At 71.3% G+C, this 56252-nt stretch carries 54 protein-coding genes, 1 tRNA gene, 2 pseudogenes and 1 riboswitch (1 of these 58 running past the window's edge); of the genes and pseudogenes, 36 read left to right on the plus strand and 21 right to left on the minus strand.

The window, feature by feature from the left end; genetic code table 11:
* Window positions 1-654: MBL fold metallo-hydrolase (locus tag D474_RS0124365; RefSeq protein WP_017616097.1), on the minus strand; the 654-nt coding region annotated here is incomplete at its 3' end.
* Between the two features lie 343 nt (window positions 655-997).
* Here D474_RS0124365 and D474_RS0124370 point away from each other — a divergent pair.
* Window positions 998-1612 (plus strand): TetR family transcriptional regulator, encoded by a 615-nt coding sequence (locus tag D474_RS0124370; RefSeq protein ID WP_017616098.1) that lies wholly within the window; start codon window positions 998-1000, stop codon window positions 1610-1612.
* 53 nt (window positions 1613-1665) lie between these two features.
* Here the strand turns inward: D474_RS0124370 and D474_RS0124375 are convergent, their stop codons facing one another.
* Window positions 1666-3123, minus strand: a complete 1458-nt coding sequence (locus D474_RS0124375) for a hypothetical protein (protein ID WP_020480272.1) — start codon at window positions 3121-3123, stop codon at window positions 1666-1668.
* Between the two features lie 167 nt (window positions 3124-3290).
* Entirely contained in the window at window positions 3291-4283 is a 993-nt protein-coding gene (gene nadA, locus D474_RS0124380) for a quinolinate synthase NadA (RefSeq protein WP_017616099.1), read from the minus strand.
* 108 nt (window positions 4284-4391) lie between these two features.
* Between nadA and D474_RS0124385 the strand changes: the two genes are divergently transcribed.
* The 6 genes from D474_RS0124385 to D474_RS0124410 all read left to right on the plus strand — a co-directional run bounded on the left by D474_RS0124385 (window position 4392) and on the right by D474_RS0124410 (window position 9668).
* Window positions 4392-5162 carry an NUDIX hydrolase gene (locus D474_RS0124385; protein WP_017616100.1) on the plus strand — a complete coding sequence of 257 codons (771 nt, stop codon included), beginning with the start codon at window positions 4392-4394 and terminating at the stop codon, window positions 5160-5162.
* A gap of 22 nt (window positions 5163-5184) precedes the next feature.
* Window positions 5185-5862 carry an HAD family hydrolase gene (locus D474_RS0124390; RefSeq protein ID WP_040704403.1) on the plus strand — a complete coding sequence of 226 codons (678 nt, stop codon included), beginning with the start codon at window positions 5185-5187 and terminating at the stop codon, window positions 5860-5862.
* Window positions 5863-6114: 252 nt separating this feature from the next.
* Window positions 6115-7230: an ATP-binding cassette domain-containing protein gene (locus D474_RS0124395; RefSeq protein WP_017616102.1), complete on the plus strand. Its 1116-nt coding sequence runs from the start codon at window positions 6115-6117 to the stop codon at window positions 7228-7230.
* The gene (locus D474_RS0124400) at window positions 7227-8033 is read left to right on the plus strand and encodes an ABC transporter permease (protein ID WP_017616103.1); all 807 of its coding nucleotides are present in this window, start codon (window positions 7227-7229) and stop codon (window positions 8031-8033) included. The genes D474_RS0124395 and D474_RS0124400 overlap by 4 nt, the downstream gene beginning before the upstream one ends.
* On the plus strand, window positions 8021-8701 hold the full coding sequence (locus D474_RS0124405; RefSeq protein WP_017616104.1) for an ABC transporter permease: 681 nt from the start codon (window positions 8021-8023) through the stop codon (window positions 8699-8701). The genes D474_RS0124400 and D474_RS0124405 overlap by 13 nt, the downstream gene beginning before the upstream one ends.
* 40 nt (window positions 8702-8741) lie before the next feature.
* Window positions 8742-9668, plus strand: a complete 927-nt coding sequence (locus tag D474_RS0124410; RefSeq protein WP_017616105.1) for an ABC transporter substrate-binding protein — start codon at window positions 8742-8744, stop codon at window positions 9666-9668.
* A 109-nt stretch (window positions 9669-9777) separates the two neighbouring features.
* Here D474_RS0124410 and D474_RS0124415 read toward each other — a convergent pair whose 3' ends face one another.
* Window positions 9778-10236: a flavin reductase family protein gene (locus D474_RS0124415; RefSeq protein ID WP_040704404.1), complete on the minus strand. Its 459-nt coding sequence runs from the start codon at window positions 10234-10236 to the stop codon at window positions 9778-9780.
* Between the two features lie 61 nt (window positions 10237-10297).
* On the minus strand, window positions 10298-12019 hold the full coding sequence (gene sppA, locus D474_RS0124420; protein WP_017616107.1) for a signal peptide peptidase SppA: 1722 nt from the start codon (window positions 12017-12019) through the stop codon (window positions 10298-10300).
* Between the two features lie 252 nt (window positions 12020-12271).
* Between sppA and D474_RS0124425 the strand changes: the two genes are divergently transcribed.
* The 4 genes from D474_RS0124425 to D474_RS0124440 all read left to right on the plus strand — a co-directional run bounded on the left by D474_RS0124425 (window position 12272) and on the right by D474_RS0124440 (window position 17570).
* Window positions 12272-12958, plus strand: coding sequence for a hypothetical protein (locus D474_RS0124425; RefSeq protein WP_026118770.1), 687 nt, complete (start codon window positions 12272-12274; stop codon window positions 12956-12958).
* Between the two features lie 120 nt (window positions 12959-13078).
* Complete coding sequence (locus tag D474_RS0124430; protein WP_040704407.1) at window positions 13079-14377, plus strand: M16 family metallopeptidase; 1299 nt, start codon at window positions 13079-13081, stop codon at window positions 14375-14377.
* Window positions 14378-14469: 92 nt separating this feature from the next.
* Window positions 14470-15816, plus strand: a complete 1347-nt coding sequence (locus D474_RS0124435) for a M16 family metallopeptidase (RefSeq protein WP_017616109.1) — start codon at window positions 14470-14472, stop codon at window positions 15814-15816.
* Window positions 15817-16274: 458 nt separating this feature from the next.
* Window positions 16275-17570 carry a serine/threonine-protein kinase gene (locus D474_RS0124440; RefSeq protein WP_026118772.1) on the plus strand — a complete coding sequence of 432 codons (1296 nt, stop codon included), beginning with the start codon at window positions 16275-16277 and terminating at the stop codon, window positions 17568-17570.
* A gap of 54 nt (window positions 17571-17624) precedes the next feature.
* On the opposite strand, the gene D474_RS0124445 is transcribed toward D474_RS0124440, so the two are convergent.
* Window positions 17625-17699, minus strand: a tRNA-Leu gene (locus D474_RS0124445).
* A 131-nt stretch (window positions 17700-17830) separates the two neighbouring features.
* A complete protein-coding gene (gene bcp / locus D474_RS0124450) occupies window positions 17831-18313 on the minus strand; it encodes a thioredoxin-dependent thiol peroxidase (RefSeq protein WP_017616110.1) in 483 nt (160 codons plus the stop codon).
* Window positions 18314-18639: 326 nt separating this feature from the next.
* Here bcp and D474_RS0124455 point away from each other — a divergent pair, with 326 nt between their 5' ends.
* Window positions 18640-19782, plus strand: a complete 1143-nt coding sequence (locus D474_RS0124455; RefSeq protein ID WP_017616111.1) for a CDP-alcohol phosphatidyltransferase family protein — start codon at window positions 18640-18642, stop codon at window positions 19780-19782.
* A gap of 14 nt (window positions 19783-19796) precedes the next feature.
* Window positions 19797-20198 (plus strand): DUF3618 domain-containing protein, encoded by a 402-nt coding sequence (locus D474_RS0124460; protein WP_017616112.1) that lies wholly within the window; start codon window positions 19797-19799, stop codon window positions 20196-20198.
* A 105-nt stretch (window positions 20199-20303) separates the two neighbouring features.
* Here D474_RS0124460 and D474_RS0124465 read toward each other — a convergent pair whose 3' ends face one another.
* Window positions 20304-21539, minus strand: a complete 1236-nt coding sequence (locus tag D474_RS0124465) for an alanine racemase (RefSeq protein WP_017616113.1) — start codon at window positions 21537-21539, stop codon at window positions 20304-20306.
* Window positions 21540-21718: 179 nt separating this feature from the next.
* On the opposite strand from D474_RS0124465, the gene purU reads away from it, so the two are divergent.
* From purU to amaP, 8 genes are all read left to right on the plus strand, one after another.
* A complete protein-coding gene (gene purU / locus D474_RS0124470) occupies window positions 21719-22603 on the plus strand; it encodes a formyltetrahydrofolate deformylase (protein WP_017616114.1) in 885 nt (294 codons plus the stop codon).
* Between the two features lie 304 nt (window positions 22604-22907).
* Window positions 22908-23111 (plus strand): CsbD family protein, encoded by a 204-nt coding sequence (locus tag D474_RS0124475; protein WP_026118773.1) that lies wholly within the window; start codon window positions 22908-22910, stop codon window positions 23109-23111.
* Between the two features lie 72 nt (window positions 23112-23183).
* A complete protein-coding gene (locus D474_RS0124480) occupies window positions 23184-23642 on the plus strand; it encodes an Asp23/Gls24 family envelope stress response protein (protein WP_017616116.1) in 459 nt (152 codons plus the stop codon).
* 2 nt (window positions 23643-23644) lie between these two features.
* A complete protein-coding gene (locus tag D474_RS0124485; RefSeq protein WP_017616117.1) occupies window positions 23645-23959 on the plus strand; it encodes a hypothetical protein in 315 nt (104 codons plus the stop codon).
* 40 nt (window positions 23960-23999) lie between these two features.
* Window positions 24000-24173 (plus strand): hypothetical protein, encoded by a 174-nt coding sequence (locus D474_RS32870; protein ID WP_017616118.1) that lies wholly within the window; start codon window positions 24000-24002, stop codon window positions 24171-24173.
* A 12-nt stretch (window positions 24174-24185) separates the two neighbouring features.
* Window positions 24186-24563: an Asp23/Gls24 family envelope stress response protein gene (locus D474_RS0124495; protein WP_040704409.1), complete on the plus strand. Its 378-nt coding sequence runs from the start codon at window positions 24186-24188 to the stop codon at window positions 24561-24563.
* Window position 24564: 1 nt separating this feature from the next.
* Window positions 24565-25173: a DUF6286 domain-containing protein gene (locus D474_RS0124500; RefSeq protein WP_017616120.1), complete on the plus strand. Its 609-nt coding sequence runs from the start codon at window positions 24565-24567 to the stop codon at window positions 25171-25173.
* 2 nt (window positions 25174-25175) lie between these two features.
* Window positions 25176-25766: an alkaline shock response membrane anchor protein AmaP gene (gene amaP / locus D474_RS0124505; RefSeq protein WP_193374054.1), complete on the plus strand. Its 591-nt coding sequence runs from the start codon at window positions 25176-25178 to the stop codon at window positions 25764-25766.
* Window positions 25767-25918: 152 nt separating this feature from the next.
* Here amaP and D474_RS0124510 read toward each other — a convergent pair whose 3' ends face one another.
* From D474_RS0124510 to gcvT, 4 genes are all read right to left on the minus strand, one after another.
* Window positions 25919-27331, minus strand: coding sequence for an L-serine ammonia-lyase (locus D474_RS0124510; protein ID WP_017616122.1), 1413 nt, complete (start codon window positions 27329-27331; stop codon window positions 25919-25921).
* Window positions 27332-27463: 132 nt separating this feature from the next.
* A complete protein-coding gene (locus D474_RS0124515) occupies window positions 27464-28732 on the minus strand; it encodes a serine hydroxymethyltransferase (RefSeq protein WP_017616123.1) in 1269 nt (422 codons plus the stop codon).
* 7 nt (window positions 28733-28739) lie between these two features.
* Window positions 28740-29120, minus strand: coding sequence for a glycine cleavage system protein GcvH (gene gcvH / locus D474_RS0124520; protein WP_017616124.1), 381 nt, complete (start codon window positions 29118-29120; stop codon window positions 28740-28742).
* Window positions 29121-29180: 60 nt separating this feature from the next.
* Entirely contained in the window at window positions 29181-30293 is a 1113-nt protein-coding gene (gene gcvT, locus D474_RS0124525) for a glycine cleavage system aminomethyltransferase GcvT (protein WP_026118774.1), read from the minus strand.
* Window positions 30294-30439: 146 nt separating this feature from the next.
* Window positions 30440-30541: riboswitch (glycine riboswitch) on the minus strand.
* Between the two features lie 191 nt (window positions 30542-30732).
* Between gcvT and D474_RS0124530 the strand changes: the two genes are divergently transcribed.
* Window positions 30733-31635 carry a penicillin-binding transpeptidase domain-containing protein gene (locus tag D474_RS0124530; RefSeq protein WP_026118775.1) on the plus strand — a complete coding sequence of 301 codons (903 nt, stop codon included), beginning with the start codon at window positions 30733-30735 and terminating at the stop codon, window positions 31633-31635.
* 62 nt (window positions 31636-31697) lie between these two features.
* Here the strand turns inward: D474_RS0124530 and D474_RS0124535 are convergent, their stop codons facing one another.
* Window positions 31698-32723: an Lrp/AsnC family transcriptional regulator gene (locus D474_RS0124535; protein ID WP_017616127.1), complete on the minus strand. Its 1026-nt coding sequence runs from the start codon at window positions 32721-32723 to the stop codon at window positions 31698-31700.
* Window positions 32724-32896: 173 nt separating this feature from the next.
* On the opposite strand from D474_RS0124535, the gene D474_RS0124540 reads away from it, so the two are divergent.
* The 3 genes from D474_RS0124540 to D474_RS0124550 all read left to right on the plus strand — a co-directional run bounded on the left by D474_RS0124540 (window position 32897) and on the right by D474_RS0124550 (window position 37139).
* On the plus strand, window positions 32897-34144 hold the full coding sequence (locus D474_RS0124540) for a metal-dependent hydrolase family protein (RefSeq protein WP_017616128.1): 1248 nt from the start codon (window positions 32897-32899) through the stop codon (window positions 34142-34144).
* Window positions 34145-34193: 49 nt separating this feature from the next.
* Complete coding sequence (locus tag D474_RS0124545; RefSeq protein ID WP_017616129.1) at window positions 34194-35807, plus strand: AbgT family transporter; 1614 nt, start codon at window positions 34194-34196, stop codon at window positions 35805-35807.
* 96 nt (window positions 35808-35903) lie between these two features.
* Window positions 35904-37139 carry a metal-dependent hydrolase family protein gene (locus D474_RS0124550; RefSeq protein ID WP_017616130.1) on the plus strand — a complete coding sequence of 412 codons (1236 nt, stop codon included), beginning with the start codon at window positions 35904-35906 and terminating at the stop codon, window positions 37137-37139.
* 45 nt (window positions 37140-37184) lie between these two features.
* Here the strand turns inward: D474_RS0124550 and D474_RS0124555 are convergent, their stop codons facing one another.
* Both D474_RS0124555 and D474_RS0124560 read right to left on the minus strand, forming a co-directional pair.
* Window positions 37185-38240 (minus strand): 3-deoxy-7-phosphoheptulonate synthase, encoded by a 1056-nt coding sequence (locus tag D474_RS0124555; RefSeq protein WP_017616131.1) that lies wholly within the window; start codon window positions 38238-38240, stop codon window positions 37185-37187.
* 181 nt (window positions 38241-38421) lie between these two features.
* A complete protein-coding gene (locus tag D474_RS0124560) occupies window positions 38422-40137 on the minus strand; it encodes an AMP-binding protein (protein ID WP_017616132.1) in 1716 nt (571 codons plus the stop codon).
* 206 nt (window positions 40138-40343) lie between these two features.
* Here D474_RS0124560 and D474_RS0124565 point away from each other — a divergent pair, with 206 nt between their 5' ends.
* On the plus strand, window positions 40344-41252 hold the full coding sequence (locus tag D474_RS0124565) for a DUF4429 domain-containing protein (protein ID WP_017616133.1): 909 nt from the start codon (window positions 40344-40346) through the stop codon (window positions 41250-41252).
* 75 nt (window positions 41253-41327) lie between these two features.
* Window positions 41328-42287: a prolyl aminopeptidase gene (pip, locus tag D474_RS0124570; protein ID WP_017616134.1), complete on the plus strand. Its 960-nt coding sequence runs from the start codon at window positions 41328-41330 to the stop codon at window positions 42285-42287.
* A gap of 78 nt (window positions 42288-42365) precedes the next feature.
* On the opposite strand, the gene D474_RS32440 is transcribed toward pip, so the two are convergent.
* On the minus strand, window positions 42366-42518 hold the full coding sequence (locus tag D474_RS32440; protein WP_161628708.1) for a hypothetical protein: 153 nt from the start codon (window positions 42516-42518) through the stop codon (window positions 42366-42368).
* A gap of 491 nt (window positions 42519-43009) precedes the next feature.
* Here D474_RS32440 and D474_RS0124580 point away from each other — a divergent pair, with 491 nt between their 5' ends.
* A complete protein-coding gene (locus D474_RS0124580; protein ID WP_017616136.1) occupies window positions 43010-43201 on the plus strand; it encodes a ferredoxin in 192 nt (63 codons plus the stop codon).
* 278 nt (window positions 43202-43479) lie between these two features.
* On the opposite strand, the gene D474_RS0124585 is transcribed toward D474_RS0124580, so the two are convergent.
* Both D474_RS0124585 and D474_RS0124590 read right to left on the minus strand, forming a co-directional pair.
* Window positions 43480-44745 (minus strand): NAD(P)/FAD-dependent oxidoreductase, encoded by a 1266-nt coding sequence (locus tag D474_RS0124585; RefSeq protein WP_017616137.1) that lies wholly within the window; start codon window positions 44743-44745, stop codon window positions 43480-43482.
* A gap of 55 nt (window positions 44746-44800) precedes the next feature.
* Complete coding sequence (locus D474_RS0124590; protein WP_017616138.1) at window positions 44801-45769, minus strand: asparaginase; 969 nt, start codon at window positions 45767-45769, stop codon at window positions 44801-44803.
* A 245-nt stretch (window positions 45770-46014) separates the two neighbouring features.
* Here D474_RS0124590 and D474_RS0124595 point away from each other — a divergent pair, with 245 nt between their 5' ends.
* A complete protein-coding gene (locus tag D474_RS0124595) occupies window positions 46015-46914 on the plus strand; it encodes a 3'-5' exonuclease (protein ID WP_017616139.1) in 900 nt (299 codons plus the stop codon).
* Here the strand turns inward: D474_RS0124595 and D474_RS0124600 are convergent.
* The 3 genes from D474_RS0124600 to D474_RS0124610 all read right to left on the minus strand — a co-directional run bounded on the left by D474_RS0124600 (window position 46895) and on the right by D474_RS0124610 (window position 48657).
* On the minus strand, window positions 46895-47155 hold the full coding sequence (locus D474_RS0124600) for a hypothetical protein (RefSeq protein ID WP_026118776.1): 261 nt from the start codon (window positions 47153-47155) through the stop codon (window positions 46895-46897). The two genes, D474_RS0124595 and D474_RS0124600, sit on opposite strands and share 20 nt — an antisense overlap.
* 131 nt (window positions 47156-47286) lie before the next feature.
* Entirely contained in the window at window positions 47287-47937 is a 651-nt protein-coding gene (locus D474_RS0124605) for a TetR/AcrR family transcriptional regulator (RefSeq protein ID WP_017616141.1), read from the minus strand.
* 45 nt (window positions 47938-47982) lie between these two features.
* Window positions 47983-48657, minus strand: a complete 675-nt coding sequence (locus tag D474_RS0124610; protein ID WP_017616142.1) for a biliverdin-producing heme oxygenase — start codon at window positions 48655-48657, stop codon at window positions 47983-47985.
* A 479-nt stretch (window positions 48658-49136) separates the two neighbouring features.
* Between D474_RS0124610 and D474_RS29965 the strand changes: the two are divergent.
* From D474_RS29965 to D474_RS0124650, 7 genes and pseudogenes are all read left to right on the plus strand, one after another.
* Window positions 49137-50330: pseudogene (locus D474_RS29965) on the plus strand (PP2C family protein-serine/threonine phosphatase); the annotation flags it as partial.
* Window positions 50327-52318 carry a HAMP domain-containing histidine kinase gene (locus D474_RS29970; protein WP_017616144.1) on the plus strand — a complete coding sequence of 664 codons (1992 nt, stop codon included), beginning with the start codon at window positions 50327-50329 and terminating at the stop codon, window positions 52316-52318. The pseudogene D474_RS29965 and the gene D474_RS29970, both read left to right, overlap by 4 nt.
* A gap of 45 nt (window positions 52319-52363) precedes the next feature.
* Entirely contained in the window at window positions 52364-52798 is a 435-nt protein-coding gene (locus D474_RS0124625) for a response regulator (protein WP_026118777.1), read from the plus strand.
* Between the two features lie 93 nt (window positions 52799-52891).
* Window positions 52892-53425 (plus strand): low molecular weight protein-tyrosine-phosphatase, encoded by a 534-nt coding sequence (locus D474_RS0124630; RefSeq protein WP_017616146.1) that lies wholly within the window; start codon window positions 52892-52894, stop codon window positions 53423-53425.
* A 2-nt stretch (window positions 53426-53427) separates the two neighbouring features.
* A pseudogene (locus tag D474_RS29975) lies at window positions 53428-54362 on the plus strand (fructosamine kinase family protein).
* Window positions 54363-54437: 75 nt separating this feature from the next.
* Window positions 54438-55505, plus strand: a complete 1068-nt coding sequence (locus tag D474_RS0124640; RefSeq protein ID WP_017616147.1) for a Gfo/Idh/MocA family oxidoreductase — start codon at window positions 54438-54440, stop codon at window positions 55503-55505.
* A 553-nt stretch (window positions 55506-56058) separates the two neighbouring features.
* Window positions 56059-56252, plus strand: partial view of a four-carbon acid sugar kinase family protein gene (locus tag D474_RS0124650; protein WP_017616149.1) — the start only. 1168 nt of this gene lie beyond the right edge of the window; only the first 194 of its 1362 coding nucleotides appear in the window; the start codon lies at window positions 56059-56061; the stop codon falls past the right edge of the window.

The raw sequence follows: 56252 nt of genomic DNA on the forward strand, positions 1-56252 counted from the left end.
GGGGTCGCCGTCGGTGGAGAGAAGGGGGAACTGGCCCACGTGCGGGGTGATGCGGGGCAGGACGTGGTCGCCGGTGAAGAAGACGTCGGCGTCGTCCAGGTGCAGGCACAGGTGTCCGGGGCTGTGGCCGGGGGTCCACACGGCGCGCAGGCTGCGTCCGGGCAGGTCGACAGTATCGCCGTCCTTGAGGGCCAGGTCGGGCACGGCGGAGGGTTCGGGGAGGTCGGTCTCGGTGGCGAAGGCGGCCAGGTCCTCCTCCGGGAATCCGGCGCGGCGGAGCTGGTCTGCCAGGGCGGCGACCCGGTTCTCGGCGGGTTCGGCGGCCAGGCGTTCGGTGACCTCGATGTCGGCGGGGTGCATGGCGATCCATGCCCCGGAGGCCGTGCGCAGACGTCCGGCCAGGCCGGCGTGGTCGGGGTGGAAGTGGGTGAGTACAGCGCCCCGGACGCCCTCGATGCTGTGGCCGGTCTGTTCGACGGCACGGGTGAGGGCGTCCCAGGACTCCTCGTGGTTCCAGCCGGTGTCGACGAGGGCCGCTCCGTCGTCGCCGGAGACGAGGTAGACGTAGGTGAAGCCGAGCGGATTGCCGGGGATGGGCACCGGCAGGCTCCAGACGCCGTGGTCGAGCTCCTCGACCCGGGGCATCTCGCGCATCCTGACACCTCTCCAATCGAAACCGAATCGGATTCGATGATACTGGCGCGGGTGTCGGGCGACCTGGGCAGGTCGGGATCGACGGGGCGACCCCAGTGAAATAGAACATATTCTATTGAGTCTGGGCGGAAGGGTGGAAACTCTCTTCCAACTCTCGTACAGCCTCTGCCACGTCGCACGATGAGGCGCGGATCATGGGTTCGATCGGCTGCGCGCGCGGGAATGGCTCGGATAACGTGTTCTCATCGAGGCGCCCGCGCGGAGGCTGCGGCGCCGATGAGCTGGGTTCCAGGACCGCGGCGGACGGGCAGCGCGCGGGCCGAAGAGGAATGGGAGAGATCCTGTGGCCGTGCAGGCGCCGACCGGAACGCTGTCGCGAAGTCAGACCCAGCGTCGCAAACGCATCGTGCAGACCGCTGCGGCGCTGGCCGTGCGCGGCGGTGTCGAGGCCATGCAGATGCGTTCGGTCGCCGAACGGGCCGGGGTCGCCCTGGGCACCCTCTACCGCTACTTCCCGTCCAAGATGGACCTCGTGGTCGCCGTGGTGACCGAGGAGCTCGACCTGCTCGAGGGCGGGATCGTGCGTCGCCCGCCCACGGCCGAGACCCCTGCCGGGCGCGCCGTCGACGTGCTGCTGCGCGCCACCCGCGGGCTCATGCGCGAGCCCGAGCTGGCCGACGCGCTCGTGCGTTCCCTGATCATGGCCGAGGTCAAGATCGAGTTAGACGTGCGCATCTCCGACCTGGTCTGGCGCGTGGTCACCGGGGCCCTGGACACCGATGATGAGGGTCGGCCGGTCGAGCCGGTGGACCGCCACGACGAGGGGTACGTGCTCGTCGGGTCGCTGACCAGCGTGTGGATCTTCGAGCTCGTGGAGATCCTCAAGAGCCGACGCAGCGTCGACGAGGCCGAGGAGCGCCTGCACCTGACCGCGGAGAGGCTGCTCGCCGACTTCTGACCCCGGACGGGCGGAGGATGCGCCCGGTGTGTCCGGGGCGCATGCTCCGGGCGCTATGTGTCGTTCGGGCCGAGGAACAGGTCCAGCAGGCCGCCGATGACCCCGCTGCGGCCTCCGTCCTCCTCCGGTGACTCCTCCTCGGGCGCTTCCGGAACCTCGGGGGCGCCGGGGTCCGGGTCGGACCCGCCCGGGTCCTCGTCATGCGGCGGATCGGGCTCCTGTGTGGCCGGGGGCGGGTCGGGCGATCCACCCTCGCCGTCCCGGTCCTCGTCGCCGCCCTCGCCGGGCGACCGCGGTGGGCTCGGCTCGGAATCGGGCCCGCTCGCCCCGTCACCGGGGGGCTGCGTCCCTCCGGTCTCGCCCTCGGTGGGGGAGGCGCTCGCCCCCGGGTCCTCGCGCAGCGCCGGCCCGGGAGCGTCGTCGGAGGCCGTCGGATCCGCACCCGAGACCGGTGGGGAGGGGTCGGGCCCTGTCGCTTCCGGGCCCACGACGGTCGCGGGACCCCCGAGCGCGCTCGCCCACAGCCACAGCCCGACCGCTGCGGCCACCGTGGCCAGACCCGACACCACAGGGAGCACACGCCGAGGACGTTCGGGTTCGACCGGCGCGGGCGACTCGCCGGGAGCGGCGAGCGAGGCGGTGTGCTCGGAGCGCACCGGGTGGTCGGCCGTGGTCAGGCGGTCCTCCGGCAACGGCCGGGGGAGGGGCACGGCCACCGCGGCTCCGCGGCCCCGCTCGCCCTCGGCCGGCGTACCGGGGCCGGCCCCCGACTCGTCGGGGCTCTCGGATGCGGCGGGCGTGCGCACTCGATGGGCTGGGAAACCGGAATCGTCGAGCGGACGCATCGCCGCGGCGATCCGCTCCCGCACGACGGTGAGCCCGGGGTCGGTGGAGCCGGCGAGAACCTCGCCGCGCAAGCCCGGTGGAGGGCCGGGTGGACGCAACTGTTCCAGGGCGGCCGCCACCCGCTCGGCCCGGTGCCGCCGCAGGGTCGCAGGTGCGTGCCCCTCGTCCTCCTCCAACGGGTCGGGAGCGTTTCGGAGCCCGTGCAGGTTGTCGGCGGCCCGTCGCACCGCGGAACGGGTCAGCTCCACACACATGCCGGGGGACAGGCCCAGGATCCTGGACGTGTCGGCCGGGGACAGCCCGTGGCGCAGGTCGAGCTCGACCAGCTCGCGGTGGCCGGCGGGCAGGTTCGCGTACATGCGCCCGACCGGCTCCTCGGCCGCGACGGTGGCCAGGTCCGTGTAGGGACACGAGCGTGCGAGCCCCCGCTGCTGGCATGCGGTGCGGGTGAGGGCGTAGAGCCAGGGGGTGCGTGCGGTGCCCGGGGCGCGTTCGCCGTCCAGGATCGTTGCGGCCACGAGCGCGTCGTGCACCGCCTCCGTGGCGCGCTCCGCGTCCCCGCCCAGCAGCGACCAGGCGTACCGGTACAGCGGAGCGGCGAAGGCGTCGTGGAATGTGCGCGCGTCGGCGCCCGTCGGTTCGCCGGATTCGGTCCCTATGGTCACGATTCTCCCCCCGCTCTCTCCGTGACGCTAGCGACGCGTGCCCGGTGGCGTGGGGGAATCGGTGAGCTGTGTCCTGAAGGTAAGGGTTCTGTTACCCCTACCTTCGGGTAGGAGGGCGGGTCGCCCCGGGGCGGTGCCCCGGAAGCCGTCCCGAGACGCGCCGCGGGTCACTCCCCGCCGCGGGATGGGCTGCCGATGGAGACCATGCGCTCCACGGAACGCCGCGCCCGCTCGGAGACCCCGGCGTCCACCGTGATCTCCGTGGTCCCGTGGCGCAGCGAGTTCAGCAGCTTCTCGGAGTCGATCATCTTCATGTAGTGGCACTCGGCCCGGTCGTTGACCGCTTCGAACCGCGTCGTGTCGTTGGCGTTGCGCAGCTGGTGCAGCATCCCGGTCTCGGTCGCGATGAGCACCTTGGCCGCGTCGGTCTGCTCGGCCGCGTCCAGCATGCCGCCGGTGGAGAGCACCTTGACGCGCTCCTGCGGCACCGCACCGCTGCCCACCAGGTACAACGCCGATGTCGCGCACCCGCACTCGGGGTGCACGAAGACCTCCGCGTCGGGTTCGGCGTCCACGCGCTCGCGCAGGGTGTGTCCGTCGATGCCTGCGTGCACGTGGCACTCGCCCATCCACACGTGGATGTTCTCCCGACCGGTGACCCGCTTGACGTGTGCGCCCAAGAACTGGTCGGGCAGGAACAGGATCTCCCGGTCCTCGGGGATCGACCGGATAACGTCGGCGGCGTTGGACGAGGTGCAGCAGATGTCGGTCTCGGCCTTCACCGCCGCCGTCGTGTTGACGTAGGCGACGACCACGGCACCCGGGTGCTCGGCCTTCCACGCCCGCACGTCCTCGGCGGTGATGGTGTCGGCCAGGGAGCAGCCGGCGTTCGGGTCGGGCAGGAGCACCGTCTTCTCCGGGGCCAGGATCTTGGCGGTCTCGGCCATGAAGTGCACGCCGCAGAAGACGATGGTGCGCGCCTCGACCTGCGCGGCCAGTCGGGACAGCCCCAGGGAGTCGCCGGTGTGGTGGGCCACGTCCTGGATCTCGGGGCGCTGGTAGTTGTGCGCGAGGATCACGGCGTCGCGTTCCTCGGCCAGGCGGCGGACCTCCTCGGCCCAGGCCTGTCTGTTCGTGGTGTCGGTCGCGGTGGCTGCCATGGCGCTACTCCCTCGGGGCGGAAGCACGGTGCCGGTGACCGTGCAGGGGGCGGTCCATGCCCTGAGCAGAGTTTTCGTCTGTCAGGCACAAACTCCGTGAACCTTAACATGGTGCTCGACGGAAGGGACAGGGTGGATATCCCGCACGCGAACGCACCAGCCGTACCAGCAGCCGACGAGGGCGGCCCCGGTCAGCAGCAGCCCCCGAGGTTCGGCCACGAGGCACTCGCCGTCGTGCTCCAGATCCGCGAGGGTGAGCTGTGCGTCCTGCTCTGGCGCCGCGCGCTGCCCCCCTACGAGGGGTTCTGGGCTCTGCCCGGCGGTGCGCTCGGGGCCGGTGAGGACCTGGGTGTGTCCATCCGCAGGCAGCTCGCACAGAAGGTCGACGTGCGCGACCTCGCCCACCTCGAACAGCTCGAGACCCGCAGCGACCCCGAACGCGATCCCCGCCGCCGTACCCTGGCCACCGCCTACCTCGGCCTCGTGCCCGCCGACGTCGACCCGATCGTGCCTGCCGACACGGGCTGGCACCCCGCCGCCGACCTGCCCGCCATGGCCTTCGACCACGCCTCCGTCGTCCGCTCCGGTCGCCGCAGGCTGCGCGCCAAACTCGGCTACACCAACGTCGGTTTCGCGCTCGCCCCGCCGGAGTTCACCATGTCCCAGCTCTCCGGCTACTACCGCTCGGCGCTGGGACACGACGTCGCCGCCACGAACCTGCGACGGGTGCTGCTGCGGCGCGGACAGATCGAGGAGACCGGACGTTCGGTGCCCTCGGGACGCTCCGGTGGCCGGCCCGCGGCGCTCTTCCGTTTCCGCGACCGGAACCTGCAGATCACCGACGAGTTCGCGGTCCTGCGCCCGCCGAATGCGCCCTGAGACGCGGGTACACTCCCAGACCGTGAGCATTCGTACCGTGGTGTTCGACGTCGGTGAGACGCTGATCGACGAGACCCGAATCTTCGCGCGCTGGGCCGACCGCATCGGCGTTCCGCACCTGGCCTTCTTCGGCACCATCGGCGGCGTCATCGCCTCCGGCGGAACCCACCTGGACGCCTTCCGCCTGTTCGTGCCCGGGTTCGACCTGGCCACCGAGAGCGCGCGCTGGCGCGACCAGGACCCCGACGGCCCGCGCGAACACTTCGGCCCCGAGGACCTCTACCCGGACGTGCGCCCCGGTTTCGCGGCCCTGCGCGCCCAGGACCTCACCCTGGTCATCGCGGGGAACCAGCCCCCCGAGGCCGGGCCGGCGCTGGAGGCCATGGACCTCGGCGTCTCCGGGATCGGCATCTCCGACGAGTGGGGCGTGGCCAAGCCCGACCCCGTCTTCTTCGACCGCACCATCGACCTGGTGCGCGAGGTCCGCCCCGGCACCGAACCCGGCGAGATCCTGTACGTGGGGGACCGCACCGACAACGACGTGCTCCCCGCCCGCGCCGCCGGGATGCACACCGCCCTGCTGCGCCGCGGGCTCTACGGCTACCGCCACGCCGAACGCTCCGACGCCGCCCGCGCGGACGTGGTCGTCAACGACCTGTTCGCGCTCGACACATGGATCGCCGAGCACAACCGCGCCTGATCCCTCCCGGGAACCGCGCTCTCCGCCCCGGTACCGCCCGATCTGCACCGTCCGCCCCGGGGCCGAACACACCGCCGTCCCACCGCCGGCCCGGTGGCCGCGCCCCCGGAACCCCTGCCCTGCCGGACTTGCGTGCGCTGCGGTGTGTCGCCCGTTTGATCCCTCCGAAGGTGGGTAACGTGCGAACCTGCGCACGGTCCGAACCCCCGCGGGGCCACCCCGACACCGTCCCCGAATGGAGACCACCCACCGATGATCACGTTCGAGGGCGCCGCCAAGCACTATCCGGACGGCACCGTCGCCGTGGCAGGCCTCGACCTCACCGTCGAGAGCGGCCGCACCACCGTCTTCGTCGGCCCCTCCGGAAGCGGCAAGACCACCTCCTTGCGCATGGTCAACCGGATGGTCGAACCCACCTCCGGGAAGGTCCTGGTCGACGGACGGGACGTGCGCTCCCAGAACCCGGCCCAGCTGCGGCGTTCCATCGGCTATGTCATCCAGCAGGCCGGCCTGTTCCCGCACCGCACGGTCCGCGACAACATCGCCACCGTCCCCCTCCTCCTCGGCCGGGGACGCGGCCGCGCCCGGGCCCGGGCCGCCGAACTCATGGACCTGGTCGGACTCGAGCCGTCCCAGGCCAAGCGCTATCCCCACCAGCTCTCCGGTGGACAGCAGCAACGCGTGGGTGTGGCCCGCGCCCTGGCCGCCGATCCGCCCGTTCTGCTCATGGACGAGCCCTTCAGCGCCGTCGACCCCGTGGTGCGCACCGGGCTGCAGGACGAGCTCCTGCGCCTGCAGGCCGAGCTCCGCAAGACGGTCGTCCTCGTCACCCACGACATCGACGAGGCCGTCAGGGTCGGCGACCGGATCGCGGTCTTCCGCCCCGGTGGGGAACTCGCCCAGTACGACACCCCCGAACGCCTGCTCACGCACCCCGTCGACGACTTCGTGGAGTCCTTCATCGGCTACGACCGCGGGGTGCGCCGCCTGGCGTTCTTCCCCGCGAACCACCTCTCCCTGCGCGAGGACGTGGTGCTGGACGACCAGGACACCGTCGAACGCGCCCTCAACACCGTCGACACCGCCGGGGAACCCTGGGCGCTCGTGGTCGACCAGCGCCGCCTCCCGCTCGGGTGGGTGGCCGCCGACCGTCTCCGGCGCGAACCCTCCGGCGTGGAGCTGGGACGGCTCGACCTCACCGCCTACGGACACACTTTCGACGTCGAACGCGACTCCCTGCGCGCCGCCCTCGACGCCGCGGTGCTCTCCCCGGCCGGGCGGGCCGTGGGTGTGGACGGCGACGGGCGGGTCCTGGGTGTCGTCTCCCAGGCCGACCTCGGTGGCGCGATCTGGTCGGTGTCCGGATGAACGCCGTGTGGGACTGGGGCTCCGGGATCGTCGACTGGGCGGTGGCCAACTGGAGCCACCCCGGCGACGGTGAACGCGGCGTGTGGCCCCTACTGGTCGAGCACGCGCGCCTGGCCTACGTGTCGATCCTCATCGGCCTGGCCCTGGCGCTCCCGCTCGGGCTGGCCTGCGTGCGCTGGACCCGCCTGTACCCGCCGGTGCTGACGGGCGTGAACGTGCTCTACGCCGTACCGTCCATCGCGCTGTTCTTCCTCATGCTTCCCTACACGGGATTCAGTGACTGGACGGCGATCGTGCCGCTGGCGCTGTACACCCTGGTGATTCTGTTGCCCAACGTGGTCGACGGCCTGCGCCAGGTCCCCGAACACGTGCGCCAGGCCGCCATCGCGATGGGGTTCGGTCCGATGCGGCGACTGCTCACCGTGGAGACGCCCGTCGCGCTCCCGGTCATCATCGCCGGCCTGCGGGTGGCCTCCGTCGCCACCATCAGCATGGTGAGCGTGGCCTCCCTCGTCGGGCTCGGAGGGCTCGGACAGCTCATCCTCAGCGAAGGGTTCCGCCGCCAGTTCGACGCCCCCATCGTCGTGGGCATCGTCCTGACCGTCCTGCTGGCCTTCGCCACCGACGCCCTGCTCGTGCTCACCCAACGCCTGCTCACCCCCTGGGCCCGCCGCGACGGCAGACGCGGCAAGCGACGGCACCGGGCCACCGTGCCCGCGGGTGAGGCCACCGCCGCCGACGCGGGCACCGACCCGACCCAGACCGCCGACTCCGGGAACGGGGCACGCCCATGGACGTCCTGAACGAGCTCGTGGCCTGGTTCTCCGACCCCGGCCAGTGGAGCGGGCCGGACGGAATCCCCGTGCGCACCGCCGAACACGTCCAGTACTCCCTGCTCGGGTTGCTGGTCGCCGCACTCATCGCGGTCCCGGTCGGCCTGCTCACCGGGCACACCGGGGTCGGGGGGTTCGCGACCGCGAGCCTGGCCAACTTCGCCCGCGCCCTGCCCACCATCGGGGTGCTCTTCCTCATCGTGCTGGCGGCCGGCATCGGGCTGGTGCCAGTGGTCACCGCGCTGGTCGCACTGGCCGTCCCGCCGATCCTGGTCAACACCCACGAGGGCGTGCGCCAGGTCGACCCGGCCCTCAAGGACGCCGCGCTCGGCATGGGCATGCGCGGAGGCCAGGTCCTGCTGCGCCTGGAACTGCCCGTGGCCGTCCCGCTGGTCGTCAACGGCCTGCGCACCGCTGCCGTGCAGGTCGTGGCCACCGCGACCATCGCCGCCTACGTCGGAGTGGGCGGGCTGGGCCGCTACATCGTCGACGGGCAGGCCCGCCAGGACCTCACGATGATGCTCGGCGGTTCCGTCCTGGTGGTGCTCCTGGCCGTGGTCACCACCCTGCTGTTCGCCGGTCTGAGCCGACTCCTGGTCGCACCCGGACTGCGATCCCTGGCCGCCGCCCACAGGTAGCGGCCCCCGACCCGGTTCCACCCACGTGAGGAGCAACCACATGCGCAACGGGATCACCCTCGCCGGACTGCCCCTGACCGTGCTCGTGCTGAGCGCGTGCGGGGCCAGTGACCCCTTCGAGGGCGACGGCGGGGAAGGCGGCGGCAACGGGGAGGGCGGCGGTGCAGAGGCCGGCACCGTCGTCATCGGATCCGCGGACTTCCCCGAGAGCACCCTGCTCGCCGAGGTCTACGGCCGGGCCATGGAGGCCCGGGGCGTGGACGTGGAGTACCAGCTCAACATCGGCAGCCGGGAGGTGTACTACTCCCAGGTGGAGGAGGGCAACCTCTCGGTCTTCCCGGAGTACAACGGCGCGATCCTGGCCTACCTGGACGACGACGCTCCCAGCGGCAGCCCGGAGGAGACCGACGCGGCCGTGGAGGAGGCGCTGCCCGAGGGACTGGAGGTCCTCGAGTCCTCCGAGGCCGAGAACAAGGACTCGGTGACCGTCAGCCAGGAGATCGCCGACGAACACGACCTGGAGAGCCTCGCCGACCTCGAGGGCGTCGCGGAGGACCTGACCATCGGCGGCCCGCCCGAGTTCGAGACCCGGCACCAGGGCCTGGAAGGCCTGGAGGACGTCTACGGGGTCGAGTTCGGCGAGTTCCGTTCCCTGGAGGTCGCGCTCCTGACCCAGGCGCTGCTGGACGACGACATCCAGGCCGCGAACCTGTTCACCACCGACCCGCAGATCGCCGTGGAGGACTTCGTGGTCCTGGAGGACCCGGAGAACGTGTTCGGCGCGCAGAACGTCACGCCCCTGGTCAACTCCGAGCAGGTCGACGAGACCGCGCGCGAGGCCCTGAACGCGGTCTCGGCGGAGCTGACCACCGAGGAGGTCACCGCGCTCAACGAACGGGTGGTCGTGGACAACGAGAACGCCTCCGACGTGGCCCAGGACTGGCTCGCAGAGGCCGGCCTGGACTGATCGGAAGAGGCGTCCGGAGACCGAGGCCCCGGGAGAGCGGACCCGCCCTGCAACGCCGCGGGGCCCCGCTCCCGTCCCGGCCGCGGGGCCCCTACGCGAGCGGACCGTGTCAGTCGATGGCGTGGTAGCGGCCGACGCGGCGCACCAACGCGGCCCCTTGTCCACGGACCGCGGGCATGCCGATCACGTCGGCGAAGAAAACCGTGTGGTCGCCCACCTCGACGGTGTGCCGCACCCGGCACTCCATCGCCGCGAGCGCCTCCTCCAGCACCAGCGCCCGCGTGTGCTCGCCGCGGGTGTGCGGCTGGTTGGCGACCAACAGGCGGGCACTGGGGCGCCCCTCGGCGGCGAAGCGCCCTGCCAGCGCCTTCTGCGGAGAACCCAGCACGTTCACGGCGAAGGCCCCCACCTCCGCCATCACCTCGGCCATGTAACCGGAGGAGTCCACACTCACCGAGACCACCGGAGGCTCGGCCGAGATCGACCCGAAGGCGGTCACGGTCGCGCCGATGTCGTCGCGTCCGTCGGCCACGGTCACGACGGTCACCCCCGTCGCGACCGCGGACATCGCGTCCAAGTACTCGCTCACTGCTGTCCCGTCCCCCGTCTCGTACGTCGTGCGGCGCCGATCAGCGCAGGTCCCAGTATCCCGGCATGGTCAGCGGCCCTGCGTCGGGCAGCCCCAGGCGTGCGGCCGCGCCCGCCAGTGTGCCCCAGGGACTGAGGGTGGTCTCCGGGTCGGAGGCGGCCAGGTCCTCGCTCGACTCGTGCTGGCGCAGGCGGTCCAGCGGGTGCGGACGCGGGAACGCGCGTACGGGCAGGGCGCCCTCGCCGATGCGGTCGCGAACCATGCGCACCGCGGTCTCCAACCCGCCGAGCTCGTCGACCAGGCCGCGCTCCCGGGCATCGGCGCCGGTCCAGATACGGCCCTTGGCGACCTCGTGGATCTCGTCCCACGTACGGCCGCGGGCGCGCGCGACCTTGGCCACGAAGTCGTCGTAGGTGCTGTCCAGGACCGCGTTGATGCGTTCCCACTCGGAGTCCGTGAAGCGGCGGTCGGGGTGGAACATCCCGGCGTGCTCGCCCCGGCCGACCGAGTCGGTGGTCACGCCCAGGCGCTCCAGGAGCTTGCCGTAGACGGGCTTTCCGGTGATCACGCCGATGGAGCCGGTGATGGTGCCGGGCTGGGCCACGATCGCGTCCGATCCCAGGGCCACGTAGTACCCGCCGGAACCGGCCACACCACCCATCGTGGTGACGACGGGCTTGCCGGCCTCCTTGGTCAGCTCGCTCTCACGCCGGATCAGGTCGGAGGCCACCGCGGAACCTCCGCCGCTGTCGACCCGGAAGACCACGCCCCTGACCTGCGGGTCCTGACGGGCCGCCCGGAAAGCCGCGCCGACGGTGTCCGAACCCATGACGGTGCCGCCCGACAGCGGGGAGCGCCGGGACCTGCCCAGGGTGATGGCGCCCGAGGCCGAGATCACCGCGATGTGGCCGGGGCCTCCGGCGACCCGGGGGCGCGGGGGAGGGGTGTGCCGACGGTGGTAGCGGGTGACGAACTGCAGGTGCGGTGCTGCGTCGCGCTCCTCGGCCACCTTCTCCAACAGGTCGGAATAGACCTGGTCGCGGTAGCCGAGCTGGTCCACGAGCCCGGCGTCCAGGGCCTCCTCGGCCAGGACCGGTCCGCTTCCGACGAGCTCGCGCACCCGCTCCTCGGTGAGCCCGCGGGCCTCGGTGATGCCCTCCACGAGCTGGGCGTTGAACGAGTCCAGCAGCGCATCGACGGCCTCGCGGTGCGCGTCGGTGAACCCGGTCTCGGTGTAGGTGTCCAACGCGCTCTTGTACTCGTGGCGCCGGCCGACCTCGAACTCCACGTCGAGCTTGTCCGTGGCGCCCTTGAGGAAGAACTGCTGCCACTGCAGACCGGTGAGCCCGACCATCCCGGTGGGCGCCAGCACGATCTCGGAGAAGGCGGTGGCCATGTAGTAGGGCAGGTTGCCGTTGCCGCCCTCGCCGAAGCTGTCGGCCCAGGCCACGGCGGGCTTGCCGGTGGAGCGGAAGTCGGCGATGCAGTCCCGCAGCTCCTGGGCGCGCGCCAGTTGGAAGGAGCGCGCGTCGACCCGCACCACCAGCGCGGCCACGTGCGGGTCGCGCGCACCGCGGCGCACACCCTCGACGACCTCGAGGTAGTGCTGCTTGCGCCGGTTGAGGAGCTGGCCGATGGGGTCGCCGGGGTTCTCGTCGACCACCCCTTCGGACAGGTCGAGTTCGAGCACGACGGGCGCCTTGGGGCCGGGCGCGAACCGCTTCAGGGACAGGGGTTCCGTGATCTTCGCGAGGTCCACCATGGGCTCACCCTAGGTCCTGCCTGCGGGCGCCGCATTACCCCTGAGGCAACCGCAGGCACGCTGAGACGCTCTGGATCCCGCTGTCCAGGAGGGTGCCGGACCCGGGAGTCCGACCGCAGGAGTCACCCCGGCCCCACTGGGGTGGGTTGTCGGCCTCGTCCCCTCCGGTCCGGTGCGCGTGCCGTGTCGGATGGCGCTAGGGTTCGGGTCGGATCTGTTCCGGAACAGGCACACGGCTTTGAGAGGGACGACATGGCGGGCACGACGGGTGGGGCTGTCCACAGGAGACTGCGCGGACGCGTCGGCGCAGGCACGGGGGCTGCCGCTGCGGCGGTGCTGGTGCTCGGTGCCTGCGGCGGCGACGGAGGCTCCCTGGAGGATGTCGAGCTCCAGGCCGGCGAGGGCGGGATGATGCCGCCCGTGGCCCCGGAGGGCTCGGAGGGTACCGAGGCCCTCGACGTCGACGGTGTGAGCATCGAGGCTCCCGAAGACTGGGAGGTCCAGAACGAGGGCGGCACCCTGTGTCTGACCCCTCCCGGCCAGCCCGCCTGCGCGTACGGGTCGATCCAGCTCTTCACCGGCGCCGCCGACCAGCACCCGCAGAACTGGCCGCTGCAGGGCGAGGCCTTCAGCGACGACGACGGCTGGGCGGACAACACCGACAGCTGCCGCAGCCTCAACACCGCCGCCTCGGGCAACATCGACGTCGAGGGGGCCGAACTCACCAATCCCGGAGAGTTCGCCACGCACGCCGACGACCTGAAGTCCCACCACGCGGTCTGGAACGTCTCCTGCGTCAACGGCGACGAGTTCGAGGTGCGCATGTGGTTCCTGCCGGTCTCCGACGTGCTCCTGTACGTCTGGTCGGCCGACCCGCAGCACGACCAGCTCTACGACGAGGTCGCCGCGTCCATGGACACCACCGGCCACGACGGCTGAACCCCCGACGGATTCCCAGTTCCGGTGCCTACGCGGTCCTCGGAGGCCATAGGCTCGTAGTCGTCACACGACGAACAGTTCAGCTACGGCGCGGATGCGGGGTGCAGCCTGGTGACCATCATGGGAGCGGCGGAACGGATCGGACAGTTCACACTGGACAACGGGCTCCGGTTGGTGACGGCGCCCGCGTCCACCGGCCAGGTCGCCGCCGTGAACCTCTGGTACGGGGTCGGGTCGCGCCACGAGGTGCCCGGCCGCACGGGGTTCGCGCACCTTTTCGAGCACCTGATGTTCCAGGGCAGCGGGAACGTCGCCAAGGCCGAACACTTCGACGTCGTGGAGCGCCTGGGCGGTGACATCAACGCCTCGACCTCCACCGACCGCACCAACTACTTCGAGACGGTGCCCACCCACGCCCTGGACCTGATCCTGTGGCTGGAGGCCGACCGCCTGGCGTCACTACGGGAGGGCATGACCCAGGAGGTGCTGGACAACCAGCGCGACGTGGTCAAGAACGAGCGCCGTCAGCGCTACGACAACCAGCCCTACGGCACCGCCCTGGAGCGCATCCTGCGCCTGGCCTACCCCGAGGGCCACCCCTACCACCACCCCACGATCGGCTCGATGGCTGACCTGGACGCCGCGGACCTCGACTACGTCAAGTCCTTCCACAAGGCCCACTACGGGCCCGACAACTGCGTTCTCACCGTCGTCAGCGACCTCGAACCCGAGGACGTCCTGGCGCGTGTGGAGAAGTTCTTCGGCGCCGTCCCGGCCCGTGACGCCCTGCCCGAGGTCCCCGACGCGTCGCTGAACTCGTCCCTGGGAGGCCCGGTGCGCGACGCGGTCACCGAGACCGTGCCCGCCCCCGGCGTGTTCGTCGGCTTCCGGGTGCCCGCCTACGGCACACGCGAGTTCGACGTGCTCCACCTGGCCTCGGCCGTGCTCGGCCAGGGACAGGGCAGCCGCCTGTACCGCGACCTGGTCGTGGACCGTCCCATCGCCGCCGACGACGGCGGTGCGGCCGCCGACATCCTGCCCTTCCGCTACACCGACAGCCTGCTGCTGGTGAACATGCTCGCCCGCGAGGGGGTCAGCGGCGACGAGCTCGAGCAGGCCGTGCGCAAGACCATCGCCGAGCTCGCCGGCGGTGTCACCGAGGAGGAGCTGGACCGCGCCCGCGCCGTCCTGGAGCTCGACCACCTGCAGAGCATCTCGGGCCCCTCCGGCCTCGCCGACAGCCTCAGTTCCTGCGCCCAGCTCTTCGACGACCCGGCGCTGGCCTACACCTGGCCCGACCGGTGGAGCGACATCACCGCCGAGGAGGTGCGCGCCGCCGCCGAGCGGCTGCTCGTCGACGACAACGTGCTCGTGGTCCGCTTCGACCCCGAGACCTCCGAGGCCCCGGCCGCCCTCTGACCGCGCGGCGGTGCGGCCCCGGTCCACGCCGGAAGCGCCGCCCGCCCGGGTTCCCATCGTCAAGCCGTTCGCAGCAGAAAGAGCCGCACAGCATGTCGCAGACCCGCCCGGAACTCGGGGCCCCGGCTTCGTTCACCTTCCCCCGGCCCCAGCGCGTCGACGTCGGGGCCGGCACGGTCGTCGCCATCGACGTCCCCGGCCAGCTCCTGGTCTCCCTCCGCCTCGTCCACCAGCACGGCGCCGCGCTCGAGCCGCTCGACGCCATGGGGGTGAGCCTCCTGACCAGCGAGGTCCTGGAGGACGGCCCCGACGGCAACAGCTCCCTCGCCCCGGCCCTCGAGCGCCACGGCGCCGAGTGGAACTCCCGCGTCACCTGGGACGCCTTCGTCACCGGGCTCGACGTCCCCGTCAACCGCCTCAACCAGGCGGTCGGCCTGTTCTCCGAGGCCGTGCGCCGCCCGGCGCTGGACGCCGACGACATCCTGCGCCGCCGCGAGCAGCTCGTGGAGCGGTTCTGGCTGGGGAGCGCCTCCGCCCAGACCCTGGCCATGCGCAGCGTCGGCGGCCAGCTCTTCACAGGCCGTTACGGCACCCCGCTGGCCGGCGGTCCCGGCAAGCTCGGCGCGGTCACCCCCGAGCAGGTGGCCTCCTTCCACGGGGACACCCTGGCCTCCACGGCCGGAACGCTCGTGGTCGTGGGCGATCTGACCGGTGTGGACCTGTCCGAGCTCGGCAAGCGGGTCTTCGGTGACACCTCCGCCTCCCGCGAGCGCGACCTCACCACGCCCGCCCCGCCGCCCGGCGAGCTCCCGCGCGTGGTCGTGGTGGACCGCCCCGGTTCGGTGCAGTCGGCGCTGGTCATCGCGCAGCGTGTGCCCTCCCGCAAGGAGGTCGACCTGCCGCGCGCCGAAGGCGTCAGCGAGATCCTGGGCGGGATGTTCACCTCCCGCCTCAACATGGAGCTGCGCGAGCGCCTGGGTTACACCTACGGCGCGGGGTCCGGCTTCGACCTGCGCCGCGACACGGGTGTGTTCCTCATGAGCACGCAGGTGGAGGCGGACACGACCGCGCACTCGATCACCTCCTCGCTGGAGCAGGTGAACGAGCTGCGTGACGGGGGTGTGACCGAGCAGGAGCTCCAGACCGTGCGCGAGTCCAACACGGTGGGGCTGCCGGTGTCCTACTCCACGGCGCGTTCCATGGCCGGGGCGCTCGTGGACATGGTCGTGCACGACCTTCCGGACGACCACGTCGACCGCCAGCGGGCCGGGTACGAGAAGCTCACCCGGGAGAGCCTGGACTCTGCGGCGCAGGAGTACCTGCACCCCGAGCAGGCGGTCGTGGTCGTGGCGGGCGACGCCGAGCGCCTGCGGGGACCGCTGGGTGAGACCGGGGTCGGCCCGGTCGAGGTCGTGGACCCCGAGACTCTCTGGGCCTGAGGCCCAGGGCCTGTCCGGTGGGCGCCTTCCGTCGTTTCGACGGGCACTGCTCCGTCAGGTGTCCGTCGAGGGCGGTGGCGGGTGGCACCCAGTGGTGCGCTCGCACGGGCTGGGCGCACCAGGTGACCGGGCGCCCGCCCGGCAGGCCCTGCCCGCCGGCCCTGACCCCTCCGGCGGAGCGAGTGTCCGAGGGGAGGGGCACGTGTCTGTGTGCGACCGCTCGCACGTGCCCCGATGCCGGTCCCTGTGGCCCGCTGTCCGGGGACAACGCGGCCCATGGTGGTGTAGGTCACAGAATGTCGGCGCCAGCCTCGGACATAACGAAAGCGAACCTTTGTGCCGGTCCTCCGGCCACTGTCGGCATGGTCCCCGTGCCCGGCTGGTATAACGATTGATCCGACCACCTTCGCGGTGGCCGGCCACAGCAACGCTCCGCAGGAGGCCACCATGGCCGGTGAATGGACCCGTGGATAACCGTGTCCTCCCTAGACAACCCTCACACCCAGAGGTCAGAGGCGTCAGCCGCCCCCGAACAGCCGGAGGCGGTCATCAGCGCTGATGACACCACGGGCGAGTCCCGGCCCCCCGGCGGCCGGCTCCTCAAGGGCCGCTACCAACTCGTCTCCGAGATCGCACGCGGCGGTGTCGGGACCGTCTGGCGCGCCGTCGACCTGGTCATCGACCGCGAGGTCGCTGTCAAAGAGCTGCGCATTCCCGCGGACATGGGGCGCAACGAACGCGAGTCGCTGCTGCGCCGCACCACACGAGAGGCCCGGGTCGCCGGACGGCTGACCCACCCCAGCCTCGTGACCGTGCTCGACGTGGTCGACGAGGACGAACGGCCCTGGATCGTCATGGAGCTCGTCGAGGCCTCCACGCTGGAGGCGCTCGTCGCGCTCGGCGGTCCGCTGCCCTACCAGCGCGTGGCCGAGATCGGGCTGCAGCTCATCGACGCCCTCAAGGTCGCCCACAACGAGGGCATCGTCCACCGCGACGTCAAACCCGAGAACGTCATGATCAGTGCCGAGGGCCGCGTCGTGCTCACCGACTTCGGCCTGGCCGCCTGGAACGGCGAGTCCGCGCTCAGCTCCTCGGGACGCATCATCGGTTCCCCGGCCTACATCTCGCCGGAACGCGCCAAGGCCGGCCCGCTGGGGCCCGAGACCGACCTGTGGTCCCTGGGTGCGACCCTCTACACCGCCGTGCAGGGGCACCCGCCGTACGACCGCAAGGGGTACATCAAGATCCTGCGGCAGGCAGAGCTGGACGAGCCGGAGGAGGCCACCAACGCCGGACCGCTCGCCCCGGTGCTGGCCGGGCTGCTCAAGGTCGAACCGTCCGAGCGCCTGACCGCCGAGAACGCCACGAAGATGCTGCGGATCGCCGCGCTGGCCCCGTGGGCGCCCGAGACCGACGAGCACACTGCCGAGCAGAGCTCCGCCCCGGCCGAGCCGCGGCCCGCCGGGGCCGAGGACGGTGAGCCGGGCGAGCACGAGTCCGCGCGTGAGCAGGCCAAGGAGCACTTCCGGGCCGGCGCGCACGTGCTCGCCGAGTCCATCAATGAACGGCTCCGGCACAGCCCCGAGGCGATGAACTCGATCATGACCTCGATCCGGGAGTCCACCGACACCCTGGGGCTGACCAGTTCGGGGCGGCACGCCGAGCACCAGAGCCGGCTCCCGGTCGTGATCGCGGTCGCCCTCGGGGTCGTCGTGCTGCTCGGGCTCGTGCTCTGGGCGCTCCTGGGGCGCTGACCCGGCCCCGGAAACACGTCAGGCGCGCGAGGGGCTCGCGCGCCTGGGGCTCGGTGGGGCCGGCGGGATTCGAACCCGCACTGTACAGCACCTAAAGCTGCCGTCTCCTGCCGGTTGGACTACGGCCCCGTCGGCACAACTGTACCCCCGCACAGAGGGCCCGGGGCCGCCCGGGCCCTCTGCACAACGGGTTCCGGGCCGGCCTCTCGGGCCCGTCCTGCGGGGGTGGCAGGGCCTGTTCAGCAGGCGCCGAACAGGCTCTAGAGGCCGAGGTCGCGCTTGAGGCGGTCGACGTGACCGGTGGCCTTCACGTTGTAGAAGGCCTTCTCGACCTTGCCGTCGGTGCCGACGACGACGGTGGAGCGGATGACGCCCTGGACGACACGGCCGTAGTTCTTCTTCTCACCGAAGGCCCCGTAGGCGCTCAGCGTCTCCTTGCCGGGGTCACCCAGGAGGGTGAAGGTCAGGCCCTCCTTGTCGCGGAACTCGGCGAGCTTGTCGCTCTTGTCGGGGGAGATGCCCAGCACAGTCATCCCCGCCGCGTCGAACTCGCGCAGGTTGTCGCGGAAGTCGCAGGCCTCCGTCGTGCAGCCGGGCGTCATCGCGGCCGGGTAGAAGTAGAGCACGACGCGCTTTCCGGTCTCGGCCAGGACCTGGCTCAGGGTGACCGGCTTGCCGTCGGCGTCGTTCAACGTGAAGTCCGGTGCCTGGTCGCCGGGCTGGAGGCGGATCGGGTCGCTCACGTGTTTTCTCCTCTGCTCTGTCCGGGTGGAACCACCACCCGCGTGTCACGCGCCCACCTTAGAAGGTGCCGGTGACGCGGGGGCGCCGGGGCACCGGGGAACTCACCGGAGGGCCAGGACCGGGTTGCGATTGCGGTTCGGTTCCCTGACCGGGGCGGTGACCGTTCGCGGCATCACCTATCGTTGACCGAACCCGTACTTTCGGTCGACCCGCTCCTGACCCGACGCGGCGGGGGTGCGGGGCCCGGCCGGGCGGCAGCTCTCGTCCGGCGGCGCGTGGCCGCCGGCCGAACACATCCGCTTCGCTTTGGGAGTAGTTGGCGACGATGCCTGGACACACACTCGACGAGGTGAGGGACCGAACCCTCAAGGAGCGCGACTCCTGGTGGACCGTGCACCTCGTGGACCCGCTCGCGGTGCGGATCGTGCGGCTGCTCGCCAACCGGACCGGCGTCACACCGAACCAGGTGACGGTGGCCGCGCTCTTCCTCGGGCTGGGCGCCGCGGTCTGCTTCGCGTTCGGTTACTGGCACTTCCTGCTGCTCGGCGCGCTTCTCTACTACCTGTGTTTCCTCATGGACTGCGTCGACGGCAAGCTCGCCCGTCTCACCGGGACCGAGACGCTGTTCGGCTCCTGGATGGACTACGTCTCCGACCGTTTCCGGGTACTGGTCTGTGCCGTGGCGCTCATGGGCGGGCAGTACGTCGTGGCCTCGCAACAGTACCCCGGAGCCCCGCCGGTGTGGTTCGTGTGGCTGGCGCTGGCCGTGGTCTTCGTCGACATGCTGCGCTACCTCAACGCGTTGCAGGTCTACAAGGTGCGCCGAGAGATGCGCTCCCACCTGGCTGCCGCCCTCGAACGGGCCCGCGCCACCCTGTCGATGCTGGAGCCGCCCGAGAGCGAACGCGGGCGCGAGGCCGATGAGGAGACCGGAGAGGCCACCGGGCGCGGTGACCGCACCATGAGTGACGGCGGCGAGCAGGCCGTGCTGCGGCACGGCATCGGGGTACTCGAGCAGATCCTGCGCAGTCACAGCGAGCGGGAGAACCGCAACAGCCGCCGGGCGGGCAAGCAGCCCGACCTGACCCTGCCCAAGGTCGACCTCCACCAGGAGTTCCGGGACCGTTTCCCCTGGTACCAGCGGTTCTGGGCGGTGCTCAGCACGCGGCGGGTACGCACTCACCTCGTCGGCGGCATCGAGTTCCAGATGGCGGTGTTCGTGATCGCTCCCCTGACAGCGGCCGCACTCGGCCCGTCCGCGATCGTCTGGATCACCGCCGTTGCGGGTGTTTTGCTGCTCGCGTTCGAGATCGCCATCATCTATAAACTGTGGTTGTCCACGCGGGACTTCTTCCGTGTGGTCGACGGAATCGACGGCGCGCTGAGATTCTCCGGTCCGTCCGACGGCGCGGAGGAGGAAGGCCGGGAGACCGGCTCGGGCTCGGACTCTCAGGCATCCCTGCGCTAGAGAAAGTAGGCAACATGTCGTCAAGCGACACCACCGAACCGCGCCAGACCCCCGCTGAGATCCAGGCGGAGATCGACCGCGAGCAGCGCCAGTTCGCCGAGACGCTGGACGCTCTGGAAGAGGCGGGCCCCCCCGGCAACATCGCCCGCCGACAGATCGGCAAGGCCAAGGAGCGCAGCGCCCGGCTGGTCGACGAGGCCCGGGCTCTGGTACTGGGCGGCGGCGCGGTCCGCCTGGACAGCCGTCTGGTCGAGCCGGAGGAGGGCTCCATCGTCGTCAAGGGCGACGAGGAGGTCATCACCACCTACCAGTCGCGGGGCCAGCTTCCCCCCGAGGCGGTCATCCTCGCGGCCGGCGTCGGCACCGTCGTGGCGGTCGGCGTGGTCGCCTGGGCGGTGCGCCGCAAGCGCAAGTGAGCCAGACCCGGGCCCCTACCCGGGTACCGTCACACGGCGAGGGCGCCGGATCCGTAACAGGGTCCGGCGCCCTCGCCGTGTGCGTGGTCGGTGCTCCGCTGCAGGTCAGAGGAACGTGCGTCCCTCGCCCCGGTACGTGGGTACCGTGCGCACGTGGGATCCGCTGTCGGTGTCGATGAGGTGCAGGCGGTCGAAGCGCTCGCACAGCTCGCCGGCCTTGGCGTGGCGCATCCACACACGGTCCCCGACGGCCAGGTCGCGTGCGGCCGGGCCCAACAGCGGGGTCTGGACCTCCCCGGCGCCCTCGTCGGACGACAGCGACAACCCCGACGGTAGATGGGGGGCGGGCAGGCGGTACCGGTCGACGGGCCCGGAAGCCGGGTACCCGCCGCCCAGGGCCGTGACCACCCCCGGAGCAGGGCGGCGCACCACGGGCAGGGCGAAGAGCGCCGCCGGGCGTCCGCTGAAGGAGCTGTACTGGTCGAACAGGTGGGGCTGGTACAGGCCCGAACCCGCCGCGAGCTCGGTGACGGCCTTCTCCCGGCCGGTCAGGTGCAGGCTCCCCGTCCCGCCCCCGTTGACGAAGCGCAGGTCGGCCACGTCGCGGACGGCACGGACGACGGCGGCGCGGCGGCGGGCCAGTTCCACGGACGACCTGCGCTGCACGGCTCGGAGCACACGTCCGTACAGCGGACGCCCCGGGGGAGCGTCGCCCACCCCGGCGATCTGGGCCTCGTAGGCCATGATGCCGTCGAGTTCCAGTTCGGGCCGGGCCACGACGGCGCGGGCGAGCGCGGCCGCCTGGGCGGGGGTGCGCACGGGGGAGCGGTAGCTGCCGATACGCAGGACGCCGCCGAAGGGCTGCCAGCTGGTGTCGATGTCCAGGCACACTCGCAGGGGCGGGACGTCGATCCCCTCGGCGCGGGCGTCGGCAACAGCGGCTCTGATGAGGTCGAGGTGGACGGTGTCGTCGACCATGAGGGTGACGGCGCGTGCGGCCGCGGGGGAGCGGGCGAGCCCGGTCAGGGCCCGGCGGTCGACGGTGGGATAGGCGACCAGGACGTCGTCGGTGACGGGGCCGCGCCCGCCGTCGTCGTCGGTGGCCAGCCACAGGGCCTCGGGCAGGGTGAAGGCCATGACGCCCTCGTAACCGGGCAGGGCGAGCACGGTGCGCAGTAGGTCGCGGCAGCGCACGGACTTGCTGGCCACACGGATGGGGCGGCCGTGTGAGCGTCGGGTCAGGTCTGCGGCGTTGGCGCGGAAGGCGGCCAGGTCCACCGCGGCGAAGGGGGGTTCGAGGTCGCGCGTGGCGCTCTCGTAGCTCTGGCGCGGACGTGTCATGACTTGAGCATGCCAGAACATGAATCTTCTTCACATTCCGGAAGGGGTCCTTTCTGCCCACGGGGTCGGACGGGTGTGTCCGGTCGGACGTCCCCGACCCCGCCCGCGAGTGGGCGCAGGCCGATACCCTGGGGCGTCTTGGCTGTTCAGCCGTCCGATCCCTGGAGTGGTTCTTTTCCATGAGTGAGCGTGAATACGTCCTGACCCTCGCCTGCCCCGACAGCCGGGGCATCGTGGCCGCCGTGGCCAACCTGCTGTCCGAGCACGGGTGCAACATCACCGAGAGCCAGCAGTACGGCGACCACTACACCGGCCGGTTCTTCCTGCGGATGCAGTTCGTCGCCGAGGCGCGCGACGGGGGAGCCGCCGACGAGGACACCCTGCAGGGTGCCTTCGCGGCGCTGGCCGGTGACTTCGGGGGTGCGGACGGTTCGATCGTGGAGTGGAACCTGAGCCGCCGCGACGCCCGCCCCAAGGTGATCGTGATGGTCTCCAAGTTCGGCCATTGCCTCAACGACCTGCTCTACCGCCACCGCAGCGGGCTCCTCGACGTCGACATCGTCGCGGTCGTCTCCAACCACCCGGACCTGGGTTTCCTCGCCGACTCCTACGGTGTGGACTTCCACCACCTGCCGATCACGGCGGAGACCAAGCGCGAGCAGGAGACGCGCCTGCTGGAGTTGGTCGAGCGCTACGACGTGGACCTGGTGGTCCTGGCCCGGTACATGCAGGTCCTGTCCGAGGAGCTGTGCACGAAGATGTCGGGCCGCATCATCAACATCCACCATTCCTTCCTCCCGAGCTTCAAGGGTGCCCGCCCCTACCACCAGGCGCACACGCGCGGGGTCAAGCTCATCGGCGCGACCGCCCACTACGTCACCGCCGACCTGGACGAGGGCCCCATCATCGAGCAGGAGGTCTCGCGGGTCGACCACACCCACAGCCCCGAACAGCTCACCGCCATCGGCCGCGACATGGAGTCGGTCGCGCTCGCGCGCGCGGTGAATTGGCACGCGCAGCGCCGTGTACTCCTGAACGGGGAGAAGACGGTCGTGTTCGACTGAGCGCTGCACTCGGGAGGAGAGCAGGGCCGGAACCCGGGTTGACCGGGTTTCGGACAGGTTGAGGGGCACCCACGGGTGCCCCTTTCGTTTTCTGGTCGAACGGGGGTTCCCGGCGTCTATTTGGGGCAAGGATGGTACTACCGTTACCTCTTTTGACCAGGTAAACCTCTCTGGAAGTGCCTTGTCGGCTACACAGAGTGTGTATATGGTGTGATCTGACCGATGTTTTCCGACCTGCTCCAACGGTCGGGATCTCGAGTTTCGGTCCACACCCACGGACATGCGTCCGGGCGAGGGGGAGCTCATGGGCAAGGACTACGACGACGCCGTCGGCAAGGGCAAGGAAGCCTTCGGCAAGGCGACCGGCGACCAGGGCAAGGAGGCCGAGGGCAAGACCGACCAGGCCAAGGCCGGGGCCAAGGAGAAGGCGGAAGAGGCCAAGGAGAAGGTCGAGGAGACCGCCGACAACGTGGCCGAGAAGGTCCGCGACGTCTTCAAGAAGCGCTGAGTGTTCGGATCCGAGTGAGGAGGGGTGACGGGGCCGTGGGCCTCGTCACCGCACACTGTCGAGGGGGAGTCAGTGTCGGACATCAAGACCGAAGGCAAGGTGCCCACGGCCCGTGAGGGCCACAGCAGTCGTGAGGAGGGCGGCCACACCCACATCGCCGACGGGGTCGTCGCCAAGATCGCCGGTATGGCCGCGCGTGAGATCGGCGGTGTGTACGCCATGGGCGGCGGTACCGCCCGCGCCGTCGGGGCCGTGCGCGACGTCGTGACCCGCGGGACCGACTCAGGGTCGTCGCCCTCAAGGGGGGTCTCCGTGGAGGTCGGTGAACGGCAGGCCGCCGTCGACATCGACCTCGTCGTCGAGTACGGATCCGCGATCCAGGACCTCGCCGCGGCCGTGCGCCGCAACGTGAGCCAGGCGGTCGAACGCATGACCGGGCTCGAAGTCACCGAGATCAACATCAACGTCGACGACATCCACCTTCCGGACGACGACGAGGACCAGTCCGACTCCGGACCGAGGGTCCAGTAGCCATGGACAGCGGCGAGACCCCGGAGAGCATCGCCCGGCGCGTCGCCGACGCCGCTGCGGTCCACCCCGACGTCGTCGAACTGTCGGCCGGAGGGTTCGCGACCCGGGCCACACCCGCCCCCGGCGGGCGTGTCCGGGGCGTGGCCGTCAGGCGGGCCGAGGTCGAGGTCGGGGTGGTCGTCCGCTACGGCAGGGCGTTGCCGGAGATCGCCGCCGAACTCCGCAGGGACCTCGCCCCGATCGCAGGCGGCCGCGCCGTCCACGTGTTCGTGGAGGACGTCGTCGCCGGCCTCGGCGGCGCCCCGTCCGGCGGCTGAGGGCTCCGGACACCAACACTGCAAGCCAAGAGGGGGAGCCATGTGGCCCATCGTCGGACTGTCCTTCGGGACGGTGCTCGGCCTGGCCGGGGCGTTCGGAGGATTCGCCGCCTTCGCCCTGGTCCTGGTGCTCGGGGTGGTCGGATTCGTCGCCGGGCGCGCCATGGAGGGCGAGATCGACCTCGCCGAGATCTTCACACGGCGTTCGGCCTAGGTGGGTGTCACCATGGCCCACGCGGAGACCGACACCGTGCCCCGCCCGCGGGCGGAGACCTCAGGGCCTCCGCACCGCGGGCGGCACGAACGCCCCTCCGCCGGGCACGACCCCGGCGGACGGGTCGACATCGTTCCGACCGTCATCGAGAAGGCGGCTGCGCACGCGGCCCGCGAGGTCCCCGGGGTCGGCACGGCCCGGCACCGTGCGGCCCGGGTCCGCGTCAGCGGCAAGGCCGTCCTCCTGAGCCTGCGGATCGGCGTCCGCTACCCGGAACCGGTGCGGGCCACGACGGCGCTGGTGCGCGAGAGCGTCCGCAGCTGCGTGGAGGACCTGACCGGTTCGAGGGTCCACCACATCGACATCGAGATCGTGGAGATGGTGCGCTGACATGACCACCGTTGAAGAGGCCCTGGGCCGCCCCGATCAGAGCGCCGCCGCACGCCGTGCGCGGCGCGTCGCCGTGCACACCTTCCGGCCCCGGCGTTCGTGGCCGGCCGTCATCACCGGGTTTCTGGTCCTGGTGCTCGCGGTGGTCGCGGCGGCCGAGGTCATCGCTGCCCTGGCCGGAACCCCGCTGCGCCTGTTCCCGGTGGGCCCCGCCACGGGGTACGCCGAGACCACGACGTGGTCCGAACCCTCGGTGCAGATCGCCTCGGCGGTGCTGGCGCTGATCGGGCTCCTGCTGATCGTGCTCGCACTCGCGCCCGGAAGCGGCCACTGGACCGCACTGCGCACGGACGACCCCGCTCTCGTGGTCGGCCTGACCCGCTCCGCCCTGCGCCGTGCCGTCGCCGCGGCCGCCCAGGGGGTGAGCGGGGTCGACGGAACCGACGTGACCGTGCGCGGCAACCGGCTGCGGGTCCACGTGAGTACCGGGCTGCGCGATTCCTCGGACCTGCCCGAGCAGGTGACCCGGGCGGTCGAGCAGCGGTTGGCCGAACTCGCTCCCCTGCGCAACATGCGCATCAACACCGACGTGCGGTACACGGAGGGGTGACCATGGCCAGGGACAGATACCGCCGTTCGGCGCGCGGCAACCGGTTGGGGCTGGCCGTGGTCGGCACCGTGCTCCTGCTCGTCGGCCTGGCCGCCCTCGCTGTGGGGCAGGGGCTCCTCGGTGCGGGCCCGGCCGGCCAGACGCTCCTCAACGACGTGGTGCAGGGGGTGCTCGCCCAGCAGTGGGTGCCGTACGTGGTCGTCGCGGTCGCTTTCGTGGCGGCCTTCCTCTCGCTGCGCTGGCTCATGGCACAGGGGATTCACGACACGGTCCGGCGCCTGTCGCTGGAGAGCGGGGGCGAGGGCCGCGTTCTGATCGACGAGGGCGTGGTCAGCGACGCCGTCGAGCGCGAGGTCGGAGACTATCCCGGTGTCCGCCGGGTCCGCGTCCACCTGACCGAATCGGTGCACCACCCGCACCTGCGCCTTGCGCTGACGCTCGACGAGGACGCCGACGTCGCCCAGATCTGGAACCGGGTCCGCGGTGAGGCGCTCGCGAACCTGCGCCGCTCCCTCGGGCTCGACGAGGTCCCCGCGGTGGTGCGCATGACCATGACCGCGCCGTCGCGCCACGCACGCCGGAGCCTTGCCTGACGCCGGGTTCCGGTCGGAGGTTCCGACCGGCTGGACCCCGCCCGGACAGTCTGGCGCACGCCCCTGTCCCGCAGATCAACGCCCTGCTGCACACACCCTGAGCAGCTCGCACGGGGCGATGCCCGAGGGCGCCGCCCCGACGCAACCGGGCCTCAGCACTCGATGACGTTCACGGCGAGGCCGCCGCGCGAGGTCTCCTTGTACTTGTCGTGCATGTCCCGGCCGGTGTCGCGCATGACCTTGATGACCTTGTCCAGCGACACGAAATGGCTGCCGTCGCCGCGGAGCGCGATCCGTGCGGCGCTGATCGCCTTCACCGACGCCAGCGCGTTGCGCTCGATGCACGGCACCTGGACCAGGCCGCCGATGGGGTCGCAGGTCAGACCGAGGTTGTGCTCCATGGCGATCTCAGCGGCGTTCTCGACCTGGGACGGGGTGCCGCCGAGCACCTCGGCCAGCCCCGCAGCCGCCATGGAGGAGGCCGAACCGACCTCGCCCTGGCAGCCGACCTCGGCACCCGAGATCGACGCGTTCTGCTTGAACAGGATCCCGATCGCCCCTGCGGTCAGCAGGAACCGGACCGCACCCTCGTCCCCCGCGCCGGGGCTGAAGTGCAGGTAGTAGTGGAGCACCGCCGGGACGATCCCGGCCGCGCCGTTGGTCGGCGCCGTCACCACACGGCCGCCCGCGGCGTTCTCCTCGTTGACGGCCAGCGCGTACAGGGTGATCCAGTCGCTACCGCGCATCGGGTCCGGGTCGGGCGAGGTGGGTGCCATGAGGCCGTCGTCGTCGCACTGCCCGCCGAGCTGGCGGTAGAGGCGGTGGGAGCGGCGGGGCACCTTGAGTCCGCCGGGCAGGCTGCCCTCGGTGGTCACACCGCGCCGCACGCACTGGCGCATGGCGGTCCAGATCTCCAGGAGCGCGTCATGGATCTGCGCGGGTGTGCGCCCGAAAGCCTGCTCGTTGGCGAGCATGACGGAGCTGATGGACTTCCCGGTGTCCGCGCAGATCTCCAGCAGCTCCTCCGCCGTGTCGAAGGGGTGGGGGAGCACCGTGTCGTCGGGTTTGATGCGGTCGGCGCCGGCCGCGCGCTCGTCGACGACGAAACCACCGCCGACGGAGTAGTAGATCTTCGCGTCCAGCTCGGAGCCGTGCTCGTCCAGCGCCACGAAGCGCATCCCGTTGGGGTGGTCGGGCAGGCTCTCCTTGCGACGGAAGTCCACGTCCACGCTCGGGTCGAAGTCGACCTCGGGCCCCTCGGGCCCGCCCAGCAGTACGCGGCGTTCCTCCCGGGCGCGCTCGACCAGGCCGGGGACCGCGTCCACGTCCACGCCCTCGGGGGTGTGGCCCAGCAGCCCCAGGACCACTGCGGTGTCGCTGCCGTGCCCCTTGCCGGTCTGGGCCAGGGACCCGTACAGCTCGGCGCGCACGTGCCGCACCCGCGCCGCGTACTCCTCGCCAGTGACGGACTCCGCGAACGTCAGGGCCGCCCTCATCGGCCCGACGGTGTGCGAACTCGACGGGCCGATCCCGATCGAGAACAGGTCGAAGACACTGATCGCCATGGCTGGCCTCCTCATCGAGCACCGTGGCGCTGGGTGGGAACCGTGCGGGGCCCGTGGCCCCACGGGCCCCGCACGGCGGGGGGGGGGGGGNGCCGTTGCCCGGGGGCGCCGGCCCGCACCCGCCCGGATGCCCTACAGGTTCGGGTAGAGCGGGCGCTTGACCGTGAGCGCCTGGACACGGGCGCGCAGGCCCTCGGCGTCGAACTCGGGCTTGAGCGCCTCCGCGATGACGTCGGCGACCTCGGCGAAGTCCTCGTCGTCGAACCCGCGGGTGGCCAGGGCCGGGGTACCGATGCGCAGCCCGGAGGTGACCATCGGCGGACGCGGGTCGTTGGGCACGGCGTTCCGGTTCACGGTGACGCCGACCCCGTGCAGGCGGTCCTCGGCGTCCTGGCCGTTGAGCTGGGAGTTGACCAGGTCGACAAGGACCAGGTGTACGTCGGTGCCGCCGGTCAGGACCTTCACGCCGGCCTCGGCCATGTCCGGGCGGCTCAGGCGCTGGGCCAGCAGGCGGGCACCGTCGACCGTGCGGCGCTGGCGCTCGGCGAAGGCCTCGCTCGCGGCGACCTTGAAGGAGACGGCCTTGGCGGCGATGACGTGCTCCAGCGGACCGCCCTGCATACCGGGGAAGACCCCGGAGTTGAGCTTCTTGGCCAGGTCGGCCTTGGCCAGGATCATGCCGCCGCGCGGGCCGCCCAGGGTCTTGTGCGTGGTCGTGGTGACCACGTCCGCGTACGGAACCGGGTTGGGGTGCAGACCCGCGGCGACCAGACCGGCGAAGTGGGCCATGTCGACCATGAGGAGCGCACCGACGCTGTCGGCGATCTCGCGGAACCGGGCGAAGTCCAGCTCGCGCGGGTAGGCCGACCAGCCGGCCACGATCATCTTCGGCCGGTGCTCCTGGGCGAGCTCGGCGACCTCGTCGTAATCGACGGTGCCGTCCTTCTCACGCACGTGGTAGGCCACGGGGTTGAGGATCTTGCCGGAGTAGTTGATCTTCATGCCGTGGGTCAGGTGGCCGCCGTGCGCCAGGTCCAGACCCAGGATCGTGTCGCCCGGAGAGAGCAGCTTGAAGTAGACGGCCGTGTTGGCCTGCGCGCCCGAGTGGGGCTGCACGTTGGCGTACTCGGCGCCGAAGAGCTCCTTGGCGCGGTCGATCGCCAGCTGCTCGACGACGTCGACGTTCTCGCAGCCGCCGTAGTAGCGCTTGCCCGGGTAACCCTCGGCGTACTTGTTGGTCAGGACGGTGCCCTGGGCCTCCAGGACCGACTGGGGGGCGAAGTTCTCCGAGGCGATCATCTCCAGGGTGTCGCGCTGGCGCGCCAGTTCGGCGTCCACGGCCTTGGAGACCTCGGGGTCCAGTTCGCTCAGGGACTGGTCGAGCGTGTTGTCGCTAGCCATGTTCGGCCTATTCCTCGCCTTCGGTCAGCTTCGTGTACTCCTCGGCGGAGAGCAGTCCGGTGGGCTCCTCCGAGACCCGCACGCGGAACAGCCAGCCGTCCCCGAAGGGGGTGGAGTTGATGGCCTCGGGCGAGTCCTCGAGGGACTCGTTGATCTCGACGACCTCACCGCTCACCGGCGAGTAGATGTCGCTGACGGACTTGGTGGACTCGACCTCGCCCGCGGGCTCGTCCGCCGTCACCTCGGTGCCGACCTCGGGCACCTCGACGAAGACGATGTCCCCGAGGGACTCGGCGGCGAACGAGGTGATGCCGACGGTGGCGATCCCGTCCTCCACGACGACCCACTCGTGTTTGGCGGTGTAACCCAGCTCCGTGGGAACGCTCACTTCAACTCTCCTTGGAGGTGCTCTGAATCTTCTGCCGTGCCAGGTCTTGCGCGACGCCCGTCAGGTGTCGCGGCGGTAGAACGGCAGCTCGACCACGTCGACGGCCTCGGCGCGGCCGCGCACGTCCACGGTGAACGCGCCGGTCGCGGTGTCGAGCTCGCCGTCCACGTAAGCCATGGCGATGGGGCGGCCCAGGGTGGGGGAGGGCGCGCCGCTGGTGACGGTCCCCACGGGTTCGCCGTCGCGGAGGACCTGCTGGTCCTTGCGCAGGGGACGGCGTCCGCGGGAGACCAGGCCGATGAGGCGCCGGGGCCGGGTGGTGCGGGAGGCCTCCTCGAGGGCGTCGCGGCCCACGAAGGTCTCCTTCTCCAGCTTCACGACCCGGCCGAGCCCGGCGTCGTAGGGCGTGAGGTCGGAGGAGAGCTCCTGGCCGTACAGGGGCATCCCGGCCTCCAGGCGCAGGGTGTCGCGGGCCGAGAGCCCGGCGGGCACCAGTCCGAGGCCGGAGCCCTGCTCGGCGAGGGCGGTCCAGATCTCCGGGGCCTTCTCCGCCGGCTCGACGAAGATCTCGAAGCCGTCCTCGCCCGTGTAGCCGGTGCGGGCGAGCAGCACGGGAACGCCGGCGACGGTGTGCTCGTACCCGGCGTAGTAACGGATCTCGCCCAGGTCGGCGTCGGTGAGGGGCGCCAGGATCTCCGCGGAGCGCGGCCCCTGGAGGGCGATGAGGGAGTACTGCGCGGATTCGTCCTCGACCCGGGCGTCGAAGCCTTCGGCGCGCTCGGCCATGGCGGCGGCGACCACGTCGGCGTTGGCGGCGTTGGCGACCGCGAGGTACTCGTCCTCGCCGAGGCGGTAGACGATGAGGTCGTCCAGGACCCCGCCGTCGGTTCCGGTGATCATCGTGTACCGGGCACGGCCGACCTTGACCTTGGACAGGAACCCGACGAAGGCGTGGTCCATGACCGCGGCCGCATCGGGCCCGCTCACACGGATCTCGCCCATGTGGGAGAGGTCGAACAGGCCGGCGGCCTCGCGCACCGCCTTGTGCTCGGCGGTCTCGCTGGCGTAGCGCAGCGGCATGAGCCAGCCGGCGAAGTCGACCAGGGTCGCGCCCGCGTTCTCGTGCACGTCTTTCAAGGCCGTGGCGCGTGGCTCGGCCGGGGACTCTGGCATGGGCACTCCCGAGAGGATGGGCGTCTGTCGTGCGTGGCGTTGCCATCCTCCCCCTCTGTCATCGGTGCCTGAGAGCTTCACCCGCGCGCGGCGTGGCTTGCACCTTCGGCGAGGGAACGGTTTCGGTCCCTGCTTTCCAGAGTGGTCTCGCCCGTACGGTCCGGTGGCCTGAGAGGTTGTCTGTCGGGGAGGGATTGCTCCTTCGGCGGCCCGAGCTGGGTGCTCGGGCACTCTCCCGTACGGGGTCAGCAACGGGGTTCAGCCTAGCAGCGGCGCCTGATCGACAGAAGGCCGACCACCGTCCGTGTACCGCACGCCCGTGCCCGTGGGGTTTCGGTCGTTCTCACGGGTCGGTGGCGGCTCTAACCCTCCCCCTCCGGTGTGCGAGAGCGGTTAGCGTGTCCGTGGACAGAGCCCGTCGATGTCGAAGGGGTGGCCTGTGCGAACCGAGACCGGGAGCCGGGGACCGACGCTCGTACGACGACCCGTCAGAGGTGCGCGCGGAGGGTTGGCCGCCGCCGGGGTCCTCACGGTCATGGCGGGCCTGGCCTGCTCCGCTGACGGCAGCGATCCCAACGAGATGGAGAACTCCGCCGACGTGAGCCAGATGGGCCGCGGCGACGTCCCCACCGAGGAGCGCGACGACCTGGAAGCGGTCTTCGACGAGGCAGGGGTCCAGGGCACCTTCGTGCTGCACGACGTACACAGCGGGACGTCGACGGTCGTGGGCGCCGACCTGGCCCGCGAACGGGTCGTTCCGGGCCCGACCTTCGAGCTGGCCAACAGCCTCGTTGCCCTGGAGACCGGTGCGGTCGCCGACGTCGACGAGGAGATCGAGAACGACGGTTCCGGCGGCGCCGTGAGCCTGCGCGAGGCCCTTCCCGACTCCGACGTGGCCGTGCAGCGCGAGCTCGCCGACCGGGTGGGCGCCGACGCGCTGCACACCTGGGTCGACCGGTTCGACTACGGCAACCGTGCGGTGGACGAGCAGAACGAGGACGGTCACGACTGGCTGGAGGGCCCGCTGGAGATCTCGGCGATGGAACAGACGGTGTTCCTGGCCGGGCTGGCGCGTGCCGAACTCCCGGTCGGTCACGAGCACCAGGAGGCCCTGCACGAAGTCGTGCTGCGCGAACAGGGAGAGGACTACTCCCTGTACGCGACGGAGGGCTGGAGCGCAGAGGCCGACCCGTCCCCGGGCTGGTGGATCGGCTGGGTCGACAACGGCGAGGGCCTGCACACGTTCGCGTTGCGCCTGGATGCCGACGAGGAAACGCAGATGCAGCAGCGCGAGCCCCTGGGCCGCGAACTCCTCGACCAGCTGGGCGTGCTCCCCTCCTGACCCTCACCGCTCGCAGGTGCCGAAGACCGGCCCGGCCGACGGTCCGTGACGCCTCCGTGCGCTCAGTCGGAGGCGGGGGCTCCGAGCAGGAACGGCACCGAGCGGGCGAAGCGCTGGTCGCTGTCCATGACCCCGCCCATGAACTTGAACGTGCGAAGGGTCATGCGGCGGTCGGCGATGCGCAGCCCCGGCAGCTCGGCCAGCAGCTCGCGCTCGACCCTGGTCAGGTCGGGGGCGTCGCGCAGCCACAGGATGAACAGCGCGTTCTCCGGGCCGGCGATGGTCGTGCACAACCGCAGCTCGGGGATGCGTTCGCCCAGGTTGTCGGCGCGGTCGAGGACCTCCGGCTCGACAGTGCCCCACAGGGTCGCGGCGCTGGGCAACCCCATGTGCTGGCGTGAGATGTCACAGCGCAGCCCGAGCAGCCCCGCCCGCAACAGCCGGTTGAGGCGCCGTGCGGCAGTGGTGGGCGCGATGTCCAGGTGCTCTGCGATGGTCTGGTACCCCATCCGCGCGTCGAAGCACAGCAGATCGACGAGGCGCTGGTCGAGCCCGGTGACCCGCTCGGACGTGGCGTCGGCGCGGTCCCGCGGAGCCAGGGCCTGCAACGCGCGGCGCTGGGCGGGGGACAGGGCACGGATCTGCCACCGGAACGCCTCCCGCGGCACCTGGGTCACCACGTGCACCCGGTAGGAGACCACCTCCGGGATCCCGCCGATGCGTGAGAGCAGGTAGTCGGCCATGCCCGCGCCCGGGACGACGGTGAGCATGAGCTGGTGCGATCCGGCCACGAACTGGATGCTCAGGGTGTCGGGGTCCTCGGCCAGGATCCCCGCGACGTGCTCGACGGTGCCGTTGCGGCAGCTCAACTCCAGGTATCCCACGTTCCGCCGGGCCATGAGCCTGCGCCGGGGGAAGGCGGCGATGCGCGCCAGCCCCTCGCTCTCCAACCGGCGCCAGTGACGGGCCAGGGTCGTGGGATCCACGTCGAGGACGGGCGCGAGCTCGGCCCAGGTGGCCCTCGGTGCGATCTGCAGGGCGTTGACGAGGCTCAGTTCAAGTTCGTCCGGGATGGTGGATTCCGGCATCTGAGGCCCTTCAAGTGTTGGTTCCCGGCGATTTTCTGACCTTATCGTTCACACCACATAGCTTGCCGCAATACCCGTTCCACGGCTCTGAGCTGTGTGTTTCGGTGAGATGTCAGCGATGTGCACCCCGTTTTCCGCATCATGGATGCAGGGGTGCGGAGAGGGAGTCAGCGATGGTGGATCCGACCCTGGTCGTGCGAGGCGGCACCGTGTTCGACGCCACGGGGGCCGCGCCGGTCCACGACGGCGCGGTCGTGGTCCACGACGGCCTCGTCGACTGGGTCGGCCCGGCCTCCGAGCTCCCGGAGATCAACGGGCCCCACCGCGAGATCGACGCCCGTGGCGGGACGATCCTGCCCGGGTTCGTCGACACCCACGTTCACATGGCCATGGCCGGAGACGGGATGAACCCCGCCCGGTTGCTCGACCATCCCCCGCACTACGGCTACTACACCGCCCTGCCACGCTTGGCCGCCACGCTGGAGGCCGGTGTCACCACCGTGCGGGACCTGGCCGGGCTGGACATGGCCACGCAGAGAGCCGTGGACGAAGGGCTCGTCCCCGGCCCTCGCATCGTCACCGCCTACCGGGCACTGGGGCCCACCGGCGGGCACGGCGACTTCCGCACCTGTTGCGGGTTCGACTCCGGCACCGTCCTCGGCCCCGACGGCGGCATCTCCCTGCTCACCGACGGTGTCACCGAGGCCCTGCGCAACACCCGCGAGGTCATGCGCAAGGGGGCCGGCGTCATCAAGGTGATGGCGAGCGGCGGAGTGTGGAGCCCTCGCGACACCCCCTGGCACGACGGCCTCAACGTCGAGGAGATGGGAGTGGTCGTCCGCGAGGCCGCCGCACACGGTGTGCCCGTGGCCGCCCACGCCCAGAGCGCCCGCAGTATCCACAACGCTCTCACCGCGGGTGTGACCAGCGTCGAGCACGGATACGAGATCGACGAGCGCGGCATCGAGCTCATGCTCGAGTCCGGTGCCTACCTCGTCCCGACGCTGTCGACCGCCACCACCCCGCCCGACCCCGAGAGGTCGGCCGACTACGCGGTGGCCAAGAAGCTCAGGCTCCAGGAGCACCTGAGCGAGAACATCACCGCTGCACTGCGTGCCGGGGTCAACGTCGCCCTCGGCACCGATTCCGGCATCTGTGCCCACGGGCGCAACCTGCAGGAGCTCTCCCTGCTCGTGGACCACGGGCTCTCACCTGAGCACGCGGTCCTGGCCGGAACGCGTGACGCAGCCGTCCTCCTCGGGCTCTCCGACCGGATCGGGACCCTGGAGCGCGGCAAGCGGGCCGACGTCGTGGTCTGCTCCGGCGACCCGTTGAGCGATGTCACCGCCCTCGGCGACCCTGCGCGTGTGACCGCCGTCGTCAAGGACGGCGCGGTGTACAAGGGGTCCGCCCTCGCGTGAACCGCGGCCACGGAGCGCCGCCGCTGCCCCACATCCCTCGAGGTGACCCATGCCCACCAAGAACCCCCGCAGAGGCGGATCCGGTCCGGAGAACCGTCCCGGACTTCTCGCCCGCACGCTCGACGGCATCGAGCGGGTGGGGAACAAGATCCCCGACCCCTTCATCCTCTTCCTCGTCCTCTTCGCGATCGTCGCCGTGGCCTCGTCGGTCATGTCGGCCATGGGCGCGACCTACGAAGTCCCTGACAGCGGCGAGGGACCGCAGGACATCCGCGGATTCTTCAGCGCGGACGGCCTCACATGGCTGTCGACGACCCTGGTCGACAACTTCATCGGGTTCCCGCCGCTCGGCGTGGTCCTGACCGTCCTGCTGGGGGTCGGCCTCGCGCAGCGGACCGGTCTGCTCAACGCTCTCGTCCGCAAGGCGTTCGCCGGTGCCCCCGGGTGGCTGCTGCCTTACGTCGTCGCATTCGTGGCGGTGGCCGCGAGCATCATGAGCGATGCCGCCATGGTCGTCGTCCCGCCGCTGGCCGCGCTCGTGTTCAAGGCTGCGGGACGGCATCCTGTGGCCGGTCTCCTGGGCGGCTTCGCCGTGGCCACCGCGGCCTTCAGCTGCAGCCCGCTCATCACCAGCACCGATGCTCTCCTGTCGGGTGTGACCAACACTGCCGTACAGTCCGTCGAGCACCTGGACAGCACCCATGTCAGCCCGGTCTCGAACCACTTCCTGACCTTCACGATCTCGGTGGTGCTGACCCTGGTCGGCGGTTTCCTGATCAACCGGGTACTGGAACCCTCTCTGGAACGGAGCGACGTCACCAGGGAGAAGGTCGAGTCGGAGGAGACCACCTCGGGCCCGGTGGACGAGGACCGGCCCGACATGCGTATGGACCCCGAGCTGGCCCGGGCCGAGAAGTCGGGCCTGCGGTGGGCAGGGGTCTCGCTCCTGGTCACGCTCGCGGCCGTACTCCTGGTCACCCTGCCGTCAGGCGCACCGATGCGCAACGCGGACGGCGCGTTCCTCCCCGAATCGCCGCTGCTCGACTCGGTCGTGTTCCTCGTCTTCCTGACACTGGCGATCCCTGCCGTGGCCTACGGCCTGGTGACCAGGAGCATCTCCCGGGGCTCGGACATCGCTGTGATGATGGGCCACAGCATCAAGGAGATGTCCGGTTTCATCGTGCTGGCCTTCGTCATGGCCCAGTTCCTCGAGCTCTTCAACTGGACCGGGGTCTCGACCTGGATCGCCATCAAGGGGGCGGAGGGCCTGGAGGCAACGGGCTTCACCGGCTTCGGTGCGGTCGTGTGCTTCATCGTCCTGGCCTTCCTGATCAACCTGTTCATCATCTCCGGCTCTGCCCAGTGGGCACTCTTCGCCGCGGTGTTCGTCCCGATGTTCGCCGTCCTCGGCTACGAACCCGGGTTCATCCAGGCGGCCTTCCGCGTCGGGGACTCCACGTCCAACGTGCTGTCGCCGTTGAGCCCGTACGTGGTGATCATCCTCGGGTTCCTCCGCCAGTACGAGCCCAGGGCCGGCATCGGAACGGTGGTCGCTCGGGCCCTGCCGTTCTCCGTGGTCTTCCTGGTGCTGTGGACCGTGGTGCTCGCGCTGTTCTACTTCTTCGAGATCCCGGTGGGCCCGGGCATGTACCCGCACATCTGACTACCCGCCGAACGACCACCCGGGCCGGGCCTGTCACGGGTCCGGCCCCGACCCCCCTCCCCGTCCACCGACACCCGATTCCACGAGGAGCTGTCCATGACCGCCACCAGGACCCTGTACCGGGACCTCACCCTCATCGACGGGACCGGGGCCGCCCCCGACACCGACGCGGTGGTCGTGGTCGAGGGAGACACCGTCGCCTACGCCGGACCGCGTGCACAGGCCCCGCAGAGCCGCCCCGGCGACCGTGAGGTGACGCTCGGGGGGCGTACGGTGTTGCCCGGGTTCATCGACACGCACGTGCACATGGAGTTCGAGAGCGGCAAGGACCTGGCGACCAACAACGCCTCGGTGTCGCGCAGCCTGCACGCGTTCGAGGCCGGCGACCGGATGCGGCGCACGCTGGAGGCCGGCGTGACCTCGGTGCGCGACCTGGGCGGGGCGGACACCGGGTTCCGGATCGCGCAGGAGTGCGGCCTGGCGCGCGGCCCCCGCATGAAGATGGCGGTGCGCCTGATGAGCCACACCGGCGGACACGCGGACTTCACGCTGCCGTCCGGGCAGAACCCGCACGACTGCGAGCACACCACCGTGGAGATCGCCGACTCCCCGCAGGAGGCCGTGGTCGCCACGCGCCGATTGGTGCGCGATGGTGCCGACGTCATCAAGGTCTGCGCGACCGGCGGCCTGTCGAGCCCCTCGGACGGACCGACCGACGAGGGCGTCACGGAGGAGGAGATCGCCGCGATCGTCGCCGAGACCGCCAAGCACGGCGGGCGGCCGGTCGCCGCGCACGCCCAGGGCGCCGCGGGGATCCGCAACGCGGTGCGCGGCGGGGTGACCAGCATCGAGCACGGCTACCTCATCGACGACGAGGGCATCGACCTGATGCTGGAGCACGGCACGTTCCTCGTGCCGACCCTCGCCACGTTCGACTTCGAGGACCGAGCCCACCTCATGACGCAGAAGGCGATCGACACCAAGCGCGCGTTGGCCGAAGAGACCTACCGCCGGGTCTCGCACGCCGTCGCGCGCGGGGTGCGTGTGGCCATGGGCACCGATGCCGGCATCTCCGAGCACGGGAGGAACCTGCGCGAGCTGGCCCAGCTCGTCTCGGTGGGGCTGTCCCCGATGGCGGCGATCGTGGCCGGGACCCGGGACGCCGCGGAGCTGAACGGCACCGTGGACCGGGTGGGCACGGTGGAGGCCGGAAAGCTCGCCGACCTCGTCGTGTGCGCCGCAGACCCGCTCGCCGACGTGTCCCTGCTAGGCGACCCGGCCAACGTCGAGCTGGTGCTGCAGGGCGGGGAGACGGTCAAGGACATCCGCTGACCGCCTCCCCTCCGGGCCTGGGCGTGTGAGGCCCGTCCGGGCCCGTCAGGCCTTCCTGCGCTGACGCACCGACTCGGCCAGGCCGGAGAGCACGCTCTCGGTGGTCTCCCATCCCATGCACTTGTCGGTGATGGACTGCCCGTAGGTCAGCTCCGCGGGGTCGCCCAGCTTCTGGTTGCCCTCCTCGATGTAGCTCTCCAGCATCACACCGACGATGCCCTTCTGGCCCTCGGCGAGTTGTTCGCCGATCGAGGCGGCGACGGTCGGCTGGCGCTTGTGGTCCTTGCCGCTGTTGGCGTGGCTGGCGTCGATCATCAGACGGCGGGGCAGCCCCGCGCCCTCGATCACGTCCAGGGCCTGGCCCACGTGCGCGGCGTCGTAGTTCGGGCCGCCGCGGCCGCCGCGCAGGATCACGTGGCCGTCCGGGTTGCCGTCGGTCACCACGACCGAACCGGCGCCGCGCGGGTCCACACCGAAGAACGTGTGCGAGGCGGCGGCGGCGCCCACAGCGTCCACGGCCACCTGCACGTCGCCGTCCGTGCCGTTCTTGAACCCGACCGGCGTGCTCAGGCCGCTGCTCAGCTGGCGGTGCACCTGGCTCTCCGTGGTCCGCGCGCCGATCGCGCCCCAGGAGACGACGTCGGCGATGTACTGCGGGGTGATCGGGTCGAGGAACTCCGTGCCCGCGGGCAGACCCAGCTCGTTGATGTCCAGCAGCAGTTCGCGGGCGGTGCGCAGGCCGCGGTGCACGTCGTAGGTGTCGTCCAGGGCCGGGTCGTTGATCAGGCCCTTCCACCCCACGGTCGTGCGCGGCTTCTCGAAGTAGACGCGCATGACCACGCACAGCTCGTCGCGCACCGACGGCACGAAGGCCTTCAGGCGCCGGGCGTAGTCCATCGCCGAGGCGGGGTCGTGCACGGAGCACGGCCCCACCACCACGAGGAGGCGGTCGTCCTGGCCGTCCAGCACCCGCTTGACCTCGGTGCGGGCGTCGGCCACCAGGGCGCTGCTCTCGGCGCCCAGGGGGAGCTCGGCCAGCAGGTCCTTGGGGGCGATGAGCGGCTGGTAACTGGCCACCCTCGTGTCGTTCGTGCTCGGCATCGTGCCTTCCCCTCGGTACGAGTGTCACGGGTGTCCGTGCCGGGCCTCGGCGCCCGGCGGGAGTCCGCTCTTTCCGGAGTGGACGCTGCGGAGGCGCTGCCGATTCCGACAGGGCGAACGAACCTGTGTCCCACAAAGTGAGACGGGTGGGGGTGTCCGTTCTTCGGGGGGAGCCGGCCGGTCAGTCCACGAGGTCCTCTTCCCAGAACTCGTGGCGGTTGCGGGACCCGTCGATGACGGATCCGCGGTCGGCCTCCGCGCGCCGCAGTTCCACCCGCCGGATCTTACCCGAGACCGTCCTGGGCAGTTCGGTGAACTCCACCCGTCGGACCCGCTTGTACGGGGACAACCGCTCCCACGAGTAATCGAGGACCGACCGTGCGGTCTCCTCGTCGGGGGAGGCTCCCTCGGCCGGGACCACGAACGCCTTGACCACGGACAGCCGCAGGGGATCGGGGGAGGGGACCACCGCGACCTCCGCGACGGCAGGGTGCTCCGACAGCACGCTCTCCAGTTCATATGGTGAGATGCGGTAGTCGGAGGCCTTGAACACGTCGTCGGTGCGGCCCACGTACGTGAGGAACCCCTCGTTGCCCCGTACCGCGATGTCGCCCGTGTGCAGCACCCCGCCGCGGGTGGCCTCCCGCGAGAGGGCCTTGTCGTCGGCGTACCCCTGCATCACACCGACGGGCCCCTGCTCGAGGTCGACGCACAGCTCTCCGGGGTCACCGTCGGCCACCGGCTCCCCGGACTCCTGGTCGAGGAGCACGATGTCGTGACCGGGCAGGGCGTGGCCCATCGACCCCGGTACCACGACCTGGCCCGGAGCGTTGCCGACCAGCATCGTGGTCTCGGTCTGCCCGAACCCGTCCCGCACCGTAAGGCCCCAGGCCGTGCGCACCCGCTCCACGATCTCGGCGGTCAGTGGCTCACCCGCCGAGACGACCTCCCGCAGCTGCACGTCCCGGGAGGCCATGTCCCGTTCCGCGAGCATGCGCCACACGGTCGGGGGCGCACACAGGGTGTCGACCCCGCGTTCGGCGAGCTCCTCCAGCAGGCGGTCGGGGTCGAAGCGCAGGTGGTTGAGCACCAGCACCGTCGCCTCCGCGTTCCACGGCGCGAACACACTGCTGAACGCGTGCTTGGACCACCCGGGTGCCGAGATGTTCAGGTGCACGTCACCGGGTTGCACGCCCAGCCAGTACATCGTCGACAGGTGCCCGACCGGGTACGAGACCTGCGAGTGCGTGACCAGTTTCGGCAGCGCCGTCGTTCCGGACGTGAAGTAGATCAGGTACGGGTCGCCGGGGTCGGAACGCTCCGGCGGGCGGAACTCCAGCCCTGCGTGCTCGGAGTCGGCGTAGCTGAGCCAGCCCTCCATGTACCCCACACAGATGCGGGTCCAGTGGCCCTGCAACCCGGCGAACTTCTCGGTCTCCGGCGGTCCGCAGATCACGTGTGCGATCTCCCCGCGGTCCAGTCGGTCCACGAGGTCCGTCTCGGTGAGGGCGACCGGGGTGGGGCACAGGACCGCGCCGAGCTTGAGCGCGGCGAGCATGCACTCCCACAGCTCCACCTGGTTGCCGAGCATGAGAAGGACCCGGTCGCCGGCGTGCACACCCTGGGAGTTCAGCCAGTTCGCGACCTGGTTGGAGCGTTCCGACATGTGCCGGTAGGTGTAGCGGGCGTGCGAACCGTCCTCCTCGACGATCCACAGGGCGGTGCGGTCGGGGCGGCGCTCGGCGACCTCGTCGAAGTGGTCGATCGCCCAGTTGAAGTCGTCGGGTGCCGGCCAGGTGAACCGGTGGTGCGCGGTGGCCTGCTCCAGACGCAGCTCCAGGAGCAGATCGCGTGCGGCGCGGAACTCCGCCGCACCGACGGAGGCATCGTTCGACATCGCTTCGCCCTCCGGGTCGCTGGGACGGGGAGGCCGGCCGGGGCGGTGTCGGCGTGCTCGCGGTGTGCGCGCCAGGGCCCCGTCCGGACCGACCGTGCGGGGGTTCCTACCCGGGATCGGGACGGGTGACGCCTGTCGTGCAAGGGGTGGGAGGGACCGGGTTCTCCCGGGTGTGGGGGCGACCCCACCGCCGTAGGATGTCGGCCATGGAGGAGCTGCGTGGACGACACGGAACCTGGCGGCTGGGCACCGACGAGGTCCGGTTGTCCTTCTCGGCGGGGCGCCGCGTCCCCGCGCTCCTGAAGGCCCTCGGGTCGTGCTCCGTCCCCCTGGGTGCGATCGCCGGCGTCGACTTCGACCGGGGCGACCGCAGGCACGGGTGGCGTATGCGCCTGCGTCTGGTCGACGGCGCCGATCCATACGCGGAACTGGGCGCCGCAGAGAGCGAGGACCTCACTCCGCTCCTGCTCACCGGGCCCCACGACAAGGAACTGCTCGCGGAGTACTTCGCCGACCAGATCGCCTCGTCAGCGCGGATGGAACGCGAGACGTCCGGGACCCCCGCCTCCGTCGACGTCGCCCGGTCCCTGGTCGCACGGTTGCCGTTCCACGCCCGCACGGGGGAGGGGCGAGCCGACTTCGACGGCAACCGTGTCCGCCTCACCTGGGACGGGTTCTTCGCCGGCACCGCCAAGGGCACCGAGGAGCACCGCGACTACCCCCTCGCGGAGATCGAACGGGCCACCTGGCATCCGCCCGTGGACCTCAGCGAGGGGTGGCTGCGCATCGTGCTGCGCGGGGTCACCATCGTCGAGGCCACCGACATCAGCCACGACTTCTTCACGCTGGCCACCCACGGGGCGAAAGGCAGTGAGGAGGCGTTCCTCATGGCCGCCACCGTCAACGCCCACCTGGCCGGGGGCGGGGCGCACAGTGGGGCCGTCGCCGCCGGTCCCGGTCCCGAGGAGATCGAGGCCGCGCCCGACGGTGGGAACCGCGACAGCGGCGAGGCGGTCTTCGCCAAGATCCGTGAGCTCGGTCGGTTGCGCGACGAAGGCCTGGTCACGGATGAGGAGTTCGCCGCGAAGAAGGCCGAGCTGCTCGCCCGGATCTGAGGAAGGAGACCGGGTTCAAGTCCGGCGCCGCAACCCGCGGCGCACCACCCCGACAGCCACGGAAAGGCCTGCAACGTGCGCACCCTGTACCCGCCGATCGAACCCTACGACTCCGGGATGCTCGACGTCGGCGACGGCAACAGTATCTACTGGGAGCTGAGCGGCAATCCCACCGGAAAGCCGGTCGTCTTCCTCCACGGCGGCCCCGGCGGCGGCACCAACCCGAACCAGCGGCGCCTGTTCGACCCGGAGAAGTACCGCATCCTCCTGTTCGACCAGCGCAACTGCGGGCGGTCCACCCCGCACGCGAGCGGCATGGACACCGACCTGTCCGCGAACACGACCTGGAGCCTCGTCGAGGACATCGAACGCCTGCGCGCGATGGTCGGCGTGGAGTCCTGGCAGGTCTTCGGCGGCTCCTGGGGCAGCTGCCTGGCGCTGGCCTATGCGCAGACCCACCCGGACCGTGTCACCGAGCTCGTGCTGCGCGGGATCTTCACCCTGCGCGAGGAGGAGATCGGCTGGTTCTACCAGTACGGCGCGTCCATGCTGTTCCCCGACCTGTGGGAGGACTACCTGGCGCCCATCCCCGAGGAGGAGCGTGACGACCTGGTGGCCGCGTACGCGCGCCGGCTCAACGCGCCCGACCGGGAGACCCGCCTGGAGGCGGCCCGCGCCTGGAGCGTGTGGGAGGGTTCCACGGTCACGCTGCGGCCCGACCCCGCGGTGCGTGAGCAGCACGCCGGGGCCGAGTACGCTCTCGCGTTCGCGCGGATCGAGAACCACTACTTCAGCAATCTCGGGTTCTTCACACCCGGCCAGCTCATCGAGGGCGCCGAGCGTATCCGCCACATCCCCGGGGTGATCGTGCAGGGGAGGTATGACGTGTGCACGCCCGTGCGTACCGCGTGGGACCTGCACCGGGCGTGGCCGGAAGCGGAGTTCCACATCGTCGACGACGCGGGGCACGCGTTCAGCGAGCCGGGGATCATGGACCGGCTGCTGGAGGCCACGGACCGGTTCGCGAAGGTCTGAACGGCGCGGGGCCGGGGGTGGCCTCCCGGCCCCGCTCGTCCGGGCCCCGGCATCACGAACAGCATCCGGGGCACGGCGTCAGTAGGATCCGCCGTCCCCACGCGGGACGGCGCAGTTGCTGCGCGGGTCGGGACCGGAGGCCCTGCCACCGTCCTCGCGCGTGGCGTCACCGGGGCCCACGTCGGTGGGTTCGACGTGTCCGCCGACCTCGAAGGGTCCCTCCTCCTGCAACAGGGCCGGGCTCGGGAGGGCCCGCGTAGCGCCCGTGCTCCGGGTACAGGGCTCGGTCCGGGTGCGCTGAGGGAGGGGCCCGCCCTGCCTGTGTGCCCCGTGCGGATCGTCCGGGACGTGTGGTTCCCGTGCTTCGCCCGATCCCGTTGCCTCCTCCGGCTCGTGCTCCGAGGGGTGCCTGTGGCGTTCCGTGTCCGGCCGGTGGTCCCGGAGATCCTGCTCTGTGCCTTCTCGGTCCGGTTCCATGCCCGCACCACACTCCTGCTCGCCTCGTGCTCGTGTCGATGAAGGCTGGGACACGCCCAGATGGCACGGGGTTCTGCGGTGGCCGGGAACGGCCGACCGATCTGGCCCGGATGCGTTCGGTGGACGCAACGGCCGGAGAGGCAACATGTTCCATATGGGGCGAAATGCTCCCCAGGGGCCCTGTTCACGCACGGAACGTGTTCTAGTGTCGGGGTGCATCCGCGCAAGAGGAAGGAAGCACGAGCATGCGAGTCGAGGTCGACTACGACCAGTGCGAGAGCAACGCCCTGTGCATGGGACAGGCCCCTGAGGTGTTCGAGGTCCGCGACGACGACTTCCTGTACCTGCTGACGGAGGAGCCGGGGTCCGACCAGCACGAGAAGGTCCGGCAGGCCGCGCGCCTGTGCCCGAAGCAGGCCATCACCGTTCACGAGTGACGGTTCGCCGTACCCGGGTCGCTCCATGCGGTGCGCGAGCGCCGACGGGTGTGCCGCATGGAGCGTCGACGAGAGGAACCCGTGTCTCTCGGATGGGCCCTTCCCCGTCTTCCGCGAGAAAGCCGGGCAGCCACAGAAGGATCCGTCGGCCGGGAGGGTCCGGCGCTCGCCTCCGCTGAGGACCGGTACCCGGGCAGGACGGCTCTGCGCCGGCTGAGCGCGGAGGGGGCCACCCACGAGCAGACCTCGGGCGATCGCCGACGAGCTGCTCCTGGGGCTCAACGCGCGCCGGCGGCGGCCAGCGCCTCTTCCCAGGTGGTCGGTTCCTCCAGGAGTGCGCGGTAGCGCATGGTCCGCGGCGTGGACCGCAGCCCGACCACGCCGGTGAGCATCCCGTCGCGTCCGAGGAAGGCCACGAACTTCCGGTCCTCGGGCGAACCGTGCACGAAGGTGACCTGATCGGCCGGGGCGCCCTGGCCCAGCAGCTGGATCTTCATCTTGTATTGGTCGGACCAGAAGTAGGGCACCGGGGTGAAGGGTGTGGGCTCCTCACCGGCGGCCCGGGCGAGCAGGTTGCGCGCGGCGATCTCCCCCTGTTCACCCGCGTTGGTCCAGTGCTCCAACCGGATCCGGCCGCCGAACCGCGGGTGCGGCCAGTTCGCCAGGTCGCCCACCGCGTAGACGCCCGGAACCGAGGTCGCCGAGTACTCGTCGCAGGCCACCGACCCGTCCTCGAGCAGGTCGACGCCGGAACCCACGAGCCACTCGGTGTTGAGGTGCACGCCGATCCCCGCGACCACCAGCGTCGCGGGGACCTCGGAACCGTCGGAGAGCTGGACCCGCTCCACTCGGCCCGAGCCCTCGTACCCGGTCACGCTCGTGCCGAGCCGAACGTCGACGCCGTTCTCCCGGTGCAGGTCGGTGAGGACCTCGCCGACGGCCGGGTGCACCACCCGCGTCATAGGGGTCTCCTCGGCCTCCACGAGCGTGACGTCCATGCCGACGGCCCGCGCGCTCGCGGCGACCTCGGCGCCGACGAACCCGGCGCCGACGACCACGAGACTGCCGCCGGAGTCGAACTCCGCGCGCACCGCCTCGGCATCGTCGAGGGTACGCAGCACGTGTACCCCGGCCAGGTCGGTGTCGGGCCGCCGCGCCCGCGCGCCGGTGGCGATGACCAGGCCGTCGTAGGGAACTCTCTCCTCCCCGGCGGGCCCCTGCACGCGCACCTGCCGGGCGCCGGTGTCCAGGCCCACGGCACGGCGTCCCAGCCGGAAGTCGGCCCCGATCGCCTCCACGACGGTCTCGTCGCGCAGCTGCAGGGCCCGGTGCCCGGCCAGCCATCCGGGCTCGCCGCCGGACGGGGTCAGCCCGGCCCCGGTCAGGACCTCCTTGGACAGCGGAGGGCGGGAGTAGGGCCGGTGCTCCTCCTCACCGACGATCGTCAGTCCCCCCAGGTAGCCCTGGGTCCGCAGCGTCTCGGCCGTGTGCAGCCCGGCCGTGCCCGCGCCGACGACGACGATCTCCTCCGTGTTCTCCCGCACCGTGTGCCACTTCCCTTCGTGTCCGTTGGTCTGCCGTGGCCGGCCTGGACCGGGCCTACAGCGGCCGTACCTCGCCCACGGGCTCCCCGCCGCCCTCGACGTCCACACGCAGCCGGTCGGCCACGGCCGAGACGTCGGCGCCGAGCGCACGCAGGGCGTCGAGCCCGACCAGGGTACGGGCCCTGAGCTGGGCGTCGCCGTCGCTGATCTTGACCGCGACGGTCTCCCCGGCGGGCGTGCTCAGCACCAGGACCCCGTCGGCTCCGACCTTGGAGACCAGGCCCGGCATCCGCTGCATGAGGTCGGTGTCGACCCGCTCGTGCCCGGTTCCCGAGACGTACTCCGGGTGCGCGCTCATCGCCTCCAGCACCGCGCGTTCCGGGCTCCCGTCGGGCGCGGTCCGCATCGACCACAGCCCCCGGGCGAGCCCGGCGAGGGTCACCGCCGACTGCGGAGCCCCGCACCCGTCCACGGCGGTGTGTGCGACCGGTTCGCCGCAGAGGTCCTCGATGGTCTCGCGCACCAGTACCTGCAGGGGGTGGCCGTTCTCGCGGTAGTCGTGCGTGCTCCATCCGCTGCGCACACACGCGGTGAGGAACCCGGCGTGCTTGCCCGAGCAGTTCATCAGCACCGGCTCCGGCTCACGCCCGCCCCGGATGTGGTCCGCCTGCGCCGCCTTGGTACCGGGGATGTCCGGCGGGCACTGGAGCGCGTCCGGGGCCAGACCGGCCTTGGCGAGCATCCGACCGACCTCGGCCGCGTGGAACGCCTCACCGCCGTGGCTGCCCGCGGCGATCGCCAGCGCCTCGCCCTCCAGGTCGGCGCCGGCGCGCAGCATCGCCACGGCCTGGAACGGCTTGGCGGAGGAACGCGGGAACATGGGCCGGTGCACGGGGCCGCGGGCGTGTCCGACACGACCGTCGGGGGACAGGCCGATCACCGCTCCGTAGTGGACGCTCTCCTGCATCCCGGACCGGACCGCCTCTGCCAGCGGCACGTACTCGGGGCTCGGGTTCTGGGGCATGGGAGGGGATCTCCTGCTCGTCGAGGCCCGGGCGGCGCGGGTCGCGCACCGCCGGGCGGTCCTGTGGGGGAACGTGCACCCCGGGGGATGCATCCGCCCAGAACGCCGCAGGCGGTTACTTTCTTCCTGCCTCGCCGCCCATCCCTGCGTCGGCGGAAAAGCCTGTCCGAGGTGGGCAGTAGGGTCGGATGCCGTACCCGGGCGCGGACCGGGACGATCGACGGCCAGGAGGGTGGAACACGACGATGGGAACGCTGCGAACGGGTGCTCTGACCCGCCGACGGGTCGGGGTACGGGCGGCGGACCTGGAGTATGCGGTGCTCGACATGGAGACCACGGGTCTGGACCCGGGTTCGGGTGCCCGCGTGGTCGAGCTCGCGGTGGTGCGGGTGCGCGGCGACGGCAAGGTCGTGGAGGAGTTCAGCACCCTGGTCGACCCGCGTGCGGACGTCTCGGGGCAGGAGTTCCACGGCATCGGCGACAGCGACGTCCTGGGCGCCCCCACCGTCGCCGACCTGGTGCCGAACCTGACCCGTCTGCTCTCCGGTGCCGTGGTGGTCAGCCACAACCTCGACTTCGAGCGGCGTTTCCTCGGTTCGGAGCTGGTTCCGGGCGGGCTCCCGGAGGGGCAGGCGGGCCTGTGCACGCTGCGTGCACTGCGTTCCCAGCTCGATCTGGAACGCTACTCGCTGTCCAAGGCCTCGCACGCGCTCAGCGGGCGCTGGCCCACTGGACAGCACACAGCCCTCGGTGACGCGCGGGCCTGCGCGATGCTCCTGGTCGAGCTCATCTCCAACGCGCCCGGGACCCTCCGCTACCGCGGTCCGGTGCCGCGTGTGCTGACGGCCCCGCGTTCGAACCGGCCCGAGCCGGTGCGCTGGAAGCCCCGGACCCTCCCGCTCCCGGGTGGTCTGGAGGCGCCGCGCAGCTGGGGGTCCCCGTGGCGCGTGGAGGAGCTCGATCCCCTGCTGTGCGGGGGCGCCTTCGGAGAGACGGACCGGATGATCGCCGAGCGGGCCGCCCGCAACGGGACCCGGGCCCGGCGCCGAGTCGCAGCGGCCGCCGCGGTGGCCGGGGGGGTGGCCGCGACCGCCGCGGGCGGCATGCTGGTGCGCCTGGCCGGTCTCAGAAACCGGACAGGGTGAGGAAAAAAGCGATGATCAGGGCGCTGCCGCCGACCGCGGTGAGCAGCGCTCTGCCCTGCTCGGTCAGCCGGGCCGACGCCAACCGCACACGTGGGCGTTCGACCCGTTCGGTGGCGGCGACAGGACCTGGTCGGGCGGGGACGCGCGGGGGCACGACACGTCCGGGGACGAACTGCGGCACCTTGTTGAACATGGCGACCGCGACCAGCGCGGCGCCGAGGAGGATCAGCACTAGGGGCACGTCGGGGCCTCACGAGTAGCTTGCTCGGTCTGGGGCCCCTGATTCTCACGGATGCCTCCGTCCGGTAGCGACTCGATATCGCCTGGTCAACACGGCAGGCCGTGTTCCGGGCGCGCCATTATCGCGCTGGGTCACACCTGGCCACTCTCCGCCACGGGTTTCGGCACCACGGTGTCGACGGTTTCGGTGGGGACGCCCAGGCCGCGCAGAGTGAACCGGGTGATGAGCGCGTGGGTGCGGTCGAGGTCGGCCTCGCCCTGCACGAGCGGGATGCGCTGGGACCCGACCATGGACAGCGTGAGCCCCGCGGTGGCGTGCGCGGGCAACGGGTCGAACTCCCCGGAGGAGGCGCCCTCCTCCAGGATCTCGCTCAACAGCCGCTGCATCGGGGCGACGTGGTCGGCCAGACGCTGGTAGGCGTCGGGGCCCAGGCTCGCGCCGAGCTCGGCGGCCGGCGGGTGCGGGTGCTTGACGATGCCTTCGAGCTGGAGCCGGACGAACGCCGACAGGCGCCGCGCGCACGAGACCCCCGATGGGAGTTCCTGGCGGTAGCGCTCCACGAAGGCGTTGTTGATCTGCTCGGTGAAGGCCAGCAGCAGCGCCGGTTTGTCCGGGAAGTAGTTGTACAGCGCGGTGCGCGTGATACCCGCGGCGCCGGCCACGTCGGTCATGGATATCCGGTCGATGCCCTGGGACTGGATGAGTGCGTCGACCGCCTCCATGATGCGCTCGTGTGTGCGGGCACGGTGCGCGGCGATGGTGGGGGCGGTGATCTTGGGCATGTCCCCATGGTGTCACGCCGCGCACCCCCGCCGGGGCCGTCCGGATCAGGGCGCGTAGGTGCGGCCGAGGTCGGCGAGGACCTCGGTGTTGAGCTGGTAGGCCAGTCGGGTCTCCCGCAGCAGGGCGTGCTCCCCGGTTTCCGACAGGTCCAGGGCGTCGAGGCGTTCCCGGTAGCGCGCGCGGAACTTCGGCAGGCTTCCCAGGGCTCCGAAGTCGTAGAAGCACACCCCGGGGGAGCCGTCGAACCCGTAGGTGCCACGGGCGGCCTCGGAGATGAACTGCCCCCCGGAGACGTCGCCGAGGTAGCGCGTGTAGTGGTGCGCGACGAAGCCCGCGGGGTGGTCGGCCATCTGCTCCAACCGGGCCACGTAGGTACGGGTGGGAGCAGTGGGGGAAACGAGGCGGTGCCAGCCGTCGCCGAGCAGGTACGCCAGATCCCGTTCCAGGGCGGGGACCCGTTCGAGCTCTGGCTCCAGGAACGGTGCAGCCACCGGGTCGTCGCTCAGTGCGCGGCCGACCTCCTCCAGTGCCAGGTAAGCGAAGTAGTGCTGGGCGACCATGGCGGTGTAGCCGTCCAGGCTGAGGCGCCCGTCGAGCAGAGCCTGGGTGAAGCCGTGCTGCTCGGCGGCCTCGTGCTCGTCCCAGGTGGCGGTTTTGAGCCGCTCGGAGAAGGGGGAGGGGGTCTGCTGGGTGGGAGGTGCCGCAGCCGTGGCGCTCACTGTGGTCTTCCGCCTTTCCGTCGGCAATTTCGTGACATGATGTCATTTCCCGGGGGAGCGGTGTCAAGTGGGATACGACAACCTGTCACCAACGGTCGCGGGGCGCGGCGGTGCTCCTCCCGGCGTCCGCGGCCCCCGCGAGACCGCGCGGGATGACCCGCGGGGTCCGGGACTGCGTGCACAATGGGGATGCGGTTCCACCTGCAGGCATCGGATGTCTCTCGTCGCGCTCGCTGGTCAAGCGGCCGACACGGCGATTATCTTGTGGGTGTCGTGCGGTCGGAACCGCCGGTGGGGCCCGGGCCGCCTGCCCGGGCCGGTCTGCACGAGCAGTACCAACGCCTCCGGTCCGACCGGAGGCGATGAGTGGAAACCAGGAGCCCAGGGCACGACCCCGTGCCCGTGACCGGCCAGGGAGCGGTCGACGCCGCCCCCGGCGCCGGTGCTGTCCACGGAGGACACACCGGCCCGACTCCCCGGGTGGCGACGGCGTCCTGAACAAGCGGGTGGAGGCTACCGTCGAATCGGTTGACGTACTTCTGGTCGAGGACGACCCCGGCGATGCGATGCTGGCCGAGGAGTTGCTCGCCGACACGGTCCTGACGACCCGTATCACCTGGGTGGAGACCCTCAAGGACGCCAAGGAGAAGCTCCGCAACTTCCGCGGTTGCGTCCTCCTGGACCTCAACCTCCCCGACGGGCAGGGCCTGGACCTGTTGCGCCAGGTCCTCGACGCCGCGCCCTCGGCGGCGGTGGTGGTCCTGACCGGCCTCGACGACGAGCACGAAGGACTGGCCGCGGTCGCCGCCGGCGCCCAGGACTACTTGGTCAAGGGCCAGGTCGACGGCTCCTTGCTCGCCCGCAGCCTGCGCTACTCCGTCGAACGCAAGCGTGCCGACGAGAACGTGCGCAAACTCCGTGAGGCCCGCATGCGCGCCCGCGAGAACATGCGCCTGGAACGCGGTCTCCTACCCCAGGTGCTGTTGGAGCGCTCCCCGCTCAGCCACCGCGCCTACTACCGTCCAGGCCGCAAACGCGCACTCGTGGGCGGTGACTTCTACGACGCCGTCGAGAAGGACGGCACCACCCACGTGCTCATCGGAGACGTGAGCGGCCACGGCCCCGACGAGGCCGCCCTCGGCGTCAGCCTGCGTATCGCCTGGCGCGCGCTCATCATGGGCGGGGTCGCCGAGCACGAGGTCCTGGCCAACCTCGAAGGCATCCTGGTCAGCGAGCGCGCCCAGGAGGAGATGTACGCGACGCTGTGCATGGCCTGCCTGGACACCGGGGCCGATCGCATGCGCGTGCGCGTGCTCGGACACCCGCCGCCCATGGTCATCCGCGACGGCACGGTCGAGGAGATCGAGGCCTCGCCGCAGCCCCCGCTGGGGGTGTTCCCCGTGGAGACCGATGCCGAGCCCGACGTCTTCCCCCTGCCCGAGGGCTCCAGCGTGCTCTTCTACACCGACGGGCTCGTCGACGCCTTCGACGACGGCCCGCCCGAGCGCCTGGAGGTCCGGGGTCTGCGCCGTCTCGTCGGCCGTGTCCTGGGGCAGGGGGTGTCGCTGAACCATCTGCCCGAGCACGTCGTCGACGAGGCCGAGCGCAGCAACGGCGGCCCGCTGCAGGACGACGTGGCCATGCTCCTGGTCAAGCACGGGGAGCCGAAGTGAGCACTGGTGGCGGCCCCGAGGACCCCGACGAGCCGCGCGGCCCCGAGGCCCAGGGTCACGAGGGTCCGGAGCAGGGCCAAGACGAGGCCCGGAGCGACGGTTCCGGGAACGCAGGGGACGGAGAGGGCGCGAGCGCGCCCGAAGGGAAGGCCGACCCCGGCGGCGGTCCCGCGCCCGGCGGCCCCGAGGCCGGGGCGGAGACGCCCCCGGACGGTGAACCCGCCCCCGGTGACGACGCCGGTGCGGACCCCGGCGACAGCGATGCCCCCGAGGGCGAGGCCGGGCCCCGCCCCGACGCAGGGACCCGGTTCGTACACGCCGCGCCGCGCCCGCGCGTGCGCTCCACCCACGAGTCCTGGAGCCTGCGCCGCCGCGTCACCAGCCTGCTCACCGTCGTCGCGGTCGTCCTGGTCGTGGCGGTCTCGGTCATAACCCTGGCCGCGTTCCAGGCCCGCGACTCCCTGAGTCTGCAGGTCGACTCGCTCACCCCCGCGGTGAGCGCCGTCGAACAGACACGTGCCTCCTACTTGAGCCAGGACCACGCCCTGCGCGGCTACATCCTGACCCAGGACCGCGACTTCCTCCAGCCCTACGTCGAGGCCCGCCTCAACCTGCTGGAACACCAGGCCGACCTCAACCAGCTCGCCGAGGACAACCCCGACGTCGCCGAGAACATCGACGAGCTCCTCGAGGCCGGCGAGGTATGGTCCGACGAGTTCGCGGCCCCCGCCCTGGAACAGGTCGGCAACGGCGAGACCCCGTCCCAGGCCGACCTCCAGCGCGGCCGGGTGCTGTTCCTGGAACTCGAGCGCATCAGCGACGCCACCAGCCAGCAGCTGCAGGAGGAGATCGAGGAGGCCCGCAGCGGTCTGACGCTGGCCACGCAGCAGGTCGTCGCCCTGCTGGTGCTCGTCGGGCTCGTCGTGGTGTTCCTGTCGGTGTTCCTGTGGGTCATGCTGCAGCAGTGGGTGCTGCGCCCTCTGGAGGAACTGGCCGGGCACATGCGCCAGGTCTCGGAGGGGTATTACGCCCACCGCATCTCGCTGCACGGGCCACCGGAGATCGTGCGTCTGGGCCAGGACGTGGACTCCATGCGCGAACGCATCGTCCAGGATCTCGACGAGGTCGCCTTCGCCCGCCGCAAGCTGCAGGAACAGTCCAGGCTCCTGGAGAGCCAGACCGAGGAACTGCGCCGCTCCAACCTCGAGCTCGAGCAGTTTGCCTACGTGGCCTCCCACGACCTGCAGGAGCCCCTGCGCAAGATCGCCAGCTTCGTGCAGCTCCTGCAGCGGCGCTACCAGGGCCGACTCGACGACCGGGCCGACTCCTACATCGTCTTCGCGGTCGAGGGCGCCAAGCGCATGCAGACGCTCATCAACGACCTGCTGGCCTTCTCCCGGGTCGGACGCACCAAGAACTTCGCGCCCGTGGACCTGGACGTGGCCTTCACCGACTCCCTGGTCAGTCTGTCGGCTCGCCTGGAGGAGGCCGAGGCCGAGGTCACCGGCGACCGCATGCCCACGGTCGAGGGAGACCGGACCCTGCTCACGCAGGTCTTCTTCAACCTCGTGGGCAACGCCGTGAAGTTCCGCGGCCAGGACCCGCCGCGCGTGCACGTCGGCGTGCGCCGCGAGGGTGACGAATGGATCTTCTGCTGCACGGACAACGGAATCGGAATCGAACCGCAGTACGCGGACCGCATCTTCGTGATCTTCCAGCGGTTGCATACGAGGGACAAGTACTCGGGCACCGGGATCGGCCTGTCCATGTGCAAGAAGATCGTGGAGTTCCACGGCGGCCGGATCTGGTTGGACACGACCGAACGGGAGTCCGGGCAGACCGGGACCCGCATATGCTGGTCCCTGCCCGTGGCGTCCGAGGAGGAGGGCGAAGAGCCCGCCGAGGACGGTGAGGGCTCCGAGTCCGCCGACGCCGGTACGGGTCCTTCCCGAGGACCCGACAGCGGTACGGTTTCCCCCGACGACTAGGGGTCCTCCCCCGGCCACCGGGGGTCTGTGAGCGTGAGCGAGGTCATGTTGGTGCATCCGATCGAGGTGCTGCTGGTCGAGGACGACCCCGGTGACGTCCTGATGACCAAGGAGGCGTTCGAGGAACACAAGGTGGGCAACCGCCTCCACGTGGTCTCCGACGGCGTCGAGGCCCTGCGCTTCCTCCGCCGCGAGGACGAGTACTCCGAGGCACCCCGGCCCCACTTGATCCTGCTCGACCTCAACCTGCCCCGCAAGGACGGGCGCGAGGTCCTGGAAGAGGTCAAGGGCGACGAGGAGCTCGCGCACATCCCCGTGGTCGTGCTCACCACCTCCGAGGCCGAGGAGGACGTGCTGCGCAGCTACCGACTGCACGCCAACGCCTACGTCCCCAAACCCGTGGACTTCGACCAGTTCATCCAGGTCGTACGCAAGATCGACGACTTCTTCGTGACCATCGTGCGCCTGCCCCAGGCCTGAGGACCCCTCGGGAGCCCGGAACCCCTGCGATACGGGGACACCACGCGGACGGGCGGCGGGCCGCCCTGGCCGTTCTCCGTTACGGTGAGGGGCATGAGCTTGCCGAAGCAGCGCGACCCCCAGGGCCCCTACCGTGTCGTGGTGGTGTGCCTGGGCAACATCTGCCGCTCTCCCATGGCCGAGAAGGTGCTGCGGGCGGATCTCGAACGCGCCGGTCTGGGTGACAGGGTCGAGGTCACCAGCTCCGGTACCGGTGACTGGCACGTCGGCGGCGCGATGGACCCCCGCGCGGCCTCCACGCTGCGGGTGCACGGGTACTTCACCGAGCACACCGCGCGCCAGTTCCGGCCCTCCGACCTGGAACAGGCCGACCTCGTGCTGGCGATGGACCTCGACAACCACGACGAGGTCTCCACGGCCGTCGTGGAGGACGGCCCCGACCACGGCTTCGATCCCTCGCGTCTGCGCCTGTTCCGCTCCTTCGCCCCGGGGACCGGCCCCAACCCCGAGGTGCCCGACCCCTACTACGGCGGGGACGACGGGTTCACCGCTGTGCTGAACATGATCGAGGCCGCGGCCAAGGGGCTCACCGACGAGCTCGACCGGGACCTGGGCCCCGAGGACTGAAGGTGGAGGGCGAACCGATCGCGCGCGACATCAGGGGGCCGGGCGCGGACTCCGGCTCCCCCGGCCGGGGCGACCACCCCCGGGACCCCGTCACCGGAACCATGGCCGAGCGCCTGAGCGTGCTCCTGGACCGGCCCGTGCGCCGCGCCGCCGGCGCGGGCACCAGTCACGACTGGGAGATCTTCTACGCCGAGCTCGACGACGGCACCCGCCTGTTCGTCAAGGCTCTGCCCCGCCGGGCCCCGGCCACCGGGGTGCTCACCGCCGAGGCGCGCGGGCTCACCTGGCTCGGTCAGGCCTTCGGTTCCCCCGCGCTGCGTCCGCTGGCGTGGGACGCGCGCATCGTCGTGCTTCCCTGGGTGGCCGAGGACGAGCCGACGCCGGCCGCCGCCGAACGGCTCCNCACCTGACCGGGGCCGAGCAGTACGGGGCGCCTTGGGACGGCTACATCGGTCCGCTGCCGATGGACAACACACCCTCCGACGACTGGCCCGCCTTCTTCGCCGAGCAGCGGCTGCGCCCCTACCTGCGCCACGCCCTCGACCAGGGGTCGCTCACCCCCGCCGACGGCAGGGTGATCGAACGCGCCGTCGACGCGGTCGGCGAGCTGGCCGGGCCCGCCGAACCGCCCGCCCGCATCCACGGCGACCTGTGGAGCGGCAACGTGCTGTGGCGGGGCTCGGACGCCGTGCTCATCGATCCCGCGGCCCAGGGAGGGCACCGGGAGAGCGATCTGGCGATGCTGTCCCTGTTCGGCCTGCCGTACCTCGACCGTGTCCGCGACGCCTACAACGAGGTCGCGCCCCTGGCCGAGGGTTGGCGCACCCGTGTGGCCCTGCACCAGCTGCATCCGCTGCTCGTGCACGTCTGCCTGTTCGGCGCCGCCTACCGCACCACCGCCCTGGACGCCGCCCGCACCGCCCTGCGCGGCGGCTGATCCCGGGTCCGGAACGCGCGTGAGGGTGGTCACGGGCGGGCCGTCCAGGGCTGCGCGGGTGGTTGGATTGAGGGCATGGAGCACGAACACGACGGCCCCGACCTGCACGTGGCCCTTCTCGGGTACGGCAAGGGCGGAGAGGTCTTCCACGCGCCGCTGATCGACGCCGTTCCCGGGCTGTGCCTGGCGGCCGTGGTCACCGGCGACCCCGAACGGCAGAAGGCCGTGCACGAGCGGTACCCCGACACCACCGTGTACACGAGCGCCGACGAACTGTGGGCCGAGGCCGACCGGTACGAGATCGCCGTCGTCTCCACCCCCAACGACACCCACGCACCGCTGGCCCGGGCGGCGCTGGAGGCCGGGATGGCCGTGGTCGTGGACAAGCCCTTCGCCCTCACCGCGGCCGAGGCACGCGAGCTCACGGCCCTGGCCGAAGAGCTGGAGCAGGTGCTCACCGTCTTCCACAACCGGAGGTGGGACTCCGACTTCCTGACCCTGTGGCACCTCGTCGACGACGGTTCGCTCGGCAGGGTGCACCGGTTCGAGTCGCGGTTCGAGCGGTGGCGGCCCGAGGCCAAGGGCACCTGGCGCGACGCCGGCGCGGTCGAGGCCGGGGCGGGGATCCTCTACGACCTGGGCCCGCACCTGATCGACCAGGCCGTGAACCTGTTCGGACCCGTGACCGCGGTGTACGCGGAGGCCGCGGCCCTGCGCGAGGGCGTGCAGGCCGACGACGACGTCTTCCTGAGCCTGCACCACACGCGCGGGGGGCGTTCACACCTGTGGATGAGTGCGCTGACCGCCGAGTCCGGTCCCCGATTCCGGGTCCTGGGAGACGCCGGGGCCTACGTGGTCGAGGGCCTCGACGGTCAGGAGGAACGCCTCGGCGCGGGTGAGGATCCGCGCGCCGCCGACTGGGGCGTGGTGCCCGAGGAACGCTGGGGCCGACTGGTCACCGGCGAAGGGGCCCGCCCCGTCCGCAGCGCACGCGGCGCCTACCCCGAGTTCTACGTCGGGGTGCGCGACGCCGTGGGCGAGGCCGAACCCCTGCCCGTGGACCTGCACGAGGTCGTGCACGGACTGGAGATCGTCGAGGCCGCCCACCGCAGCGCGCGCACCGGGGCGGTCGTAGAGCTCTGAGCCCGGGGCCCCGGGGTTCGTCGGGCGTCAGTGGACGCGGGGTTCCTCACCCGCATGCTCACGAGAACCGAGGCCCTGTCCGAGCACGACTTCCGTCGCGGCCGGCCCCGGTTCGCGGAAGGCCGTCCGGAGACCGACGCCCGGATCCTCGACCCCCTCGCGCGCATCGCCGGGGACCGGGCGGCCGCCCGGGCAGGTCGCCCTGGCCCGGGTCCACCACTGCGCGCAGGTGCAGGGGCTGCCGGTCGTGCCGATCCCCGGAACCCGCAAGGTGCACCGGCTGGGGGGGGNAGAACGCGACCGCCGCAGGCCCGGAGCTGAGAGACGGTGTGCTCCAGGAGCTGGACACCCTCGCCGAGCGGGTGTGGGGCCGGTACGCGGACCTGACGCTCACCTCCGCCGGCCCGCGCGCCGAGGGCGGCTGACCGGACCCCCGGTGGGGGCGCCGACGGAGGCTACCGTGCCTGTGGAAGGCGTCCTCACCTCTCCTTCTTGCGCCTATGTTGGGAGGTGCTCATCCCCCGGGACCCGCAAGACGAGAAGGAGAGGTGCCGTGGCTCAGGTACTCGTGGTCGCAGACGACCTCACCGGTGCAAACGCCACCGGTGCCAGGTTCGCCCGCACCGGCATGCGCGTGGCCACGGTGACCCCCGAACACGTCAGCCGGGTGTCCGGCGACCACGACGTCGTCGTGGCCAACCTCGACAGCCGCCACGTTCCCGCCGAACAGGCCGCGGACCTGGTCAC

This window comes from Nocardiopsis salina YIM 90010 (assembly GCF_000341025.1).
GTDB classification, from domain to species: domain Bacteria; phylum Actinomycetota; class Actinomycetes; order Streptosporangiales; family Streptosporangiaceae; genus Nocardiopsis; species Nocardiopsis salina.

Bases quoted from the DNA above. Each gene is read 5' to 3' on its own strand.
- nadA (WP_017616099.1), bottom strand. From the start codon at position 4,283: ATGGCAGCCACCGCGACCGACACCACGAACAGACAGGCCTGGGCCGAG.
- D474_RS0124385 (WP_017616100.1), top strand. From the start codon at position 4,392: ATGGTGCTCGACGGAAGGGACAGGGTGGATATCCCGCACGCGAACGCA.
- D474_RS0124395 (WP_017616102.1), top strand. From the start codon at position 6,115: ATGATCACGTTCGAGGGCGCCGCCAAGCACTATCCGGACGGCACCGTC.
- D474_RS0124400 (WP_017616103.1), top strand. From the start codon at position 7,227: ATGAACGCCGTGTGGGACTGGGGCTCCGGGATCGTCGACTGGGCGGTG.
- D474_RS0124405 (WP_017616104.1), top strand. From the start codon at position 8,021: ATGGACGTCCTGAACGAGCTCGTGGCCTGGTTCTCCGACCCCGGCCAG.
- D474_RS0124410 (WP_017616105.1), top strand. From the start codon at position 8,742: ATGCGCAACGGGATCACCCTCGCCGGACTGCCCCTGACCGTGCTCGTG.
- D474_RS0124415 (WP_040704404.1), bottom strand. From the start codon at position 10,236: ATGTCCGCGGTCGCGACGGGGGTGACCGTCGTGACCGTGGCCGACGGA.
- sppA (WP_017616107.1), bottom strand. From the start codon at position 12,019: ATGGTGGACCTCGCGAAGATCACGGAACCCCTGTCCCTGAAGCGGTTC.
- D474_RS0124425 (WP_026118770.1), top strand. From the start codon at position 12,272: ATGGCGGGCACGACGGGTGGGGCTGTCCACAGGAGACTGCGCGGACGC.
- D474_RS0124430 (WP_040704407.1), top strand. From the start codon at position 13,079: ATGGGAGCGGCGGAACGGATCGGACAGTTCACACTGGACAACGGGCTC.
- D474_RS0124435 (WP_017616109.1), top strand. From the start codon at position 14,470: ATGTCGCAGACCCGCCCGGAACTCGGGGCCCCGGCTTCGTTCACCTTC.
- D474_RS0124440 (WP_026118772.1), top strand. From the start codon at position 16,275: ATGGACCCGTGGATAACCGTGTCCTCCCTAGACAACCCTCACACCCAG.
- D474_RS0124455 (WP_017616111.1), top strand. From the start codon at position 18,640: ATGCCTGGACACACACTCGACGAGGTGAGGGACCGAACCCTCAAGGAG.
- D474_RS0124460 (WP_017616112.1), top strand. From the start codon at position 19,797: ATGTCGTCAAGCGACACCACCGAACCGCGCCAGACCCCCGCTGAGATC.
- D474_RS0124465 (WP_017616113.1), bottom strand. From the start codon at position 21,539: ATGACACGTCCGCGCCAGAGCTACGAGAGCGCCACGCGCGACCTCGAA.
- purU (WP_017616114.1), top strand. From the start codon at position 21,719: ATGAGTGAGCGTGAATACGTCCTGACCCTCGCCTGCCCCGACAGCCGG.
- D474_RS0124475 (WP_026118773.1), top strand. From the start codon at position 22,908: ATGGGCAAGGACTACGACGACGCCGTCGGCAAGGGCAAGGAAGCCTTC.
- D474_RS0124485 (WP_017616117.1), top strand. From the start codon at position 23,645: ATGGACAGCGGCGAGACCCCGGAGAGCATCGCCCGGCGCGTCGCCGAC.
- D474_RS32870 (WP_017616118.1), top strand. From the start codon at position 24,000: ATGTGGCCCATCGTCGGACTGTCCTTCGGGACGGTGCTCGGCCTGGCC.
- D474_RS0124495 (WP_040704409.1), top strand. From the start codon at position 24,186: ATGGCCCACGCGGAGACCGACACCGTGCCCCGCCCGCGGGCGGAGACC.
- D474_RS0124500 (WP_017616120.1), top strand. From the start codon at position 24,565: ATGACCACCGTTGAAGAGGCCCTGGGCCGCCCCGATCAGAGCGCCGCC.
- amaP (WP_193374054.1), top strand. From the start codon at position 25,176: ATGGCCAGGGACAGATACCGCCGTTCGGCGCGCGGCAACCGGTTGGGG.
- D474_RS0124510 (WP_017616122.1), bottom strand. From the start codon at position 27,331: ATGGCGATCAGTGTCTTCGACCTGTTCTCGATCGGGATCGGCCCGTCG.
- D474_RS0124515 (WP_017616123.1), bottom strand. From the start codon at position 28,732: ATGGCTAGCGACAACACGCTCGACCAGTCCCTGAGCGAACTGGACCCC.
- gcvT (WP_026118774.1), bottom strand. From the start codon at position 30,293: ATGCCAGAGTCCCCGGCCGAGCCACGCGCCACGGCCTTGAAAGACGTG.
- D474_RS0124535 (WP_017616127.1), bottom strand. From the start codon at position 32,723: ATGCCGGAATCCACCATCCCGGACGAACTTGAACTGAGCCTCGTCAAC.
- D474_RS0124540 (WP_017616128.1), top strand. From the start codon at position 32,897: ATGGTGGATCCGACCCTGGTCGTGCGAGGCGGCACCGTGTTCGACGCC.
- D474_RS0124545 (WP_017616129.1), top strand. From the start codon at position 34,194: ATGCCCACCAAGAACCCCCGCAGAGGCGGATCCGGTCCGGAGAACCGT.
- D474_RS0124550 (WP_017616130.1), top strand. From the start codon at position 35,904: ATGACCGCCACCAGGACCCTGTACCGGGACCTCACCCTCATCGACGGG.
- D474_RS0124555 (WP_017616131.1), bottom strand. From the start codon at position 38,240: ATGCCGAGCACGAACGACACGAGGGTGGCCAGTTACCAGCCGCTCATC.
- D474_RS0124560 (WP_017616132.1), bottom strand. From the start codon at position 40,137: ATGTCGAACGATGCCTCCGTCGGTGCGGCGGAGTTCCGCGCCGCACGC.
- D474_RS0124565 (WP_017616133.1), top strand. From the start codon at position 40,344: ATGGAGGAGCTGCGTGGACGACACGGAACCTGGCGGCTGGGCACCGAC.
- D474_RS0124580 (WP_017616136.1), top strand. From the start codon at position 43,010: ATGCGAGTCGAGGTCGACTACGACCAGTGCGAGAGCAACGCCCTGTGC.
- D474_RS0124590 (WP_017616138.1), bottom strand. From the start codon at position 45,769: ATGCCCCAGAACCCGAGCCCCGAGTACGTGCCGCTGGCAGAGGCGGTC.
- D474_RS0124595 (WP_017616139.1), top strand. From the start codon at position 46,015: ATGGGAACGCTGCGAACGGGTGCTCTGACCCGCCGACGGGTCGGGGTA.
- D474_RS0124605 (WP_017616141.1), bottom strand. From the start codon at position 47,937: ATGCCCAAGATCACCGCCCCCACCATCGCCGCGCACCGTGCCCGCACA.
- D474_RS0124625 (WP_026118777.1), top strand. From the start codon at position 52,364: ATGTTGGTGCATCCGATCGAGGTGCTGCTGGTCGAGGACGACCCCGGT.
- D474_RS0124630 (WP_017616146.1), top strand. From the start codon at position 52,892: ATGAGCTTGCCGAAGCAGCGCGACCCCCAGGGCCCCTACCGTGTCGTG.
- D474_RS0124640 (WP_017616147.1), top strand. From the start codon at position 54,438: ATGGAGCACGAACACGACGGCCCCGACCTGCACGTGGCCCTTCTCGGG.